Genomic DNA, 56,586 nt, shown 5'->3' on the forward strand with positions numbered 1-56,586 from the left:
ATCCCCGCAGGGCGTCGAACGCACTGCCGCCGAGCTCCCCGACCTCCCGACACGTTCGGCGCCCGAGGAGACACCCCGGCGCGCGCCCGACCCCGCCCCAACCGGCCCCCACGCACCCGGCCCGAGCGGCGCAGCCAACCGGCGCCCGGCCCCGGCCCAACCGGCCCCCACGCACCCGGCCCGAGCGGCGCAGCCAACCGGCACAACCGGCCCCCCGCCGACCCCGCCAGAGCGGCGCAGCCCACCGGCGCTCGGCCCTGGCACAGTCGCCCCCCGCCCGCTCGGCCTCAGGCCAACCGGCCCCCTCCCCACCCGGCCCGAGCGGCGCAGCCAAACCCGCACAACCGGCCCCCGTACCCGCCCGAGCGGCGCAGCCAACCCGCACAACCACCCGTACGGCCCAGCGGTCCCAGCGGCTAGGCCTGCGGCGACCTCGCGTCGTACCGGGCGAAGTTCCGCCACCGCAGGGCGAGCAGCCCCAGTACGAGCACGCACGCCAGCCCCCCGCCCGTGACCGCGAGGGTCGGGGAGGTCAGGTCGGCGGTGCTGCCGGCGATGAAGTCCCCGAGCCGGGGCCCGCCCGCGACGACCACGATGAAGACGCCCTGCAGGCGGCCCCGCATCTCGTCGGGCGTGGCGGCCTGGAGCATCGTGCTGCGGAACACCATCGAGACGGTGTCCGCGGCCCCGGCGAGGGCCAGGAAGAACAGCCCGAGCCACAGGTTCCGGGTGAGTCCGAACGCGGCGATGGCCAGTCCCCAGCCGGCGACGGAGAGCAGGATCGCCAGCCCGTGCCGCTGGATGCGGCCCTGCCAGCCGGAGAACAGCCCGCCCAGCAGCGCCCCGGCGGCGATCGCGGCCACCATCAGGCCGACGGTCTTCGCGTCGCCGCCGTACCAGAGCACGGCGGCGGCCGGGAACAGCGCCTTCGGCTGCGCCAGCACCATGGCGGACATGTCGGTGAAGAAGGTCATCCGGATGTTGGGCCGGGTCCCGAGGAAGCGCAGTCCGTCGACGACGGAGGCCCGGCCCCGCGCCTCCTCGGCACGGTCGGGCTTCATCGACGGCAGCCGCCACATCGCGTAGAGCGCGGCGGTGAAGGTCACGGCGTCGATCAGGTACGCCGTCTGGTAGCCGCCGACGGCGACGATCAGCCCGCCCAGCGCCGGCCCGACCATCGTGCCGAAGGTCATGGTCACGGAGTTCAGGGCATTGGCGGCGGGCAGCTGCTCGGCCGGCAGCAGCCTCGGGATCATCGCGGACCGCGCCGGTCCGGTGAGCGCCCCGCACACCGCCTGGAGGGCGACGACCCCGTACAGGAACCAGACCCGGTGGTAGTCGAGCAGTGCGGCCCCTGCGAGGGCGACCGACAGGGAGGCGGCGCCGAGGGAGCTGTAGAGGCCGAGCTTGCGCCGGTCCACGGTGTCGGCGATGGCGCCGCCGTAGAGCCCGAAGACGACGAGCGGGACGAGCGAGAAGAGCCCGACGAGTCCGACGGAGAAGCTGGACCGGGTGATGTCGTAGACCTGGAGCGAGATCGCGAGGGCCGTCATGGCCTGGCCGACCCAGGAGATCGTGCCGCCGACCCACAGCCTCCGGTAGTCCGCGGACGTGCGCAGCGGGGTGAGGTCGGCGAATATTCGCCGCCGGGGGCGGGTGGGAGCGGTCGTCGGAGGCACAGGGGATCCTAACCGCCGGCCGTTCGGCGCCCCGAGGGGTTTTTGCGTGGCTTCACACACCGGCAACAGTCGCCCCACCCGGCCCCGCGGTCCCGCCGCGGACGGCTCCTTGCCGGTAACTCGCCACTATCACCGGACATTTGACTGAATCGCCGTACGCTCCTCACCTCGTGTTCAGCTCATGATGAAAAGACTCGTATGTCCAGGGAGGCGTAGTGATCGAACCTGGCAACAGCACCACGAGCACCGGCACGACGCAGAAAACGGTGCGCCCCACCGTCCCCCTCACCGTCGGCGTCGAGGAGGAGTTCCTGCTCGTCGACGCCCGCACCTTCCGGGTGGTCCCCGCCGCCCCGCTGGTCCTCGCGACGGCCGGCGGGCTGCCGGGCGAGCTGCACCCCGAGGGCACCCGCTACCAGGTGGAGATCTCCACCCCGATAGCCCATTCCGCGGCCGCGCTGCGCACCGAACTCGCCGCCCTGCGGCGCACCCTCGGCCGGGCGGCCCGCGCCCACGGCTGCCGGCTGCTGGCCGCGCCCTCGCCGGTGGTCGCCGTGGAGGGGCCGCTGCACCTGACCGACGACGAGCCGCGCCAGCGCGAGCAGCACCGCCGCTTCGGCGCGCTCACCGACACCCTGGTCAGCTGCGGCCGGCACATCCACATCGGCACGCTCGACGTGGACACCGCCGTGGCGGTGTCCAACCGGATCAGACCGTGGCTGCCCACGCTGATCGCCCTGGCGGCCAACTCGCCGTTCTGGGGCGGCCGTGACACGGGGCATGCCAGCTGGCGGGCGATGGCCTGGTCCGGCTGGCCCTCGGCGGGGCTGCCGCCGCACTTCACGTCGACCGCCCATTTCCGGCGTTCGGTGCAGACGCTGCTCGGCTCCGGGGCGGCCCTGGACATCAAGATGGTCTATTGGGACCTCCGCCCGTCCGGGCACTGGCCGACGCTGGAGATCCGGGCGCCCGACATGTCCCCGAACATCGACTCGGCGATCCTCCAGGCCGAACTGGCCCGCGCGCTGGTCTCCACGGCCCTGCGCGAGATCGAGGAGCGGCGCCCCGAGCCGGCCGTACGGGACGACGTACTGCGCCTCGCCCGCTGGCGGGCCGCCCACGACGGACTGGAGGGCTTCGGGCTCGACCCGTACACGGGCACGGAACTCCCCGCGGCCGACCTCGCGGAGGCCCTCCTCGACCTGGTCGCACCGGACCTGGCCGCCGCCGGCGACCTCGACCACGCGGCCAAGACCCTGGCGGGCCTCCTGCGCGACGGCTCGGGCGCCCACCGCCAGCGCGTGGCCTTCGCCCGCCGCCAGGACCTGACGGACGTACTGCGCCACCTCGCGGACGAAACGGAGGATTTCTAGTCCGGGGCGCGCCCGGGAGGGCCCGCACCGGCCCGCGGGAATCCCGAAGTGACCCACAACACGCCGAAGCCGCAGGTGCGATCGTTTCTGCACCTGCGGCTCGCAGTGGGGCGGGTGGGACTCGAACCCACGGCCGACGGATTATGAGTCCGCTGCTCTAACCGGCTGAGCTACCGCCCCTTCACGGCGTGGCGCGTACACGTGTGCGCGCCGTCTGCCGCAGCATAGCCGCTCATACGATCTCCTGCCTCGGATGCCTCGCATGATCGGCTTCGCCTGTTCAGAGAGACCGCACTGAGGGCTGCCCGGTTCCCGGACGGGGCGACAAAGAAAAGAAGAGGACCCCGTGGGGCCCTCTTCTTCTTCCTTGCTCCCCCGGCTGGACTCGAACCAGCAACCCTCCGGTTAACAGCCGAATGCTCTGCCAATTGAGCTACAGGGGACCGCGCTCCCCCGACTGGACTCGAACCAGTAACCTGCCGGTTAACAGCCGGCTGCTCTGCCAATTGAGCTACAGGGGATTGCTGCGGTGCATCGAACAGCCCACCTCCGGCCTTGCCGGGGGGCGAGTGCCCGTTGCGAGTCATAGATTAGCGCAAGCAGGGGGGTGCTCCGCCAATCGGTATCGACAGCAGGCCGGGCACCACACGACGAAGGGTGGCAGGCATGCGGTACAAGGTCACGTTCGTGGTCGGACTGGCCCTCGGGTACGTGCTCGGAACCCGGGCCGGGCGCGAGCGCTACGAGCAGCTGAAGAAGTCCGCACGTGAGATCGCGCAGAACCCGGCGGTGCGCAACGCCGCCGAGACCGCGGGCCACACCGGGCGCCAGTACGCCGGCAAGGCCTTCGCCGCGGTGAGCGACAAGGTCGGCGACGCCGTGCCCGCCTCGCTGGCCGGGCGGGTACGCGGGCTGCGCGACCGGTCCGGCGGCGGCGAGGACGACTGGGGCACGAGCAACACCTGAGGCGCCCGGCGTCCACGGAGCGGGGTTCCCGGGACCGGTGAGGTTCCGGGGGCTCCGCGGCGGTCGAGACCGGCCCCGCGTGCGGCAGAATCCTCCGCATGGGGATAGTCGCCGGGCTGGACAGCTCTTCCGCCTTCACACGCATCGTCGTCTGTGACACCGAGACCGGCGCCGTGCTGCGCCAGGGGTACGCACCCCATCCGCAGCCCACGGGCGAACCCGACGGCGCCAGCCCCCACGAGACCGATCCACAGGCCTGGCTGCTCTCCCTCGGCGAGGCCGCCGGCGGCGGGCTCCTCGAAGGGGTCCAGGCCATAGGGGTCTCCGCGCAGCAGCACGGCCTGCTGCCGCTGGACCCGCAGGGCGGCCTGGTCCGCCCCGCCCTCGTCGGCAACGACAAGCGCCCCCAGGTCGCCGCCGTCGACCTCACCGAAGCGCTCGGCGGCCGGCAGGCCTGGACCGAGGCCGTGGGCTCGGTCCCGCACGCCGCGCAGCCCGTCGCGAAGCTCGCCTGGCTGGCCCGCAACGAACCCGAGGCGGCCCGCCGCGTGGCCGTGCTCATGTCCCCGCACGACTGGCTGGTCTGGCAGCTGCTGGGCCGGCCCGCCCGCCGGACCACCGACCGGGGCGGCGCCTCGGGCACCGGGTACTGGTCGGCGGCCTCCGGGTCCTGGCGGCCCGACCTGGTGGAGCTGGCGCTCGGGCACCGGGCGCTGCTGCCCGAGGTGCTCGGCCCGGCCGACACCGCCGGGACCACGCCCGAGGGGCTGCTCATATCCGCCGGCACCGGCGAGACGATGGCGGCCGCGCTCGGGCTGGGGCTGGGCCCCGGCGACGCGGTGGTCTCACTCGGCGCCTCCGGTTCGGTGATGGCGGTGCACCACGAGGCGCTGTCGGAGCCGGGCGGACTGATCACATCCCTGGCCGACGCCACCGGCATGCACCTGCCCGTGGTGAACACCTCCAATGCCGTACGGGCCCTGCGCGGCACCGCCGAGCTGCTCGGCACCGATCTGGAAGGGCTCTCCGAGCTCGCTCTGAAGTCGACGCCGGGCGCGCACGGCCTCGTACTCCTGCCGTACCTGGAGGGTGAGCGGACGCCGAACCTGCCGCACACCGCCGGGACCCTGTCCGGGCTGCGCCGGGACTCGATGAAGCCGGAGCACCTGGCCCGGGCCGCATTCGAGGGCATGCTCTGCGGGCTGGTGGACGCGCTGGACGTGCTGCGCTCGCGCGGGGTCGAGATCCGCCGGGTGTTCCTGCTGGGCGCGGCGGCCGAGCTGCCCGCCGTACAGGCCGCGGCTCCCGGGCTGTTCGGGACGCAGGTCGTCGTACCGGCGCCGGCGGACTACGCGGCGCTGGGCGCGGCGCGGCAGGCGGCCTGGGCGCTGGGCGTGGCGCAGGGCACGCTGTCCCCGCACACCCCGCCGGTCTGGCCGGCCCCGGCGGCGCAGGTCTTCGAGCCGGGTGAGGAGTTCCCGGCGTGGCAGGCGGTGCGCCAGCAGTACATCGCGACGCGTGAGCAGATCCACCCCGGGGCGTTCCAGGGGGCGTGAGGGGCGCGGCCGCGTTCGCGGACCCAGGTCCGCGCCCGGCGGCCTACTCCTTTTGACCGCCCTTTGCGAAATCCGCTGGGGATCGATGGGCCGGTTGGCCCAAGATGGGGTGAACCCCCTCGATCATGCCGACCGGAGCCTGCGCGTGCTCATACGACTTCTGCGGACCCATCTGGGTCCGTACCGGAAACCCATCACGGTGCTGGTCCTGCTGCAGCTGCTGCAGACCAGCGCCAGCCTCTACCTGCCCACCCTCAACGCCGACATCATCGACACGGGTGTAGTCAACGGTGACACCGGCTACATCCTCCGCTTCGGCGCCCTGATGCTCGGCGTCTCGCTCGTCCAGCTCGTCTGCAACGTCGGAGCCGTCTACTACGGCGCCCGGACGGCGGCGGCCGTCGGGCGGGACATCCGCGCGGCCGTCTTCGACCGCGTGCAGAGCTTCTCCGCACGGGAGCTCGGCCAGTTCGGCGCCCCGTCCCTGATCACCCGTACGACGAACGACGTCCAGCAGGTCCAGATGCTGGTGCTGATGACGTTCACCCTGATGGTCTCGGCCCCGATCATGTGCGTCGGCGGCATCGCCATGGCGCTGTCGCTGGACGTGAAGCTGTCGGGCGTCCTGCTCGCCGTGGTCCCGGTGCTCGGGATCTCGGTCGGCGCCATCGTCTTCAAGACGCGGCCGCTGTTCCGCCTGATGCAGGACCGCCTGGACACCGTGAACCGGGTGCTGCGCGAGCAGATCACCGGCAACCGGGTGATCCGGGCCTTCGTCCGCGACGACTACGAGAAGGACCGTTTCCGCGAGGCCAACGCCGACCTGACCGGCGTCTCGCTGGCCTCCGGCAAGCTCCTGGCGTACATGTTCCCCACGGTCATCGTGGTCGTGAACATCTCCAGCGTCGCCGTCATCTGGTTCGGCGCGATGCGCGTCGACAGCGGCGGCATGGAGATCGGCCAGCTGACGGCCTTCCTGGCCTACCTGATGCAGATCGTCATGTCCGTGATGATGGCCACCTTCATGTTCATGATGGTGCCGCGCGCCGAGGTCTGCGCGGAGCGCATCCAGGAGGTCCTGGACACGGAGTCGAGCGTGGTGCCGCCCACCGACCCGGTGCGCGAACTCGCCCGCCGCGGGCGGCTGGAGCTGCGCGGCGCGGACTTCCGCTACCCGGGCGCCGAGGCCCCGGTGCTGCGCGGGGTGGACCTGGTGGCCCGCCCCGGCGAGACCACGGCGGTGATCGGCTCCACCGGAAGCGGCAAGTCCACGCTGCTGGGCCTGGTTCCGCGGCTGTTCGACGCGACCGGCGGCGACGTGCTGGTCGACGGGGAGGACGTACGCCGGCTCGACCCGGAGCTGCTGGCCCAGACGGTCGGCATGGTTCCGCAGAAGCCCTACCTGTTCTCCGGCACCATCGCCTCCAACCTGCGCTACGGGCGCCCGGACGCGAGTGACGAAGAGCTGTGGGAGGCGCTGGAGGTGGCGCAGGCCAAGGAGTTCGTGTCCGCGCTGGAGGGGGGCCTGGAGGCCCCCGTCACCCAGGGCGGAACCAATGTCTCCGGCGGCCAGCGCCAGCGTCTGGCCATCGCCCGCACCCTCGTGCAGCGCCCGGAGATCTACCTGTTCGACGATTCCTTCTCGGCCCTGGACTACGCGACGGACGCGGCGCTGCGCGCGGCGCTCGCCCGCGAGACCGAGGACGCGACGGTGGTCATCGTCGCCCAGCGGGTCTCCACGATCCGCGACGCCGACCGGATCATCGTCCTGGACGAGGGCCGGGTGGTGGGTGAGGGGCGCCACCACGAGCTGATGGCCGGCAACGAGACCTACCGGGAGATCGTGCTCTCCCAGCTGACGGAGGCGGAGGCCGCATGAGCGGGCCCGGAGGACGAATGATGATGGGGCCGGCCGCTCGGTCCATGGACTTCAAGGGCTCGGGCAAGCGGCTGCTGGGCCAGATCGCGCACGACCGCGCCAAGATCTGGGGCATGGTCGCGGCCGTGGTCGGCAGCGTCGGCTGCGCGGTGGTCGGCCCGAAGATCCTCGGTGAGGCCACCGACCTGGTCTTCGCCGGGATCGTGGGCCGGGAGATGCCGGCCGGGACCACGAAGCAGCAGGCCCTGGACGGGCTGCGCGCTCGGGGTCAGGACGGCATGGCGGACATGCTGGCCGGCACCGACTTCACCCCGGGGCAGGGCATCGACTTCGGTGCCGTCGGGGTCGTGGCGATCTGGGCGCTGGTGGTCTTCACCCTGGCGGGCCTGCTGATGCTGGTCGCGACCCGGCTGTCGAACCACGTCATGAACGGCACCGTCTACCGGATGCGCGAGGAGCTCCAGGCGAAGCTGTCGCGGCTGCCGCTGTCGTACTTCGACCAGCAGAAGCGCGGCGAGGTGCTGAGCCGGGCCACCAACGACATCGACAACATCGGCCAGACGCTCCAGCAGACGATGGGTCAGCTGCTGAACTCGCTGCTGACGATCGTCGGCGTGCTCGTGATGATGTTCTGGATCTCGCCGCTGCTGGCGCTGGTCGCGCTGGCGACCGTACCGCTGTCGATCTACGTCGCGGCGAAGATCGGCAAGAAGTCGCAGCCGCAGTTCGTGGCGCAGTGGAAGTCGACCGGAGCGCTCAACGCCCACATCGAGGAGATGTACTCGGGGCACAACCTGGTGAAGGTCTTCGGCCGGCAGAAGGAGTCCGCGGCCGTCTTCGCCGAGCAGAACGAGGCGCTCTACCGGGCCTCGTTCAAGGCGCAGCTGGTCAGCGGCATCATGCAGCCGGTGATGTTCTTCATCTCGAACATCAACTACGTGCTGATAGCCGTCGTCGGCGGGCTGCGGGTCGCCTCCGGCACCCTGTCGATCGGTGACGTGCAGGCCTTCATCCAGTACTCGCGGCAGTTCTCGATGCCGCTGACGCAGGTCGCCTCGATGGCGAACCTCGTGCAGTCCGGTGTCGCCTCGGCGGAGCGGGTCTACGAGCTGCTGGACGCGTCGGAGCAGGAGGCGGACGCCGAGGTTCCGGAGCGTCCGGAGGAGCTGCGCGGCCAGGTCACCTTCGACAAGGTGGCCTTCCGCTACGAGCCGGACAAGCCGCTGATCGACCACCTCTCGCTGTCGGTCGAGCCGGGCCAGACGGTCGCGATCGTCGGCCCGACGGGCGCCGGCAAGACGACGCTCGTGAACCTCTTGATGCGGTTCTACGAGGTCACGGGCGGGGAGATCGCCCTCGACGGGGTGGACATCGCGAAGATGACGCGCGAGGAACTGCGCGGCGGCATCGGCATGGTGCTCCAGGACACCTGGCTGTTCGGCGGCACCATCGCGGAGAACATCGCCTACGGCGCCTCGCGCGAAGTCACGCGCGCCGAGATCGAGGAGGCGGCGCGGGCCGCGCACGCGGACCGTTTCATCCGCACCCTGCCGGACGGCTACGACACCGTGCTGGACGACGAGGGCGCGGGCGTCAGCGCGGGCGAGAAGCAGCTGATCACCATAGCCCGGGCGTTCCTGTCGGACCCGGTGATCCTGGTGCTCGACGAGGCGACGAGCTCGGTGGACACCCGTACCGAGGTGCTGATCCAGAAGGCGATGGCGCGGCTCGCGCACGGCCGTACGTCCTTCGTGATCGCGCACCGGCTCTCCACGATCCGCGACGCGGACGTGATCCTGGTGATGGAGAGCGGCTCGATCGTGGAACAGGGCACGCACGAGGAGCTGCTGGCCTCGGACGGCGCGTACGCGCGGCTGTACGCGGCGCAGTTCGCGCAGGCGGTCGCCGAGGTCGACTAGGCGCTCGCTCCCGTGCACCGCACCGCGGAGGGGCACTCGGGTACGGACGTACCCGGGTGCCCCGACACCCCGGCGTTCACGGCGCGACGGCGTGGCTAGCATGACGGCATGGCATTGGACGACGTGGTGATACGCCCGGCCCGGGCGGAGGACGAGCGCGAGATCCTGGAGCTGCACCGGTCGGCATGGTCGCGCGTGAGCGAACCCGGCCCCAAGCGCCCGGCCGACGCGGCCGTCTTCGACGAGCGGCATCCCGTGGAGAACTTCCTCGTCGCGGAACACGGCCGGAGGATCGTCGGGTACATCGCCCAGGCCCCGGCCAGCCCCCTCGCATCCAACCGGCACGTCCGTCACATCCAAGGACTGGCGGTCCTCCCATCCGCCCGCGGCGGCGGAGTGGGGCAGGCCCTCGTCGAGGCCGCTTGCGCCGCCGCCCGGACCGGTGGTGCCCGCCGTATGACCCTGCGCGTGCTCGGCCACAACGAGCCGGCGCGGCAGCTCTACCGGCGGTGCGGCTTCGCGGTGGTCGGTGTCCTGCCCGAGGAGTTCCTGCTGGACGGGGCCTATGTCGACGACGTCTGGATGAGCCGGAGCCTGACCGGTCCCCACGGGGCCGCGCAGCCGTAGCCGGGGCCGTAGCCGGGGCAACGGGGCGGGGGCGCCTGGCGGGGCGCCCCCTGGCGCGTCAGTCCAGGTAGCCCCTGAGCTGGTCGGCGAAGGCGTGGTCGCGGAGCTTGTTGAGGGTCTTGGACTCGATCTGACGGATCCGCTCGCGGGTCACGCCGAAGATCCGGCCGATCTCCTCCAGGGTGCGCGGCCGCCCGTCGGCGAGGCCGTAGCGCAGCTGCACGACCTTGCGCTCGCGTTCGCCGAGGGTCGACAGGACCGCTTCCAGGTGCTCGCGCAGCAGGAAGAACGCGGCGGACTCCACGGGGGAGGCGGCGTCCCCGTCCTCGATGAGGTCGCCGAGGGCGACGTCGTCCTCCTCGCCGACCGGCGCGTGCAGGGAGACCGGTTCCTGGGCGAGGCGGAGCACTTCCATGACCCGCTCGGGGGTCAACTCCAGGTGGACGGCGACCTCTTCGGCGGTGGGCTCGTACCCGCGCTCCTGGAGCATGCGGCGCTGGACCCGCACGACGCGGTTGATCAGCTCGACGACGTGGACGGGCACGCGGATGGTCCGGGCCTGGTCGGCGAGGGCCCGGGACATCGCCTGCCGGATCCACCAGGTGGCGTAGGTGGAGAACTTGTACCCGCGGGCGTAGTCGAACTTCTCAACGGCCCGGATGAGCCCGAGGTTCCCCTCCTGCACGAGGTCGAGCATGGTGAGCCCGCGGCCCACGTAGCGCTTCGCGACGGAGACGACGAGCCGCAGGTTCGACTCGATGAGCCGGCGTTTGGCCATCCGCCCCATGACGACGAGCTTGTCGAGATCGAGGGCGAGCCGGGAGTCGAGATCGGGGGTGTTGCCGAGCTTTTCCTCGGCGAACAGCCCTGCTTCGACGCGCCGTGCGAGGTCCACCTCCTCGGCGGCGGTCAGCAGGGGGATCCTGCCTATCTCGCGGAGGTACTGCCGGAACAGATCGGCGGAGGGACCCGCTCCGCCCCCGCCGTCGCTGTTGCTGCGCCTGCGCGGCGCGGGCACCGGATCGATCAGCTCCAGTACCTCGGGCTCTTCGTCCACGGCCTTGGCCTCCGAGGACTCGCTCACGTTCACGGTCAGGGTCCGGGTCTGCACGGGGGCGACCTCCAGGGCTCCGAGGACGGGGGCACCGCCTTCAGTGTGGGGTACGACACATCGCGGCCACGAGGGGCGTGCGAGCACTTTCTGAGTCCGGTGCGTGACCGGATGGTTACCCCCCGGCGAGAACCCCGATGCGGATCGGACGCATGTCCGAGATGATCGGCTCCATGTCTGAGTACGAAACCCACGTGACGGTGCGCTGCGCGGACGCGGCGGCGCTGGACCGCCTCGACGCGTGGGCCCGGGCGCGGGATCTGAAGGTCACTCACATCGTGCTGGCCCGGGGCCGGATGGTGTCCCAGCCGATGCTGACGCTGCGGGACCGCACGAGCCACGAGAGCCTGGTCCCGCAGCTGCGGGCGGCCGGCTTCGACCCGGTGCGCGTCAAGGTGGAGACGGTCCCGTGGACCACGGACCCGCCGGGCCCGGGCGGCGGCTACTTCGAGCACCACCTCAAACTGCGGCTCCCGGCGGACTTCGACCGCGCGGCCCTGGAGTCCCTGGTGACCCCGCACGGCGCCCACCTGTCGTGGAACGCCCGCCGCGCTCTGCCTGGCGGCGGCCACGAACGGTTCGTGACGCAGCGGTGGCGGGGGACGGCGGCCGGGGCGACGGCGGCGTGCGACGCGCTGGTCGCGGCGCTCGGCTCGGCCGGGTACGAAATCCGCTCGGAGGAGCGGGAGTTCGTGCTGTACGACAGCGACCTGTCGGTGGACGACGGGTGGATCGTGGAAGGGGCGACGGCATGACCGGGACGAGTGGGCAGGACGCGGCCAAGGTCGACTGGAGGCGGCGCCAGTACGAACTGCCGCGTACCTCCACGGCCGGGCTGGATGCCGCGGGCACCGGGGACCGGGTCTTCGACCCGGCGCTCAAGCACTTCGCCGACGGCTACCGGATCACCGACTCGGCGGTGGCTCCCGCGCTGCGGCCCGCATGGCAGGCCGCCCGCCGCACGGCGCTCGACGTGGTCGCCCGCGGGGTCGCCCGGTCCGGGTGGGCGGACTCAGTGGTGCTGCGCGGCAGCATGCTCATGTCCGGGTGGTTCGGGGCGGCGGCGCGGGAGCCGCACGACCTGGACTTCGTGGTCGTGCCCCAGGACTGGGGGATCGAGGAGCCGCGGACGGAGCGGATGCTGACGGCCGTCGCGGAGGCGGCCGGGCGGGCCGCCTCCGAACACGGCGGGCTGGTGATCACCGCCGACGCGGCGGTGGCCGAGGACATCTGGACCTACGAGCGCGTCCCCGGCCGCCGGCTGGTCCTGCCGTGGTCCGCCCCGGGACTGCCCGGAGGCCAGGTCCAGCTGGACTTCGTCTTCAACGAGCCGCTTCCGGTCCCGCCGCGGACGGCGGAGGTCGCGGGAGTGCCGCTGCGGGCGGCGACCCCCGAACTCTCCCTGGCCTGGAAGCTCGTGTGGCTCGCCACCGACTCCTACCCGCAGGGCAAGGACCTCTACGACGCGGTCCTGCTCGCGGAGCGGTGCACGGCTCCGTACGAGCTGGTCCACACGGTGTTCCGGGAGTCGGGCGAGTTCTTCCCGCCCGTCCCGTGGGTCCGGAAGCTGGACCTGGACGCCTTCTGCGAGGTCAAGTGGGCCGACTGGGACACCTTCCGGTCGGAGTACCCGGGGCTCCCGGGCTCCGCCGGGTCTTACGCCGAGCGGCTGCTGACGGCGCTGGCGCCGACCTTCGCGGACGCCCCCTGATCAGGCCGGCTCCACGCGGACCGCGCAGACCTTGAACTCCGGCATCCGGGAGACCGGGTCGAGGGCCGGGTTGGTCAGGGTGTTGGCGCGGCCCTCGCCCGGCCAGTGGAAGGGCATGAAGACCGTGTCCGCGCGGATGGTGTCGGTGATCCGGGCCGGGGCCACCGCGCGACCTCGGCGGGAGGTCACGGCGAGGGGGCTGCCGTCGACCGCGCCGATGCGCGCGGCGAGGCGCGGGTGGAGTTCCACGAAGGGGCCGGGGGCGGCCGCGTTGAGCTCGTCCACCCGCCGGGTCTGGGCGCCGGACTGGTACTGGGCGACCACGCGCCCTGTGGTGAGCAGCACCGGGTACTCGGCGTCGGGGACCTCGTCGGCGTCGCGGTGGGAGACGGGGACGAAGCGGGCCCGGCCGTCGTCGGTGGCGAAGCGGTCCAGGAAGAGGCGTTCGGTGCCCGCGGAGCCTTCGGGGCAGGGCCAGAAGACGCCCTGTTCGGCCTCGATGCGGGCGTAGGTGATGCCCGAGTAGTCGGCCGGGCCGCCGGCGGAGGCGCGGCGCAGTTCCTCGAAGACCTCCTCCGGTGCGGTCGGGAAGCCCTTCTCGATGCCCATGCGGGCGGCGAGCCCGTGGAGGACGTCGAGGTCGGAGCGGACGCCCGGGGGCGGGGTCAGGGCGCGGCGGCGGAGCAGGACGCGGCCTTCGAGGTTGGTGGTGGTGCCGGTCTCCTCGGCCCACTGGGTGACCGGGAGGACCACGTCGGCGAGGGCGGCGGTCTCGGAGAGGACGACGTCGGCGACCGCGAGGAAGTCCAGGGAGCGGATGCGGTCCTCGATGTGGGCGGCGCGGGGGGCCGAGACCACCGGGTTGGAGCCCATCAGGAGCAGGGCCCGGACGTCCGTGCCGAGGGCGTCGAGGAGTTCGTAGGCGCTGCGGCCGGGGCCGGGGAGGTCGTCGGGGTCGACGCCCCAGACCTCCGCCACGTGCGCGCGGGCCGCGGGGTCGGTGAGCTTGCGGTAGCCGGGGAGCTGGTCGGCCTTCTGGCCGTGCTCGCGGCCGCCCTGGCCGTTGCCCTGCCCTGTGAGGCAGCCGTAGCCGGAGAGCGGGCGGCCGGCCCGGCCGGTGGCCAGGCAGAGGTTGATCCAGGCGCCGACGGTGTCGGTGCCCTTGGACTGCTGCTCGGGGCCGCGGGCGGTGAGGACCATGGCGTTTTCGGGGGCGCAGAACAGGGCGACGGCCTCGCGGAGCTTGGGCACGGGGACGCCGGTGATGCGTTCCACCAGCTCGGGCCAGTGGGCCATGGCGGCCGCCCGGGCCTCCTCCCAGCCGGTGGTGCGGGCGGCGATGAACTCCTCGTCCGTACGCCCCTGCGCGACGACCAGGTGCAGCAGGCCGAGGGCGAGCGCGAGGTCGGTGCCGGGGCGGGGCGCGAGGTGCAGGTCGGCCTGGTCGGCGGTGCGGGTGCGGCGCGGGTCGATGACGATCAGGGTGCCGCCGGCCGCCTTGAGTTCGGTGAGGTAGCGCAGGGCGGGCGGCATGGTCTCGGCCAGGTTCGAGCCGACGAGGATCACGCAGCCGGTGCGCGGGATGTCCTCCAGCGGGAAGGGCAGCCCGCGGTCGAGCCCGAAGGCCCGCTGGTGCGCGGCGGCGGCCGAGGACATGCAGAACCGGCCGTTGTAGTCGATCTGCGAAGTGCGCAGGGCGACGCGGGCGAACTTGCCGAGTGCGTACGCCTTCTCGTTGGTGAGCCCGCCGCCGCCGAAGACGCCGACCGCGTCCGGGCCGTACGCGCGGCCCGTGCGGGCGAGGCCCTCGGCGACGGCGTCGAGGGCCTCCTCCCAGGTGGCCGGCTCCAGCCGCCCGGCGTGGGTGCGGACGAGCGGGCCGGTCAGGCGCACCCGGGAGGAGAGCACGGCGGGGGCGGTGCGGCCCTTGCCGCACAGCGCGCCCCGGTTCACGGGGAAGTCGGCCCGCTCCTCCACCGTCACACCCGAGCCGCCCTGCCCGGGGCGCAGGTTCATCCCGCACTGCAGCGCGCAGTACGGGCAGTGCGTGGCGGTGGCCGGCTCCGAGGTGTGCATGCCGACCAGGCTGCGCCGCCGGTGTTACACGGACCGCAGTCCCGCGTTACGGGCCGGGATGCTCTGCCTCAGCGCGGCCCGGCGGCGCCGGTGAGGAAGGTGCGGCCGGCCGGGGGTGGCGGCCCGGCGGGCGGGGCTACTGACCCGTCAGGTACTTCACCGTCAGGCCCGCGGTCCAGCCGCCGTCCACCGCCAGCTCGGCGCCCGTCATGTAGCCGGCGGCGTCCGAGAGGAGGAAGGCGATCGCGGCGGCGATCTCCTCGGGGACGCCGACGCGGCCCAACGGGGTGCCGGGGTAGTTGCCCTCGCCCGCGCGGATGCCGACGGGGGCGGTCATCGGGGTCAGCGTCATGCCGGGGTGGACGGAGTTCACGCGGATCCCCGCCTCGGCGAGCTCGACCGCGCCGATCTTCGACAGGCCGCGCACGCCCCACTTGGAGGCCCCGTACCCGGCGGTGAGGGCGAGGCCGGTCAGTCCGGCGGCGGAGGAGATGTTGACGATGGAGCCGCCGCCGTTCGCGCGCAGCAGCGGGACGGCGGTCTTGATGCCGATGAACACGCCGACCAGGTTGATCTCGACGACCTGGCGGAAGTGCTCGACGCTCTCGTGTTCCAGGAACTGGCCGGTGGCTATGCCCGCGTTGTTCACCAGGCCGTCGATGCGGCCGAACTCGGCGACCGCGTGGTCCAGCGCCGTCCGCCAGTCGGCCTCGCTGGTCACGTCGTGCCGCAGGAAGCGGGCGGCGTCGCCGAGCTTGGCGGCCGTCTCGGCGCCCTCCGCCTCCAGGATGTCGGTGATCAGCACCTTGCCGCCGCCGTCCACGACGGCCTGCGCGGCCGCGGCGCCCAGGCCGCGGGCCCCGCCGGTGATGACGACGACCTTGTCGCTGAGATCCACAACAGCCACGGTTCCCCACCTCTGACGCTCGATCGGACGGACCGCACCGGCTCCCGTATATGACTATTCGAAATAGTCGGTGCGCGCGTCAGTCTGCCAGAGCGGCCAGGGCCCGCGACACCCCCTGCTCCTTCGGCCCGAGGAACCGCGGGGCCGGCTTGAAGGCCGCGTCCAGCGCCGCCTTGCCGGCCGCGAAGACCTCGCGGGTCTCGCCGTAGTACCAGGTGGCGTCGTGCACGTCGGCGACCCCGACGCCGTACGAGTCCAGGCCCGCCGCCTGGCAGAGGGCGACGGCCCGGCGGATGTGGAAGCCCTGGGTGACCAGCACGGCCCGTTCGACCCCGAAGATCTTCTTGGCCCGCACGCAGGAGTCCCAGGTGTCGAAGCCGGCGTAGTCGCTGACGATCTGCGCGTCCGGCACCCCCTTCTTGGTGAGGTACGTGCGCATCGCGTTCGGCTCGTCGTACTCGGTGCGGCTGTTGTCCCCGGTGACCAGCACGACCTTGACCTTGCCGGTGCGGTACAGCTCGGCGGCGGCGTCGAGCCGGTCGGCCAGGTAGGGGGTGGGCCGGCTCCCCAACAGGCCCGCCCCGAACACCACGGCCACCTCGGAGGCCGGCGCGTCGGCCGTGGTCCGCAGCCGGTCGGCGGCCGCCGCGTGCATCCACGCCGAGGGCAGCAGCGCCAGCACGCAGCCCGCCATGACGGTCTGCACCGCCAGCCTCCGGGCCCGTACGGTGCGCAGCGCGGCCGCCGTCCGGCTCCACGTGACTCTCGGCAGGCGCGGTCCGCGCATCGTCCATCCCCTGGTGTCTCGACGACTGTTCCCCTGGTCAGGACGTCGCCGGGGGCCGCTTGGTTCGCCGGCCCTCCCCGACGAGGGCACACCCGACAGTCGCGCGGACGGTCCTGTGAGCACCCGGCAAAGACCCGTCACCCCCGCGCAACGCACCGGCAATGTCCGGCGCGCAGGATCGGTTCATGACGGAGCCGGTGCACCCTCCCGAGTTTCCCGCCCTCCCCTTCGACAGTACGGCCGAGCTCCTCGGCCGCATCACCCTCCAGCTGGGCACCCAGCTCAGCGGCCTGCGCCGACCCGGAGTCCGCCCATGCAGCCCACCCTCGTCGCCGTGGCCCACGGCAGTCGCGACCCGCGCGCCCTGCACACCGCCCTCGCCCTCCTCGAACGGGTCCGCGAGCTCCGTCCCCGGCTCGACGTCCGGCTCGGCCACATCGAGCTGAACGAGCCGCTGCTCGGCTCCGTCCTCGGGGAGCTGCGCGGTGCGGCGGTGCTCGTCCCGCTACTGCTCGGCCGGGGGTACCACGTCAAGCGCGACCTCCCCGCGGCCGCCGCCCGGGCCGCGCACCTGCGCACCCGCATCGCCGCCCCGCTGGGGCCGCATCCGCTGCTCGTCGAGGCCCTGTACGAACGCCTCGTGGAGGCCGGCTGGAGCGCCGACACGGCCGTCGTGCTCGCCGCCGCCGGTTCCCGCGACCCCGATGCGGCGGCCGACACCCGCCGCACCGCGGGTCTGCTCGCCGAGCGCCTCGGCGGTGTCCCGGTGGTCCCGGCCTACGCCTCCGCCGCCGCGCCGAGCGCCCCCGAGGCGGTCCGTGCGCTGGCCGCCCGCGGCCACCACCGGATCGCCGTGGCCTCGTACTTCGCCTCTCCCGGCCGGTTCGCCGCGCAGACCGCCGCGGCGGCGCCCGCGCTCGCCGCCGCCCCGCTGGGCGACCACCCGGCCCTGGCCCGCCTGTTGTTGCACCGCTACGACGAGGCCCGGGCGCACCCCGCCCGGCCCGTGCGGCCGGAACTCGTCTCCGCCTGATCCCGGTTTGTCAGTCATTCCGGTTACCGTCTCTTCCATGGAAGGCACCGCGCACGCCCCCGCAGACGACCACGACGACCTCTACGACGCAGCCGACACCGAGCGCTGGGCCGCCGAGCCCGACAAACGGCCCGGCCGGACCGCCTTCCAGCGCGACCGCGCCCGTGTGCTGCACTCCGCCGCGCTGCGCCGCCTCGCCGGGAAGACCCAGGTCGTCACACCGGGCACCCGCTCGTACGACTGGGACGCGAGTCCCCGTACCCGCCTCACCCACTCCCTGGAGTGCGCCCAGGTCGGGCGGGAGCTCGGCGCCGCGCTCGGCTGCGACCCCGACCTGGTCGAAGCCGCGTGCCTCTCCCACGACATGGGCCACCCGCCCTTCGGCCACAACGGCGAGGAGGCGCTCAACGAGTTCGCCAAGGACTGCGGGGGCTTCGAGGGCAACGCCCAGTCGCTGCGCCTGCTGACCCGGCTGGAGCCCAAGCGGTTCGTGCCCGATCCGGCGAGCGGCGAGCTCGTCAGCGTCGGCCTCAACCTCACCCGGGCCTGCCTGGACGCCGCCACCAAGTACCCGTGGGCCCGCGGGGACCACCCCACCGACCCCGGCTCGGTGAAGTTCGGGGCGTACGAGGACGACCTGCCGGTCTTCGCCTGGCTGCGCCGCGGCGCGCCCGCGGACCGCAAGTGCTTCGAGGCGCAGGTCATGGACTGGGCGGACGACGTCGCGTACTCCGTCCACGACTTCGAGGACGGCCTGCACGCCGGCCACCTCGACCCCAACCTCCTCTTCGCCGAGCCCGAGCGCACCGCGATCTGGCGGGTCGCCATCGGCCGCTACGTGCCCGCCGACACCGAGCCGGAGGAGCTGCGGGCCGCCCTGGACCGATTGATGGAGGAGGAGTGGTGGCCGCACGGGTACGACGGTTCGGCCGTCGCCCAGGCCCGGCTGAAGGACGCGACGAGCCAGCTGATCGGCCGGTTCTGCCTGGCCGCCGAGGGCGCCACGCGGGAGGCGTACGGTTCCGGCCGCCTCACCCGGTACGGTGCCGAGCTGGTGGTCCCGCGCGAGGCGCGCAACGAGTGCGCGGTGCTCAAGGCGGTCGCCGACCTGTACGTCATGCAGCGCGACGAGCAGGAGCGGATCCGCGCCGACCAGCGCATCGTCCTGGCCGAACTCGCGGAGGCGCTCAGCGCCCGGGCCCCCGAGGGGCTGGACCCGCAGTTCCGGGCGATCTTCGACGCCGCCCCGGACGACAGGGCGAGGAAACGGGCGGTCATCGACCAGATCGCGTGTCTGACCGACGCAGCCGCCCGTTCCCTGCACGCACGTCTCACGCGGCGCACCCGACGCGCCGATGGGTGAGCCGATCGCGCCACTCCCCCTTCACGCGGCAGGCTCAGTGCGGGACGCTCGCATGTGGTCGCATGTGGCGGAGAGGTTATGAGGAGGCATCAGGTGGTCGACGCACACCGGACGTTCGTCATCGTCGGCGCAGGGCTCGCCGGGGCAAAGGCGGCCGAAGCGCTGAGGTCCGAGGGGTTCACGGGGCGGGTGATCCTGATCGGCGACGAGCGCGACCATCCGTACGAGCGGCCCCCGCTCTCCAAGGGCTACCTGATGGGCAAGGAGGACCGCGAGAGCGTCTTCGTCCACGAGCCGTCCTGGTACGCGGCCTCCGACATCGAGCTGCACCTCGGCCAGCCGGCGGTCCAGCTCGACCGGGACGCCAAGAAGGTGGTCCTCGGCGACGGCACGGCCCTGCACTACGACAAGCTGCTGCTGGCCACCGGCGCCGAACCGCGCCGCCTGGACATCCCCGGCACGGGTCTCGCCGGGGTGCACCACCTGCGGCGCCTCGCGCACGCCGAACGGCTGAAGGGGGTCCTCGCCGGGCTCGGCCGGGACAACGGCCACCTGCTCATCGCGGGTGCCGGATGGATCGGCCTGGAGGTCGCCGCCGCGGCCCGCGGGTACGGCGCGGAGGTCACCGTCGTCGAGCCGGAGGCCACGCCGCTGCACGCGGTGCTCGGCCCGGAGATCGGCCGGCTCTTCGGCGACCTGCACTCCGATCACGGGGTGCGCTTCCACTTCGGGGCGCGGCTGACCGAGATCGTGGGGCACGACGGCATGGTGTTGGCCGCCCGCACGGACGACGGGGAGGAGCACCCGGCGCACGCGGTGCTCGCCGCGATCGGGGCCGCGCCGCGGACCGCGCTCGCCGAGACCTCCGGGCTGGCCCTGGTCGACCGGGAGCACGGCGGCGGGATCGCCGTGGACGAGTCCCTGCGCACCTCCGACCCGGACGTCTACGCGGTCGGGGACGTGGCCGCCGCCCACCACCCGGTGCTCGGGACCCGGCTGCGGGTCGAGCACTGGGCCAACGCGCTGAACGGCGGCCCGGCCGCCGCGCGGGCGATGCTGGGCCGGGAGGTCAGCTACGACCGGGTGCCGTACTTCTTCTCGGACCAGTACGACGTGGGTCTGGAGTACTCGGGGTACGCGCCGCCCGGCGGCTACGACCAGGTGCTGATCCGCGGGGACGCGGGCAAGCGGGAGTTCATCGCCTTCTGGCTCTCCGAGGGGCGGGTGCTGGCCGGGATGAACGTGAACGTGTGGGACGTCACCGACCAGATCCAGGCCCTGATCAGGTCGAAGACGCCGGTGGACCGCGAGGCCCTCGCGGATCCGTCCGTTCCGCTTGAGTCGCTGGTCACGGCGGAGGGTGCCTGACAGGTTTGCCGGCGCCCGGCCGTAGACTTCACGGGTGGCTGGACGGATCAATGACGACGACGTGAAGGCGGTACGGGACGCGGTCCCGATCGACGCCGTCGTCTCCGAATACCTCCAGCTGCGCAACGCGGGCGGCGGCAACCTCAAGGGCCTGTGCCCCTTCCACGACGAGAAGTCCCCGTCCTTCCAGGTCAGTCCCAGCAAGGGCCTGTACCACTGCTTCGGCTGCCAGGCGGGCGGGGACACCCTCGACTTCGTCATGAAGATCGACCACCTCTCCTTCTCGGAGGCGGTCGAGCGCCTGGCCGGCCTGGCCGGCATCACCCTGCGGTACGAGGAGGGCGGCTACACCTCCGGCACCAGCGGCCGCGGTGACCGCATCCGGCTGGTCGAGGCACACAAGGCCGCCGCCCAGTTCTACGTCGACCAGCTCGGCAGCCCCGAGGCGGAGATCGGCCGCAAGTTCCTGGCCGAGCGCGGCTTCGACCAGGCCGCGGCCACCCACTTCAGCGTGGGCTACAGCCCGGCCGGCTGGGACCACCTGACCCGCTTCCTGCGCGGCAAGGGCTTCACCGACAAGGAACTGATCACCTCCGGGCTCTCCCAGGACAGCCGCAGCGGCAAGCCCATCGACCGCTTCCGCGGCCGGCTGATGTGGCCGATCCGCGACATCAGCGGCGAGGTCGTCGGCTTCGGCGCGCGCAAGCTGCGCGACGACGACAACGGCCCCAAGTACCTGAACACCCCCGAGACGGCGATCTACAAGAAGTCCCAGGTGCTCTACGGCATCGACCTGGCCAAGAAGGAGATCGCGAAGACCTCCCGGGCGGTCGTGGTCGAGGGCTACACCGACGTGATGGCCTGCCACCTCGCCGGCGTCACCACCGCCATCGCCACCTGCGGCACCGCCTTCGGCGGGGACCACATCAAGATCCTGCGCCGGCTGCTCATGGACAACGCGACCGCCGAGGTGATCTTCACCTTCGACGGCGACGCGGCGGGCCAGAAGGCGGCGCTGCGCGCCTTCGAGGACGACCAGAAGTTCGCCGCCGAGACCTCCATCACCATCGCCCCGGGCGGGATGGACCCCTGTGACCTGCGGCTCGCCCAGGGCGATGCGGCCGTCTCGGGTCTGGTGGAGTCCCGCACCCCGCTGTTCGAGTTCGCGCTGCGGCACATCGTCTCCCGGCACAACCTGGAGAACCCGGCGGGCCGCGCCGCCGCGCTGGCCGAGGCCGCGCCGGTCGTCGCGAGCATCAAGGACCTCTCGATCCAGCACGAGTCGGCGGTCCAGCTCGCGGGGATGCTGGGCATCCTCGACGAGCAGTTCGTCGTCAAGCGGGTCGCGCAGCTGGCGCGGTGGGCGCGCGAACGCGGCAACCAGCCGCAGCAGCAGGGCCGGGGCCGCCCCCAGGAACCGGCCCCCGCCGCGCCGTCGCCGGTCGGCGGCGGACCCGCGCTGAACCTGCGCAGCCCCGCCCACCGCACCGAGCGGGAGCTGCTCAAGCTGGCGCTCCAGCGGCCCGCGCTGGTCTCCCCCGCGTTCGACGCGTACGGGATCGACGAGTTCACCGCCCCGCCCTACGCCGCGGTCCGCCAGGCCATCCAGGACGCGGGCGGCGCCTCGCACGCCGCCGACGACTACCTGGCCCGCGTCCGCGAAGCCGCCCCGAACGACACCGTCCGCGCGATGGTCACGGAGCTGGCGGTGGAGGCCATCCACGCCAAGACGGTGGACGAGGTCTACGCCGGCGTGCAGCTGGTCCAGGTCCGCCTGCGCGCCGTCGACAGACGGGTCCTGGAGATCCAGGGCGCCATGACCCGCCTGAGCCCACAGGCCCCGCCGGAGCAGCACGCGGCGGTCCAGGAGGAGCTGTGGGTGCTCCAGCAGTACGGCCAGCGCCTGCGCAACCGCGGCGCCGAAGGCCTCTGACCGCCGCTAGGGCCTGTCTTTCGGATCATGCCGGGCTCGCGGCCGGCCTGATCCAAAAGACAGGCCCTAGGCCGTCTCCGTCGCGGACGCGCCCCGGCGCCTGAACCAGTCGCCGCCCGGTATCTCGGTCCCCGATTCCCGCAGGTCGCGGGCGAGCAGCGGGGCCGCCAGGTAGACCCAGGCCCGGACCGGGCTGCCGTCGGGGCGCAGGGCCCGGCGGGCGATCCTGTCGTAGACGTTCCCCGGGCGGTCCGGGCCCCCGTACTCCTCGAGCACGTCCAGCGCGGCCAGCAGCTCCCCGTACGCCCCCGGCGCCGCCGTGATCAGCTCGCCGACGACGGCCGAGCCGGTCCGGTGCACCGCGTACGGGTATCCGGGGCCGTCGTAGAGCACCGCGTCCGGGAGGGTGGCGGGCTCCTCCGAGGCCGTGCGGCCGCGCAGGAACAGACCGTGGTTGACCTCGCCGGGACGCAGGGTCCCGTAGACGAAGAACGGGAGCGGGGCGGTCGGGTCTTGTGGCCGTTCGACCGATGTCACGGGGCCCTCCCTCGGGATAAGGCGCAGCGTCCGCCGGCCGGGCCGAAAGTCCCGACTTCCCTGCGCCCCACCACCGTACGCACCGCTGTTACACAACCTCCCGGTGCCCGTGACCCGCGCCGTCTAGCGTCGGCCTCCTCCCCCTCCCCCTCACGGTTCTGCGTCCATGACACCTTCGTCCCGCCGCCTGCTCGCCGCCCTCCTGTGCGCCTGCGCACTCGCCGCCGGCGGCTGCACCGCGCCCGGCGGCGGGCTCGGGCCCGGCACGCCCGCGCCGCCCGTGTCCCCCCAGCCGCACCCCGAACCGCTGTGGCCGGCCTGGGCCGCGGCGCCCGGCGCCGCGGTGGGCCGGCAGGAACCTCCGCCGGTGCCGCTGAAGAACGCCCCCGAGGTGGGGCCCGACGGGCTCCTCGGAGTGGACGCCACGGAGGTCGCGCGCGTCGACCCGCGGATGCGCCCGTACCTCGGCAAGACCTCCCTCCGGGAGCCGGGCCGGGCCGGCGTCCGGCCGCCCGTCCACCGGGACCTGACGGGGGACGGACGGCCGGAGCTGATCGTCGCCGCCGACACCGCCACCGGCCGCTCGGCGCTGAGCGTCTACTCGGTGGTCGGCGGCCGGATCGTCTCCGTGCTGTTCACCATGGGCCGCCAGCTCTCGGCCGAGACCATCGGCACCGACCTGCTGGTCCGCATCGCCGCCGACGACGGCTCCGAACAGGCCGTCCGCTACCACTGGGACGGCGAGCGGATGACCGTGATCGACGACGAGCGGACCTTCCGCAGGTCCGGCCCGCGCTGCGGCCCCGGGGAGACCCCGGCGTCCGCCGCTCCGCCCGGCTGCTCCGCCACGGACGGGCGGCTCGCCCCGTGAGCCCCGCGAGCCCTGTCAGCCCCGAAGGTCCCGTCAGTCCCGTCAATCCCCTGAGTCCGGTGAGTCCCGTGCGCGCCTTCCTGACCCGCTGCCGGCGCCTCCCGCGGGCCCTCGGGCTGCGCTGGAAGATCGCCGTCCTGCTCGCCGTCGGCTGCTCGCTCGTCGCCGTCACCATCGGGATCCTGATCCACGGGGCACGCGCCCGCCAGATCGGTGACGCGGCCCGCGCGAGCGCCACCGCCCAGCTGATCGGCGTACGGAGGGTGTACGAGCTGACGGGCCGGCTCGACCCCGACAAGGTCGGCGAGGCCGACGCCCGGATCGACTGCCCGCACCTGCCCGCCCCGCTGCGCGCGGAGGCCCTCGCCGGGCAGCGCACCACCTACCTCGACATGTCCGGCCCCGACCCGGTTGTCTGGGCCGCCCGGCCGCTCGGCGGCGAGCACGTGCTGTCCGTACGCCTGTCGCTGGCCGACGACCGCGCCGAGCTCGCCGAACTGGACCGGCAGCTGGTGGCGTACGGGGTCTCGGTCGTGGCGCTCGCCGCGATGGGCGGGGCGCTGCTGGCCAGCCGGCTGAGCCGGGACCTGCGGACGGCGGCGGAGACGGCCCGCCGGATCAGCGCGGGCGAGCTGGACGCGCGCATCGGCCCGCCGGGGGTGCCGGGGGCGCGGGACGAGGTCGCCGAACTGTCCTCGGCGGTCGACACGATGGCGGCCAGTCTGCAGCAGCGGCTGGAGGCGGAGCAGCGGTTCACCGCGGACGTGGCGCACGAGCTGCGGACCCCGCTGACGGGGCTGCACACCGCTGCCGAACTGCTGCCTCCGGGACGGCCGACGGAGCTGGTCCGTGACCGGGTCGCGGCGCTGCGGACCCTGACCGAGGACCTGCTGGAGGTGGCCCGGCTCGACGCGAACCGGGAGGAGCCGCAGTGGGAGGCCCGCCGGCTGGGGCCCCTGGTGGAGTCGATCACGCGGCGGTCCGGGGTGGTCGCCGAGGTCTTCGGCGCGCAGGGGCCGGACCTCGTGCGCACCGACGTGCGGCGGCTGGAGCGGATCCTGGCGAACCTGCTGGTCAACGCCGGTCGGCACGGCGGTGGACCGGTCACGGTGACGGTGTCGGGGACGACGGTGACGGTCCGGGACCAGGGGCCCGGTTTCCCGGCGAAGCTGCTGTGCGAGGGACCGCAGCGGTTCCTGACCGGCGCACCCGAACGCGGTCAGGGCACGGGGCTGGGCCTGACCATCGCCCTCGGGCAGGCGCAGGTCATCGGCGCCCGGGTCACCCTCGCGAACCCGCCGCCCTCGGGTGCCTCGGCGACGGTCGCGCTCCCACCGGCCTGACCGCGCCCGCTCGGGACGGGAGTCACCCGGACGGCGCGGACCGCGCGGACGGCCCGGATGGCCGCACGAGCGGCCTTGACCTGCGGATACGGTGCGCGCGTGGACCGCGTACGGGCACACCTGACGGGACATCAGCAGGCGGGCGGCGGGCGGGCCGGGTTATCTCGGAAGCACGACCCCGTGTCTTCAGGAGAATCCCCATGCGCCGACGTACCGCACACGTGCTGACCGCGACCGCGCTGACCGCCGCCGCGTTCACCGGGCCGGTCGCCGGCGCGGTCGCCGCCGTGGACCTGGGCATGGTGGGCTTCGCGCCCGGGGACTTCGCCCGGCTGGAGGTGTGGCCCAAGTCCGCCGCTCCCGCCGCCACCGTGACCGTGAACACCACCGCCTGCGGGTCCGGCAGCCACGCCGAGGGCGATGCCACCACGGTCGGCGGCGGCCGGTTCAAGCTGGTCCCGGGCACCCACAAGGAGGTGGTCGTGGGGCAGTTCCAGGTGGCCCACGGCACCCGGCCCGGCACCTACGGCATCGGCGCGACCTGCGCGAACGGCAAGTTCGCCACCGGAGACCTGGTCGTCACCGAACGCGGCCCGCAGGGCCACGTCAACACCGGGGTGGGCGGTGGGACGACCACCACCACCGACCCCGCCAAGATCGCGGTGGGAGCTGCCGTACTGGCCGCTGCCGCCGTCGGCGGTACCTGGCTCCTGCGTCGCCGGGCGAGCGGCACGCGGAGCTGACGGACGCCCACCGCGGCTCCGGCCGCGGTCCGACCGGTACCGTCCCCCGTCGCCCGCCCCGCGAGGTCCCCCCCGTTCGCGGGGCCGGGCGACGGCCAGTCACCCCGAAACGGAAGCCGAGGGGGTACGCATGGGAGGCGAACTCGGTGGTGTCCGGGGCACCGACCGGCAGCCTTGGCCCCCGTCCGGCGACCGCCCCGGATCAGCCGCGCGCCCCCCGTCCCGGGGTGTCCGCCCGACCGCCCGTCACGGGGGACTCGTCGCGCTCGCCGCCTGCATCGGCATCTGGCTCGTCACCAGCGGCTCCCGGGAGCCGGTCGGACCGCCGCTGCCCTCCCCCGCCGAGGCCCTGACCGCCGCCGGCGTCCTGGGCCCGGGCATCGCCCCGCTCCCCGGCTCCCCTCCGGGCAGGATCCGGATCCCCTCCATCCGGGTCGACGCCCCGCTGACCGGGCTGGGTCTGGAGCGGGACGGCAGCCTCGAAGTGCCACCGCCGGACCGGCGCGACCTGGCCGGCTGGTACCGCGAGGGCACCACCCCGGGCGCCACCGGCACGGCCGTCATCGCCGGGCACGTGGACGACGCCGCCGGACCGGGGGTCTTCTACCACCTGGGCGCGCTGCGCCGGGGGGCCGCGATCGAGATCCCGCGCGCGGACGGCCGTACGGCGGTGTTCACGGTCCACGCGGTCGAGGTCTACGACGCCAAGGCCTTCCCGGACACCCGCGTGTACGGCCCTTCGGCGCGGGCCGAGCTGCGGGTGATCACCTGCGGGGGCGGCTTCTCGCCGCGCACCGGCTACCGCGGCAACGTGGTCGTCTTCGCGCACCTCACCGGGACGTACTGAGCGCTGGTCATCCCCACTGTTCGAAGCCGAGCTTGACCACGAGCGCGCCCACCACGGTGAGCAGGACGCCGCGGACGAAGCCGCTGCCCTTCTTGAGCGCCATGCGGGCCCCGATCATGCCGCCGGCCAGGTTGAAGACCGCCATGAGCGCGGCGAGCTGCCACAGCACCATGCCCTGGTAGGCGAACATCGCGAGCGCCCCCGCGTTGGTGCAGCAGTTGACGATCTTGGCGGTGGCGGACGCGGTGACCAGGTCGAGGTGGAGCAGCGCCGTGAGCGCGAGCACCAGGAAGGTGCCGGTGCCGGGCCCGATGAGGCCGTCGTAGAAGCCGATGCCGAGGCCCGCGAGCGCGATGGCGAGCAGCACCCGCTGCCGGCTGACGGGCGCGGTCGAGGGGGCGGTGCCGAAGCCCGGCTTGAAGATCACGACGCCCGCGACGATCACGAGCACGCCCATGATCAGCGGCCGGAGCGCGTCCTTGCTGATGCCGCCGGCGAGCGCGGCGCCGCCCATCGAGCCGGCGAGCGCGGCCAGGCCGATGCGGACGGCGAGCTTCACGTCCACCGGGGCCTTGCGGACGTAGGTGACCGCGGCGCCCGCCGTGCCGACGATGGCCACGGCCTTGTTGGTACCGAGGACGGTGGCGGGATGGGCGTTCGGCAGGCCGAGCAGGAGGGCGGGCAGGAGCAGCAGGCCGCCGCCGCCCACCACGGCGTCGATCCAGCCGGCCGCCGCCGCTGCCACGCACAGCACGATGATCATGGTCGTTGATATGTCAGGCACGACATGACCCTATGGAGCTGTCAGGTGCAGGGACCATCAATCCCCGGAAACTTGCGCAAAGGTTGAGCTTTGCCGGGCCGGCGCCCGGTCCGGAGCCACCGGAGCCGCCGGGTCCACCACGGCCGTGAGCACGCTCGCGGCCAGCACACTGGCCGCCCCCAGCCCCGCCGCCACGCGCCGCGGCGGCGGTACGGAGGCCAGCGCGGCCAGCCCGGCCCGCACCACGGAGGGCCGGCGCGGCTTGCGGTGCCGGGCCGTCGTCGCCGGGCCCCCGGAGCCGACGGGTACGGAGAGGGCGACGTGCAAGGGGTGACGCATGGGGCGGTGACTCCTCGGGGTAACGCGGGCAGCGGGAACGGGGCTCAGAAGCTGAAGCACTCGCAATGGATGCGTCCGGCCGGCACCCCGGCCCGCAGCAGCGCCGCCCGGGTCGCCTCGGCCATCCCCGGCGGCCCGCACAGGTACACGTCGTGCTCGGTCAGGTCCGGCACCAGCTCGGCCAGCGCCTGCGGCGCCAGCGGATCGTAGGCGGCGCCCGAAGGCCCCAGCAGGTAGTGCAGCCCGGCCTGCCGTTCGGCGGCGATGTTCTCCAGCTCGCCGCGCAGGACGAGGTGCTCCTCGGCCCCGGCCCGGTAGAGCAGGGTGATGTCCCCGGGACCGCCGGGCAGCGTCTCGAACAGGGCCCGCATCGGGGTGATCCCGACCCCGCCCGCGATCAGCAGCACCTTGGGCCGGGTCCGCCGGGCGGCGGTGAGCGCCCCGAACGGCCCGGTGGCCAGCACCCGCGTGCCGGGACGCAGCCGGCGGATCCGGCGCGAGTGGCCGCCGAGCCCCTTGACGGTGATCCGCAGGGCGTTCCCGCGGACCGGCGCGGACAGCGAGAACGGCAGGGCGGTGTGCCACAGCCGCCGCTGGAGGAACCGCCAGCGCAGGAACTGGCCCGGCTCCGCGCGCAGTTCCGCGAGGTGCTCCCCGTACATGACGACGGAGACCACCCCGGGCCCCTCCACCCGGACGTCCGCGACCCGCAGCGCGTGCCGCAGGGCCTGCCGTACGGGAACCACCGCGCGGTACCAGACCAGCAGGACGGCGACCACCGTGTGGGCGAGCGCCCAGAACCAGGCGGCCGCGGCGAGATCCGGGCCGGCCAACTGGTGGCCGAAGGCGAGAGCGGCGGCGAGGTAGACCAGCAGGTGCACCCCGCGCCAGGTTTCGTGCGACACCCGGCGGCGTACCGCCCGGGCGGAGGTCACGCCGACCGCGGCCAGGAGGACGGTCCCGGCCGCGGCGGCGGCGAGCGCGGGGTAGCCGAGCAGCTCCCGGACGGCGGAGACCACGTCGACACCCTCGTGCACGGCGTATCCGAGCAGGGCGAACAGCCCGTGCCCGAAGCAGAGGAGGAGCACGTACCGGCCGCCGAAGGCGTGCCAGCGGGCGAGCCGGTCGGCGCCGACCCCGTGCTCGACGGCGGGCACCCGGGCCATCAGGAACAGCAGCACGAGCACCCCGTAGCCGGCGAGCAGGCCGGTCAGGTGGGCGGCGGTGGCGAACAGCGCGTCGGGCCGGGCCGAGGGCCGCACCTGCGCCGCCCAGAGCAGGGTCACCACCCCCGCCCCGCCCAGCATCCCGCCCCTGACCCGCCCCACCGCATCTCGCATACGGAGCACGCTAAGGGCCCCGGCGGCGGCCTCGATGATCCTTAAGACGGCCTTGAGGAAGGCCTCACCGACCCTTAACCCGGGCGCTGAGGTCGGCGTTCCGTCCGGGTAACAGCGGCGATGCGGCGGGGAAACAGCGGCCGCGCACGCTCGTGCCATGACCTCGAACCAGCGTGTGGTGGTGATCGGCGGCGGCCTCGCGGGCCTGCGACTGGCCGCGCGGCTGCCCGGTGGGGCGGCGGTGACCGTCCTCGGCGAGGAGCCGCACGTCCCCTACAACCGGGTCCTTCTCGCGGAGGTCCTGGCCGGCCGCTACGCACCGGAGGTCACCGCCCTCCCCACGCCCGGCCCGGCACTGCGCCGGGGCGTCCGCGCGGTACGCATCGACCGCGCCGACCGGACCGTACGGTGCGACGACGGCACGGTGGCGGAGTACGACACGCTGGTCCTGGCCACGGGCTCCAACGCGGTGCTCCCGCCGCTGCGCGGGCTGTTCGAGCCCGAGGGGCGGGACCTCCCGGACGGGGTCCACGCGTTCCGCACGATGGACGACTGCCTGGCCCTCTCGGCGGCCGTACGCCCCGGGGCGCGGGCGGTGGTGATCGGCGGGGGCCTGCTGGGCGTCTCCGCGGCCCGTGCGCTCGCCGCGCGGGGGGCGGTGGTGGTCCTGGCCCAGCAGGGCGAGCGCCTGATGGAACGCCAACTGGACGCCGAAGCCTCCGCCCTGCTGGCCGCGCACCTGACCTCACTCGGCGTGGAGATCCACACGGAATGCCGGGTGCGCGGCCTGCGAATCCAGCCCCTCCGGCGTTTGAGGAGCGGGGGTCCGGGGGCGGCGCCCCCGGCAGCGGAGCCGCGCCCGGCCACGCGGGAAGGCACCCGCAAGGTCACCGGGGTCGAACTCGCCGACGGCTACCGCCTGGAGGCCGATCTCGTCGTGCTCGCCTGCGGCGTACGCCCCCGCACGGGCCTCGCCAAGGCCGCCGGCCTCGCCGTCCGCACCGGCATCGTGGTCGACGACCACCTCCGCACCAGCGACCCCCGCATCCACGCCATCGGCGACTGCGCCGAGCACGCCGGCCAGGTGTACGGCCTGGCGGGCCCGGCCCTGGAGCAGGCCGACGCCCTCGCCGCGGTCCTCACCGGAACCCCCGCCCGCTACACCGGCACCCGCGCCCTCACCCGCCTCACCCTCGGCGGAGCCGAGAACGGATCCCTGGACCTCGCCGCCTTCGGCGAGACCACCCCCCGCCCCGGCGACGACGTGGTCCGCCTCGCCGACGCCACCCGCCGGACCTACCGCAAGGTCGTCGTCCGCGACGACCGGCTCGTCGGCGGGGTACTGCTCGGCGAGCTCTCCACCGTGGGCGCCCTCGCCCGCACCTGGGAGGGCGGCGAGTCCCCGCACGACCTGTTCCACCTGCTCACCGACGACGGAGGCCACTGAGATGACCGAGCCCCTGCCCACGATCGTGCTCATCGGGCACGGCATGGTCGGCCAGCGCTACCTCGAAGCGCTCGCCGAGCGCGGGGTCACCGCCACGCACCGGATCACCGTGCTCTGCGAGGAGCCCCGGCCCGCCTACGACCGCGTGCACCTGACCTCGTACTTCTCCGGCAGCACCGCCGAGGACCTGTCCATGACCCCCGCCGGGTTCATGGCGGAGCACGGCATCGCCCTCCACCTCGGCGACCCCGCCGAGCACATCGACCGGGCCGCCCGCACCGTCACCTCCCGCTCGGGGCGGGTCTACCCGTACGACACCCTGGTCCTGGCCACCGGCAGCTACCCCTTCGTGCCGCCCGTGCCCGGCAAGGACGCCCCCGGCTGCTTCGTCTACCGCACGATCGAGGACCTCCTCGCGATCGAGGAGTACGCGAGCACCCGGACCAGCGGCGCGGTCGTCGGCGGCGGACTGCTCGGGCTGGAGGCCGCCGGCGCCCTCCAGGGGCTCGGCCTCACCACCCGCATCGTCGAGTTCGCCCCGCGCCTGATGCCCGTCCAGGTCGACGAGGGCGGCGGCGCGGCCCTGCTGCGCACCATCGAGTCCATGGGGCTGACCGTCCACACCGGGGTCGGCACCCAGGAGGTGGTGACGGGCGAGGACGGCCACGTCAGCGGCATGCGACTGTCCGACGGCTCCACCGTCGACACCGACCTCGTCGTCTTCTCCGCGGGCGTCCGCCCCCGCGACCAACTGGCCCGCGACGCCGGGCTGGACGTCGGCGAGCGCGGCGGCATCGCGGTCGACGCCCGCTGCCGCACCTCCGATCCGCACGTCTACGCCATCGGCGAGTGCGCCCTCGCCGTCGACGGCCGGGTCTACGGGCTGGTCGCCCCCGGCTACGAGATGGCCGAGACGGCCGCCGAGGACCTGCTGGGCCGCGAGAAGGAGTTCACCGGGGCCGACCTCTCCACCAAGCTCAAACTGCTCGGCGTGGACGTGGCCTCCTTCGGCGACGCCCACGGCAACGCCCCCGGCAGCCTCGACGTCGTCTGGTCGGACTCCCGTTCCGGCGTCTACAAGAAGCTGGTCGTCTCCCCCGACGGGGTCCTGCTCGGCGGTGTCCTGGTCGGTGACGCCGACGCGTACGGCCTGCTGCGCCCGCTCACCGGCAGCGTCCCGCCCGTCGCCCCCGAGCAGCTGGTGCTGCCCGCCGGGGTGGGCGCGCCTGTCGCGCTCGGCCCGTCCTCGCTCCCCGACCACGCCGTGATCTGCTCCTGCCACAACGTCACGAAGAAGGCCATCGCCGCCTGCGCCACCCTCGCCGAGGTCAAGAAGTGCACCAAGGCGGGCACCGGCTGCGGCAGTTGCGTCAAGGTGATCGGCCAGCTGCTGCCGGCCGCCGCCGACAAGGGGCTGTGCGGCTGCTTCCCGTACACCCGCTCCGAGCTGTACGAGATCGTCCGCACCCGGCGGCTGGCCTCGTACGAGCAGCTCCTCGACGGCCACGGCCGCCCGGAGGCCCGCGGCGGCGACGGCTGCGAGGTCTGCAAGCCCACCGTCGGCTCGATCATCGCCTCGCTCGCCCCCACCCTCGGCGCCAGCGGCTACGTCCTGGACGGGGAGCAGGCCGCCCTCCAGGACACCAACGACCACTTCCTGGCGAACATGCAGCGCAACGGCTCGTACTCGGTCGTCCCGCGCATCCCGGGCGGTGAGATCACCCCCGACAAGCTGATCGTGATCGGCGAGGTGGCCCGCGACTTCGGCCTCTACACGAAGATCACCGGCGGACAGCGGATCGACCTCTTCGGCGCGAGCGTGGACCAGCTCCCGCGGATCTGGGCCCGGCTCGTCGACGCCGGCTTCGAGTCCGGGCACGCGTACGGGAAGGCCCTGCGGACGGTGAAGTCCTGCGTGGGGCAGACCTGGTGCCGCTACGGGGTCCAGGACAGCGTCAGGATGGCCATCGACCTGGAGCTGCGCTACCGGGGGCTGCGCGCCCCGCACAAGCTGAAGTCGGCGGTGTCCGGCTGCGCCCGCGAGTGCGCGGAGGCACAGAGCAAGGACTTCGGGGTCATCGCGACGGCGAGTGGCTGGAACCTGTACGTCGGCGGCAACGGCGGGGCCACCCCGCGCCACGCCGACCTCCTGGCCCAGGACCTGTCGGACGCGGAACTGGTCCGGCTGATCGACCGGTTCCTGATGTTCTACATCCGCACCGCCGACCGGCTGGAGCGGACCTCCACCTGGCTGGAGCGGCTGGAGGGGGGCCTGGCGCACCTGCGGGACGTCGTCGTGCACGACTCGCTCGGGCTCTGCGCGGAGCTGGAGTCCCTGATGGCCGACCACGTGGCGCACTACCGGGACGAGTGGGCCGAGACGCTCCAGGACCCGGAGCGGCTGCGCCGGTTCGTGTCCTTCGTGAACGCGCCCGGAGCCCCCGACCCGACCGTGCGGTTCGTCCCCGAGCGCGACCAGGTCAAGCCCGACCTGGCCGTCCTGACCATAGGAGGTGCCGTCCGATGACCGTGGAACTGCAAGTGGCGCAGGGCTGGCTGACGGTGTGCGAACTGTCCTCGCTGGTCCCCGGGCGCGGGGTCGCGGCCCTGCTGCCCGACGGGAGCCAGGCCGCGGTGTTCGTCGACCGCGCGGGGCGCCCGTACGCGATCGGCAACCAGGACCCCTTCACCGGGGCGCACGTGCTCTCGCGCGGGCTGGTGGGGGCCGTGGCGGGCCGGCCGTTCGTGGCCTCGCCGCTGCTGAAGCAGCGCTTCGACCTGGAGTCGGGGCGCTGCCTGGACGACGAGGAGGTGGCGGTCCGGACCTATCCGGTGCGGACCGCCGCGACCTCGTGACCTCGTGGCCTCACGGATCTCGGTGCGGGACGGTCAGCCCTGGTCCTGGACCATGGCCGGGTCCATCCACATGATCTCCCAGGTGTGGCCGTCGAGGTCGTCGAAGGCGCGGCCGTACATGACGCCGTGGTCCTGGGCGGGGCGGGGTTCGGTGGCGCCGGCCGCCAGGGCCCCGTCCACCAGCTCGTCGACGGCGGTGCGGCTGGGGGCGCTCAGACAGAGCAGCACCTCGGAGGTCTTCGTCGCGTCCGCGATCTCCTTGTGGGTGAAGTCCTTGTAGCGGTCCTCGGTCAGGAGCATCGCGACGATGGTGTCGCTGATGACCATCGAGGCGCAGTTCTCGTCGGTGAACTGGGCGTTGAAGGTGTAGCCCAGCTTGCCCCAGAAGGTCTTGCTGGACTCCAGGTCCTTGACCGGCAGGTTGACGAAGATCATGGTGGCGGACATCGGGGTCCCTCTTCTCTCGGGTGCGGTGCTCGGTGCGTGCCGCTCGGTGCTTTCGGGAGGTAGACCGCGGGGCCGCGAGGAACTCATCGCTCCCCGCGAAGTTTTTTTGAACGTCGAGCGGTCGCTCGTGCGTCATGAGGAGTTGGCGCCCCGGCAACGGGCGCCTCCTAGGTTCCTCCACGCGTGCGACCCCGCGCTCGACCGGGTGCGGGGGCCTTCCTCCCACAGGAGTGACCGTGGAACGTCGTACCTTCCTGCGCGGCGCCGTCATCGGCTCGTCGGCCGCCGCCTTCGGCGGCACGTTGATGCACGGGGCCGCCTACGCGGCGCCCGCCCAGCCCGGCGCCGGACCCTACGGGGCGCTCGGCGCGGCGGACGCCAACGGCATCATGCTCCCCAGCGGCTTCACCAGCCGGGTGATCGCCCGCTCGGGCCAGACCGTCGGCGGCACCTCGTACACCTGGCACAGCGCTCCCGACGGCGGCGCGTGTTTCGCCGACGGCTCGGGCTGGATCTACGTGTCCAACTCGGAGATCAACCCCTCCGGCGGGGCGAGCGCGGTGAAGTTCAACTCCTCCGGCAGCGTCACCGGCGCCTACCGGATCCTCTCCGGCACGCGGCAGAACTGCGCGGGCGGCAAGACCCCGTGGAACACCTGGCTGTCCTGCGAGGAGGTCGACCGCGGCTTCGTCTACGAGACCGACCCGTACGGCGTGAACGCGTCCGTGCAGCGTCCCGCGATGGGCCGCTTCAAGCACGAGGCGGCCGCCGCCGACCCGGTGCGCCAGGTGATCTACCTGACCGAGGACGAGACGAGCGGCTGCTTCTACCGGTTCATCCCGACCACCTGGGGCAACCTCTCCTCCGGCACCCTCCAGGTCCTCAAGGCCGGCACCGCCACCTCGGGCTCCTTCACCTGGGCCAACGTCCCCGACCCGGACGGCTCCCCGACCGCGACCCGCAGCCAGGTGTCCGGCTCGAAGAAGTTCAACGGCGGCGAAGGCTGCCACTACGCCAACGACACGGTCTGGTTCACCACCAAGGGCGACAACCGCGTCTGGCAGCTCAACCTCACCAACAACACGTACGAACTGGCCTACGACGACTCCCTCGTCCCCGGCGGCGCGGCCCCGCTGACGGGCGTCGACAACGTCACCGGTTCCTCGTTCGGCGACCTGTACGTCGCCGAGGACGGCGGCAACATGGAGATCTGTGTGATCACCCCGGACGACGTGGTGGCCCCCTTCCTGCGGATCACCGGCCAGTCCTCCTCGGAGATCACCGGCCCGGCCTTCTCCCCGGCCGGCAACCGCCTCTACTTCTCCAGCCAGCGCGGCACCACCGGCAGCTCCTCCGCCGGCATCACCTACGAGGTCACGGGCCCGTTCCGCCTCTAGCCTCGCCGCACCATCCGGCCCGGCCGCGCCATCCAGCCGGCCGCACCATCCAGCCCCGCCGGCGTTTGAGGCGCGGGGTCCGGGGCGGAGCCCCGCTCTCTCAGCCCCGCCGGCGTTTGAGGCGCGGGGGCTCGGGGGCAGCGCCCCCGCAACGGACCGGCACCCGCACAACCGGCCGCACCCCGACGGGTTCACCCCACCGAGGTGCGGCCACCGTCATGAGGCGACGGCCCCGCCCTTCAGCAGGGCGGCCCCGAGCGGCGTCACGGTATGCAGCACCGCGTTCCCCCGCCGCAACGTGGTCACCAGCCCCGCCTCCCGCATCACGCACGCGTGCTGACTCGCGGACGCCAGCGAGACCCCGGCCCGGCGGGCCAGCTCACTGGTGGTCGCCCCGTCCCCTATGGCCCGCAGCACCACCGACCGCGTGTGCCCCACCAGCTTGCCCAGGGTGCGCTGGCGCTGCTCCTCCACGGGCCGCGCCGCCTCACCCCCCGCCGGCGCCGAGGCCAACTGCGCCGCCGCCGGGTAGACCAGCACCGGCGGCAGCTCCGGATCGTGCAGGGTCACCGCGGTGCGCCGACAGAAGAAGGACGGCTGGAGCAGCAGCCCGCGCCCCCGCAGCCGTACGTCCCGGTCCACCGGGTAGTCGCACTCCAGGACCGGCGCCCGCCAGCGCAGCATCGGCGGCAGCGAGTCCAGCAGCTCGTCCGCGCCCCCGTCCAGCAGGGCCCGGCCGCGCGCGGCCCGCTCGGCCTCTATCTGGGCCTGGATGTGCGTCCAGTACGGCTCCACGGCGGCCCGGTGGTACGCGCGGAGCTCGCCCATGAGCCGCGGCAGCTGCTTGTCACCGCTGTCCATGAACTCCCGGAGCCGCGGCGTCATCGGCGCACCGGCGCCCAGCAGCTGCAGCTCGCGCCGCATGCGCTCGGGACGGATCCCGCGCAGCGCGTCGAGGCCCACGTCCCACCCGTACTGCCCCTCCACGGGGGTCAGGAAATCGGGGAAATAACCACGACTCGGTATGAGCATACCGAGCGTGCGTGTTTCACTATTCAACCTGCTCCGGGTTTCCGTACGCCATTCACCGAACAACCGGGCATCGCGCCGGTCTCTTAAGCGGTGAAAGCTGAGAATCGTTTCCCACAACGCATCGGGACGCCCTGCCATCCGTACGCGTGCCAGGTCCACTCCAGTGAAATGGATACGCAGCACCGAACCCCCACCTGTGCAACCGCAATCCCCCCGCCCCATGAGTATGCATGCCGTCACACGTTGTCACCACGCCCTTTCGGCCACAGTTGAAACCCCTTTCGGCAGGGGCGTGACAACCGAAATCCTGTACTCCGCCGGGCACACTCCGATGCGACCGAAACGCTCCGTGAAGGCCGTGGGGGGCTTTGCGGGGCCTGGCGGTCGGTCGCACCGGGAAGCGCCGACGTGCCCGGCAGAATGACAGCGGCGGTGGACGGGTGGGGATCCGTCCACCGCCTGCTGGCGTAAAGATTTGTTGAACAACGGAAATAGGCGCGCCCGCCACCGGGCAGTCAGGGAACCCGGGGGCAGGCGCGGTCTATGGGAGCCCTTGGCAGGGCCCGGGGGGGGTCAGCGGCTGTCGCTGCCCTTCGCCTCGGCGGCCGCACGACCGGCCTCCAGGCGCGCCACCGGAATCCGGAAGGGCGAGCAGGAGACGTAGTCGAGGCCGACCTCGTGGAAGAAGTGGACGGACTCGGGGTCGCCGCCGTGCTCGCCGCAGACGCCGAGCTTGAGGTCGGGGCGGGTGGCCCGGCCGGCCTGGACCGCGCTGCGGACCAGTGCGCCGACGCCGTCCTTGTCGATGGTCTCGAAGGGCGAGACCCCGAAGATGCCCTTCTCCAGGTACGCGGTGAAGAAGCTGGCCTCGACGTCGTCGCGGGAGAAGCCCCACACCGTCTGGGTCAGGTCGTTCGTACCGAAGGAGAAGAACTGCGCGGCCTCGGCGATCTGGGCGGCGGTCAGCGCGGCGCGCGGCAGCTCGATCATGGTGCCGATGGACAGCTTGAGGCTGGTGCCGGTGGCGGCCTCGACCTCGGCGATGACCTGGTCGGCCTCCTCGCGGACGATCTCCAGCTCCTGGACGGTGCCCACGAGCGGGACCATGATCTCGGCGCGCGGGTCGCCCTTGGCGTTCTTGCGCTCGGCCGCGGCCTCGGCGATCGCCCGGACCTGCATCTTGAACAGACCGGGGATGACCAGGCCGAGGCGGACGCCGCGCAGACCCAGCATCGGGTTCTGCTCGTGCAGCTTGTGCACGGCCTGGAGCAGGCGCAGGTCGTTCTCGTTGGCGTCCTGGCGGGACTCGGCGAGGGCGACGCGCACCGACAGCTCGGTGATGTCGGGCAGGAACTCGTGCAGCGGCGGGTCGAGCAGGCGGACGGTGACGGGCAGGCCGTCCATCGCCTCGAACAGCTCGACGAAGTCCTTCTTCTGTAGCGGCAGAAGGGCACTGAGTGCCTCGTCGCGCTCGCTGTCGGTGTCCGCGAGGATCAGTCGCTCCACCAGTTCGCGGCGCTCGCCGAGGAACATGTGCTCGGTGCGGCACAGGCCGATGCCCTGGGCGCCGAAGCGGCGGGCGCGCAGCGCGTCCTCGGCGTTGTCGGCGTTGGCGCGCACCCGCAGGCGGCGGACGCGGTCCGCGTAGGCCATGATCCGGTGCACGGCGGCGACGAGCTCGTCGGCGTCGTCGGCGCCGGCGTGCATGCGGCCCTCGAAGTACTCGACGACCGGGGAGGGTACGACGGGTACCTCACCCAGGTACACCTTGCCGGTGGAGCCGTCGATGGAGACGACGTCGCCCTCTTCGATGACCGTCTCGCCGACCGTCATGCGGCGGCGCTTGGTGTCGACGTCGAGCTCCTCGGCGCCGCAGACACAGGTCTTGCCCATGCCGCGGGCGACGACGGCGGCGTGCGAGGTCTTGCCGCCGCGCGAGGTCAGGATGCCCTCGGAGGCGATCATGCCGTCCAGGTCGTCCGGGTTGGTCTCGCGGCGGATCAGGATGACCTTCTCGCCCGAGCGGGACCACTTGACGGCCGTGTAGGAGTCGAAGACGGCCTTGCCGACGGCCGCGCCCGGGGAGGCGGCGATGCCGCGGCCGAGCAGGGTGGTCTTGGCGCCCTCGTCGAAGCGCGGGAACATCAGCTGCGCCAGCTGGTGGCCGGTGACGCGCTGGAGGGCCTCGGCCTCGTCGATCAGGCCCTGGTCCACGAGCTGGGTGGCGATGCGGAACGCGGCGCCGGCGGTGCGCTTGCCGACACGGGTCTGGAGCATCCACAGCTGGCCGCGCTCGATGGTGAACTCGATGTCGCAGAGATCCTTGTAGTGGTTCTCCAGCGTCGTCATGATCGTCATGAGCTGGTCGTACGAGGCCTTGTCGATGGCCTCCAGGTCCGCGAGCGGGACGGTGTTGCGGATGCCCGCGACGACGTCCTCGCCCTGGGCGTTCTGGAGGTAGTCGCCGTAGACGCCCGCGTGGCCGCTGGCGGGGTCGCGGGTGAAGGCGACGCCGGTGCCGGAGTCGGGGCCCAGGTTGCCGAAGACCATGGAGCAGATGTTGACCGCGGTGCCCAGGTCGCTCGGGATGCGCTCCTGGCGGCGGTAGAGCTTGGCGCGGTCGGTGTTCCACGAGTTGAAGACGGCCTCGACGGCGAGGTCCATCTGCTCGCGGGCGTCCTGCGGGAACTCGCGGCCGGCTTCCTTCGCCACGATCTTCTTGAAGTGCTTGACCAGCTTCTTCAGGTCGGCGGCGTCGAGGTCGGTGTCGACGGTGACCTTCTTGGCGGCCTTGGCCTCGTCGAGGGCGTCCTCGAAGAGCTCGCCCTCGACGCCGAGGACGGTCTTGCCGAACATCTGGATGAGGCGGCGGTACGAGTCCCACGCGAAGCGCTCGTCACCGGCCTGGGAGGCAAGGCCGGTCACGGACTCGTCGGAGAGACCGATGTTCAGGACGGTGTCCATCATGCCGGGCATCGAGAACTTGGCGCCGGAGCGGACGGAGACCAGCAGCGGGTCGTCCGACTGTCCGAGCTTCTTGCCCATCTTCGCCTCGAGGGCCGCAAGGTGGGCGCTGACCTCTTCGCGCAGCGCGGCCGGGGCCGTGCCGCTCTCGAGGTAGACCTTGCAGGCCTCGGTGGTGATGGTGAAGCCGGGAGGGACCGGCAGACCCAGGTTGGTCATCTCGGCGAGGTTGGCTCCCTTGCCGCCGAGAAGGTCCTTGAGGTCGCGGTTGCCCTCGGTGAAGTCGTAGACGAACTTCTGATCTTTGTTTTCCGACACGGGTCTCGACTCCTCGAGGCTCGGTGGCTGCCCTGACGGCCAGGAACATACCCAGATCGAAGGCTTCTGGGTACGTCCACTTGGTCGTCATGCGGCTGTAACCACCCGTGCGCCAGCAGATCGAAAGTAACTCATGGGTAATCAGAAAGTACGAAGAGCGTTCACCTCTCGAACGAGGAGGGTGCTTCTGAGGCGTAATCACGCTCGGATGAGCGATCATCGATCCATTTGCGTTCAAGAGTTGAACGCACAAAGGGTGGCACCCAGTGCCACCCTTTGAAAGTCTTACCCGTGACTTCAGTGCTCATCTGAGCGAAACCCTTCCCATGCGTGGCGTATATCACGCGCCACGGAGGGCGATTTGTCAGCCTCCGGAGGTGTCCAGTTCAGCGTCCTCGCTCACACCCGCGCAGTCGTACGGGTCCTTCAGCCAGCCGTCCGGCAGGACAACTCGGTTGTTTCCGGACGTCCGACCGCGCGGGCCGTCCGCACTCTCGGGCCATGCCTGGTCCAGGTCCAGCTCGCTCAGATGAGCGTCCAGCTCGGCCAGGGAAGAGGTGACCGCGAGCCTCTTGCGCATCTCGGACCCCACCGAGAAGCCCTTCAGGTACCAGGCCACGTGCTTACGGAAGTCGATCACCCCGCGCGCCTCGTCGCCGATCCACTCCCCCAGCAGCTGTGCGTGCCGGTGCATGGTGGCCGCGACCTCGCGCAGCGTCGGCTTGTGGAAGTCCTCCGGGCGGCCCTCGAAGGCCGCCACCAGGTCGTTGAACAGCCACGGCCGCCCCAGGCAGCCCCGGCCCACGACCACGCCGTCGCAGCCGGTCTCGCGGACCATGCGCAGGGCGTCCTCGGCGCACCAGATGTCGCCGTTGCCGAGCACGGGAATCTCCGGCACGTGCTCCTTGAGCCGCGCGATGGCGTCCCAGTCGGCGGTGCCGCCGTAGTGCTGGGCCGTGGTCCGTCCGTGCAGGGCTATCGCGGTGACCCCCTCCTCGACGGCGATCCGGCCGGCGTCGAGGTAGGTGAGGTGGTCGTCGTTGATGCCCTTGCGCATCTTCATGGTGACCGGCAGGTCGCCGGCGCCCGCGACGGCCTCGCGGAGGATCGCGCGGAGCAGGTTGCGCTTGTACGGGAGGGCCGAGCCGCCACCCTTGCGGGTGACCTTGGGGACCGGGCAGCCGAAGTTGAGGTCGATGTGGTCGGCGCGGTCCTCTTCGACGATCATCCGGACGGCCTTGCCGACCGTCGCCGGGTCGACCCCGTACAGCTGAATCGAGCGAGGCTTCTCGGTCTCGTCGAAGTGGATCAGCTGCATGGTCTTCTCGTTGCGCTCGACCAGGGCGCGGGTCGTGATCATCTCGCTCACGAACAGCCCCTTGCCGCCCGAGAACTCCCGGCAGAGGGTACGGAACGGGGCATTGGTGATGCCGGCCATGGGCGCGAGCACCACCGGGGGCTGCACGGTGTGCGGGCCGATCGCGAGGGGCGGAGGGAGCGTGGTCATCCGCCCATTGTCCCGCATGCCGAGGGGGTGTGGCAGACGTAGCATCGGCGGCATGATCGAGCCGAGTCCCCGGCAGCGCATGCTCGTCCTGGCGATCTGCTGCATGAGCCTGCTGATCGTCAGCCTCGACAACACCGTGCTCAACGTCGCGCTGCCGTCGATGCGCCGAGAACTCGACGCCTCGGTCGCGGGGCTGCAGTGGACCATCGACGCGTACACCCTGGTCCTGGCCTCGCTGCTGATGCTCGCGGGCTCCACGGCCGACCGGATCGGCCGCCGCAAGGTGTTCGTCGCCGGCCTGCTGGCCTTCGGCCTGGGCTCCCTGCTGTGCTCGCTCGCCCCCAGCCTCGACTGGCTCATCGTCTTCCGGATGGTGCAGGCGATCGGCGGCGCGATGCTCAACCCGGTGGCGATGTCGATCATCACCAACACCTTCACCGATCCGGCCGAGCGGGCCCGGGCCATCGGCGTGTGGGGCGCGGTCGGGGGCGTCTCCATGGCCGCCGGGCCCCTGATCGGCGGGGTGCTGGTGGACTCCGTGGGCTGGCGCTCGATCTTCCTGATCAACCTGCCGATCGGTCTGGCCGCGCTCGTGCTGACCCTGCGCCACATCCCCGAGTCCCGGGCGGCCCGGCCGCGGCGTCCGGACCCGGTGGGCCAGGTGCTGGTCATCGCCCTGCTCGGCAGTCTGACGTACGGGATCATCGAGGCCCCGGCCGCCGGCTGGCGCTCGCCGCTGATCATGGGGTGCGCGGTGGTGGCCGTGGCCTCGCTCGTGGGGCTGCTGGTCTACGAGCCCCGGCGCGAGGAGCCGCTGATCGACCTCCGGTTCTTCCGGAGCGCGCCCTTCAGCGGGTCGACCGTGATCGCGATCAGCGCCTTCGCCGGTCTGGCCGGCTTCCTCTTCCTGAACACGCTGTACCTCCAGGACGTACGGGGGCTCAGCGCCCTGCACGCCGGGCTCTACATGCTGCCGATGGCGGCCCTGACCGTCCTGTTCGCGCCGCTGGCGGGGCGGCTCGTGGGCAGCCGGGGGCCGCGGATCTGCCTGCTGATCGCGGGCGTGGCGATGGCGTCGAGCGGGCTGCTGTTCGCCCTGTTCGAGGCCGAGACCTCCAACCCGCTCCTGTTCACCGGGTACGTGCTGTTCGGGCTCGGCTTCGGCATGGTGAACGCGCCGATCACCAATACGGCGGTGTCCGGGATGCCGCGCTCCCAGGCGGGCGTCGCGGCCGCCATCGCCTCCACCAGCCGCCAGACCGGCGGCACGCTGGGCGTGGCGGTCATCGGCTCGGTCCTGGCGGCGGGGCTGGCCGGCGGCTCCGACTTCTCCGGGGCGGCCCAGCCGGCCTGGTGGATCATCACGCTGTGCGGACTGGCGGTGCTGGTCGTGGGTGCGGTGACGAGCGGCAGCTGGGCCCGCGCGACGGCGGAGCGCACGGCCCGCACCCTGGAGGAGCCCGTCAGTCCGTCCGCGACGGCGGGTTCGCCGCGCGCCTGACCGCGAGCCCGGCCGGGCGCCTGACCGGGCGCCTGGCCGGGCGCCTGACCGGGCGCTTGGCCTTGGCCGGGCGGCCGGCCCGCACGGCGCCTATTCGTCGCAGTCGAAGTCCTCGGCCGAGGTGTTGACCCGGCCGAGGAGGCCGCGCAGGAGTTCGCACTCCTGCTCAGACAATCCCGCGAACATGCCGCCTTCGACCTCGTCGAGGGCGGCGTTCGTCTTGCGCAGGGCGGCCTCCCCGGCGGCGGTGATGGCCACGTTGTGACGGCGCCGGTCGGCCGGGTCGCGGCGGCGTTCGGCCAGGCCGTCGCCCTCCAGGTCGTTCAGGATCCCGACGAGCACGCTCGGGTCCACCTCCAGCCGCTCGGCGAGCGCCCGCTGGCTGATGGGGCCGCCCTCCAGGTGCATCAGCGTCATCGCGTGCCGCGGGGTGAGCCCGGCGGCGCTGAGCGCCCTCTTCATCCGGGTCTGGGTGACCGCTCCGTGCCAGGCGAGCAGCAGGCCCAGCCGCTGCGGGGGGTGCGGTCCGTCCTGATCTGCCGTCATGGTCCACATCGTAGCAATCGAGAAATGATTGCGTTGGAGATATCGTTGATGCTATTCAATGATTCGACACGATCGACCATTGGAGACCCTCATGTTCATCGCCTACGCCGTCGTCGGCGGCCTGCTCGCCCTCGTCCTCGCCGCCTCCGCCACCTTCACCCTCCAGCGCAACGACCAGATCGTGGCGAGCATGCAGAAGGTCCAGGTCCCGGACGCGTGGCTGCCGCGGCTGGCCACCCTCAAGGCCGCCGGGGCGATCGGCCTGGTCGCCGGCCTGTGGGTGACGCCGCTCGGCGTGGCCGCCGCCATCGGCGTGACCCTCTACTTCATCGGCGCGGTCATCAGCCACCTGCGCGTCAAGGACTACGACCTCGCACCGGCTGCCGTTCTCGCCGTGGTCGCGGCGGCGGCCCTGGCCCTGCGGATCCTCGCCTGACACGGACGAGTGACAGATGTTGAAATCTGTCATCCGTCATGCCATTCTCGTTCCATGACGAAGAACGAGAACACTCAGACGACCACCCAGACGACCACGCGGACGACCACCCTCGGCAGCACCGGCCCCTCCGTCTTCCCGCTGGGGCTGGGCTGCATGGGGATGTCCGCCCTCTACGGCGAGGCCGACCGAGCCGAGTCCCTCGCGACCATCCACGCCGCCCTGGACGCGGGCATCACGCTGCTCGACACCGGCGACTTCTACGGCATGGGCCACAACGAGCTGCTGATCAACGAAGCCCTGCGCACGGCGCCCGCCGCAGCCCGCGAGCAGGCGCTGACCAGCGTGAAGTTCGGCGCGCTGCGCACCGTCGAGGGCGGTTTCACCGGCTATGACGGGCGGCCCGCGGCCGTCAAGAACTTCCTGGCCTACTCGCTCCAGCGGCTCGGCCGGGACCACATCGACATCTACCGGATCGCCCGCGTGGACCCGGACGTGCCGATCGAGGAGACGGTCGGGGCCATCGCCGAGGCGGTCCAGGCCGGGCACGTGCGCCACATCGGCCTGTCCGAGGTCGGCGCGGACACCATGCGCCGGGCCGCCGCCGTGGCCCCGATCTCCGACCTCCAGATCGAGTACTCGCTGATCTCCCGCGGCATCGAGGAGGAGATCCTGCCGACCGCCCGTGAGCTCGGGATCGCGATCACGGCGTACGGAGTGCTGTCCCGCGGACTGATCAGCGGCCACTTCACCCGCGACCGCTCGCTGGCCCCGGGCGACTTCCGCGGCATGAGCCCCCGCTTCCAGGGCGACAACCTCGACCGGAACCTCGACCTGGTCGAGGCCCTGCGCAAGGTCGCCGAGGACAAGGGGGTCAGTGTGGCCCAGACCGCGATCGCCTGGGTGCTCGCACAGGGCCCCCGGCAGGGCGTGGACCTCGTACCGCTGGTGGGCGCCCGGCGCCGGGACCGGCTCGCCGAGGCACTGGGTGCCATGGACATCACGTTCAGCGCCGCGGACCTGGCGGCCATCGAGGAGGCCGTGCCCGCCGGCGCGGCGGCCGGCGAGAGGTACCCGCAGGCCCAGATGGCCCACCTCGACAGCGAGCACTGAGCTGACGGTACGGTCGTACCCATGTCCCCCGCTGCCGCCGAGCCCCTGACCCCCGAGCGCATCCTCGAGACCACCGAGGAGGTGCTGCGCCGCTTCGGCCCCACCAAGGCGACCGTGGTGGACGTGGCGCGCGCCCTCGGCGTCAGCCACGGCAGTGTGTACCGGCACTTCCCGTCCAAGGCGGCGCTGCGCGAGGCCGTCACGGACCGCTGGCTCGCCAAGAGCGTGGTCATGCTGGAGGAGATCACCTCGGCACCCACCGGGAGCGCCCCCACCAAGCTGGAGGCGTGGCTCGGGGCCCTCTTCGAGGCCAAGCGCCACAAGGCGGGTGCGGATCCGGAGCTGTTCGCGACCTACACCGTGCTGCTCGCCGAGAACAGCGGCGTGGTGGACGCGCATCTGGCCGAGCTGATCGACCAGCTGGCCCGGATCATCGCGGAGGGCGTCGCCGCCGGGACGCTCGCCGCCGAGGACGTGCCGGGCGCCGCCCGGGCGGTCTTCGACGCCACCGGCCGCTTCCACGACCCGCAGTACGCGGCCGACTGGCTCTCACCCACGATCTTCACGGAGTTCGAGGCGGTCACCACGCTGGTCATCCGGGGTCTGCGCGCCTGACCCGGGCCGGCGGGGCCTGTCCGGAACCTGTCGGTCCGCAGAACTTGATGATCATTTTGGGCACGCTCGTCTTGTCCATGTCACCCCCGCGTCTCTACGGTCCCCCTACCGCACTTCATCAGGCTCGTTCCAGGGGGAACCTTGTCCACCCAAGTAGCACGACCCGCGCCTCCCGCCCGCTCGGGGGCCGCGACCGCCATCGGCTGGATCCTGACCATCGGCCTCAACGTGATCGCGCCGATCATCACGTACAACACGCTCGTGGACGACCACGGCTGGAGCGAGTTCTCGGCGCTGCTCCTCAGCAGCGCCTGGCCCGTGCTCGACAGCGTCATCAGCGTGGCCTGGCACCGCAAGCTCGACGAATTCGCCGTGGTCACCCTGGTGTTCATAGTGATCACGGCCGGGGTCACACTCGTCGGTGACCCCTCGGCGCGGGCGCTGCTGGTCAAGGACTCCGCCGTGACCGGGCTGTTCGGGCTGCTCTGCCTGTCCACCCTGCTGGCGAAGCGCCCGCTGATGTTCTACTTCGGCCGCAAGTTCGCCACCGACGGCACTCCCGAGAGCACGGCCTGGTGGAACGGCCTGTGGCAGTACGAGGGCTTCCGGACCACCCTGACCCGGATGACCCTGGTCTGGGGCGTCGCCTACGTCATCGAGGCCGTCGTCCGCGTGATCCTGGCGTACACGCTGAGCACCAAGACCATGGTGACCCTCAGCCCGATCATGATCTACGCGGTGCTCGGCGCGCTGGGTGTGTGGACCGCCATGTACGGCAAGCGCTCCCAGGCGGAGGGCGAGCGCCGCGCCGCCGAGGCCGCCGAAGCCGAGGCGGCGGCCGGGGCGACCGAGGCCGCCGGGGGCTCCACGGCCTGACCCGTCGCGGAAGACGAAAGACCGGTGGCCCGGTGCGCTTCCCGCGCACCGGGCCACCGGTCTTCGTGCGTCCTGACCTAGCAGCCGAGCAGACGGCTGCCGAGGTAGCTCTGGATCTGGTCCAGGGAGACGCGCTCCTGCTTCATGGTGTCGCGCTCGCGCACGGTCACCGCGTTGTCGTCCAGGGTGTCGAAGTCGACGGTGACGCAGAACGGCGTACCGATCTCGTCCTGGCGGCGGTAGCGGCGGCCGATGGCGCCCGCGTCGTCGAACTCGATGTTCCAGAACTTGCGCAGGTCCGCGGCGAGGCCCTTGGCCTTCGGCGACAGCTGCGCGTTGCGGGACAGCGGCAGGACGGCGACCTTGATCGGGGCCAGGCGCGGGTCGAGGCGCATCACGGTGCGCTTCTCCATGACGCCCTTGGCGTTCGGGGCCTCGTCCTCGACGTACGCGTCGAGCATGAAGGCGAGCATGGCGCGGTTGACACCGGCCGCCGGCTCGATGACGTACGGGGTGTACTTCTCCTTGGTCTCCTGGTCGAAGTACACGAGGTCCTGACCGGAGGCGGCGGAGTGGGCCTTGAGGTCGAAGTCGGTGCGGTTGGCCACGCCTTCGAGCTCGGAGAACTCGTTGCCACCGAAGTTGAAGCGGTACTCGATGTCAGCGGTGCGCTTCGAGTAGTGGGACAGCTTCTCCTTCGGGTGCTCGTACCAGCGGATGTTCTCCTCGCGGATGCCGAGGTCGCGGTACCAGTTCCACCGCTCGGCCATCCAGTACTCCTGCCACTGCTCGTCCTCGCCCGGCTTGACGAAGAACTCCATCTCCATCTGCTCGAACTCGCGCGTGCGGAAGATGAAGTTGCCGGGGGTGATCTCGTTGCGGAAGGACTTGCCCATCTGCGCGATGCCGAACGGGGGCTTCTTGCGCGAGGTGGTCTGCACGGTGGCGAAGTTGGTGAAGATGCCCTGGGCGGTCTCCGGGCGCAGGTACGCCTTGGAGCCGGTGTCCTGGGTCGGGCCGAGGTGCGTCTCCAGCATGCCGGAGAACTGCTTGGGCTCGGTGAACTGGCCCTTCACGCCACAGTGGGGGCAGTTGATGTCGGCGAGGCCGTTGGCGGGCAGGCGGCCGTGCTTGGCCTCGTACGCCTCTTCAAGGTGGTCCGCGCGGTGGCGCTTGTGACAGGCGGTGCACTCGGTCAGCGGGTCCGAGAAGGTCGCGACGTGGCCGGAGGCCACCCAGACCTCGGGGGCCAGGATCACGGACGAGTCGATGCCGACGATGTCCTCACGTCCGGTGACCATCGCCTTCCACCACTGGCGCTTGATGTTCTCCTTGAGCTCGACACCCAGCGGGCCGTAATCCCAGGCGGCCTTGGAGCCGCCGTAGATCTCACTGCACGGGAAAACGAAGCCACGGCGCTTGCTCAGGCTGACGATGGTGTCGATCTTGTCGGCGGCCACGGTGCTCTCTTCATTACGAGGACGAACGGCGAAGTCTTTAGGTTACCGGCGCCCGCACCCCCCCTTTCAAATCGGATCCCCTTCTACGGCCGCCCGCCCGGCCTCCCCACCAGGGTTTTTGACAATCGTTTCCATTTTTGATGAAAATGGATGTCATGAACGTACGACGCCTCATACCCACCGCCGTCCTCGCCGGAGCCGTCGCCCTCGGCGCCACGGCCCTCACCGCCTGCTCCGGAGGCGCTGCCACCGGCAGCAAGGACGGCAAGCTCGGCGTGACGGCGTCGTTCTACCCGATGCAGTTCCTCGCCGAGCAGATCGGCAAGGACCACGTGAAGGTCGACGGCCTGACCAAGCCGGGCGTCGAACCGCACGACCTGGAGATCACCCCGCGGCAGACCGCGCAGCTCGGCGAGGCCGACGTGGTCCTCTACCTCAAGAGCCTGCAGCCCGCCGTCGACAAGGCCGTCGCCCAGTCCGGCGTGAAGAACGTCGTCGACGCCGCGACCCTCACCAAGCTGGAGGCCCACGCCTCCTCCGGCCACGACCACGGCGCCGAGGAGGGCCACGCCGAGGGCGAGGGCCACGACCACAGCCACGGCGAGGCCGGCACCGACCCCCACGTCTGGCTCGACCCCGCCAAGTACGCGGAGATCGCCAAGGGCGTCGGCGCCGCCCTGGAGAAGGCCGACCCCGCCCACGCGGCGGACTACCGGAAGAACACCGACGAGCTGGTCGGCCAACTGACCGCCCTGGACACGGAGTTCAAGGACGGCCTGAAGAACACGGCCTCCAGGACCTTCATCACCACCCACTCCGCCTTCGGCTACCTCGCCGAGCGCTACGGCCTGGACCAGGAGGGCATCTCCGGCGTCGACCCCGAGTCCGAGCCGAGCCCGGCCCGGATGAAGGAGCTCCAGGAGGTCGCGAAGAAGGACAATGTCTCCACCGTGTTCTTCGAGACCCTGGCCAGCGACAAGACCGCCAAGGTCCTCGCGGCGGACACCGGACTGAAGACCGACGTCCTCGACCCGCTCGAGGGAATCAGCGACAAGTCCCAGGGCGCTGACTACTTCGAGGTCATGCGGTCCAACCTGAAGAACCTCCAGAAGGCACTCGGTAGCAAGTAATGGCAGCAGCAACGGAGGCGCGAGCCATGCAGTCCACGCCCCGCCCGGCGGACGACCAGCCCGTCATATCCCTGCGCGGGGCCACGGCCTCGCTCGGCTCGCGCCCCGTGCTGCGCGGGATCGACCTCACCGTCCACCGCGGGGAGGTCGTCGCCCTGCTCGGCGCCAACGGCTCCGGCAAGTCCACGGCCGTCCGCGCCGTGGTCGGCCAGGTCCCGCTGACCGACGGCTCGCTCAGCCTCTTCGGCACGGAGTTCAAGCGCTTCCGCGACTGGTCGCGCATCGGGTACGTCCCGCAGCGCACCACCGCCGCCGGCGGGGTCCCCGCCACCGTCCGCGAGGTCGTCTCCTCCGGCCGGCTCGCCCGCACCCGCTTCGGACTCCTGCGCAAGGCCGACCGGGCCGCCATAGAGCACGCCCTGGCCCTGGTCGGCATGGACGGGCACGCCGACGTCTCGGTGGACGCCCTCTCCGGCGGCCAGCACCAGCGCGTCCTCATAGCCCGGGCGCTCGCCGTCGAACCCGAACTGCTGATCATGGACGAGCCGATGGCGGGCGTGGACCTCGCCAACCAGGAGGTCCTGGCGAGCGCCCTGCGCGCGCAGGTCGCCGCCGGCTCCACCGTCCTGCTGGTCCTGCACGAGCTGGGCCCGCTGGAGCCCCTGATCGACCGCGCCGTCGTCCTGCGCGACGGCTGCGTCGTACACGACGGCCCGCCCCCGGAGGCCGTGGGCCAGCACGCCCTGCCCGGCCACGACCACGTACACCCCCACGCGGCGCACGACGCCGAGCCCCTGCGGACGGGACTGCTGAGCTGATGGACATCCTCGATTACGCCTTCATGCAGCGCGCGCTGATCGCGGCCGCCCTGGTCGGCATCACGGCCCCCGCCATCGGCACGTACCTCGTCCAGCGCCGCCAGGCACTCATGGGCGACGGCCTCGGCCACGTCGCCATGACCGGCGTCGCCCTCGGCCTGGTGCTGCACACCAGCCCGGTCTGGATGGCCACCCTCGTCTCCGTCCTCGGCGCCGTCGGCATGGAGCTGATCCGCGCCCGCGGCAGGACCAGCGGGGACGTCGCCCTCGCCATGCTCTTCTACGGCGGCCTCGCCGGCGGCGTCATGATCATCAACCTCGGGGGCGGCCAGACGGCCAGCCTCCTGGGCTCCATGTTCGGCTCGATCACCACGGTCGCCACCGAGGACGTGACCGCGATGGCGATCCTCGCCGCGTTCGTCCTCGTCGTCGCCATCGGCCTGCGCCGGCAGCTCTTCGCCGTCTGCCAGGACGAGGAGTTCGCCCGCGTCACCGGCCTGCCCGTGCGCGCGCTGAACCTGCTGATCGCGGTCACCGCGGCGGTCACCGTCACCGTCGCCATGCGCATCGTCGGCCTGCTGCTGGTCAGCGCGATGCTGGTGATCCCGGTCGCGGCCGCCCAGCGGCTCACCCGCAGCTTCGCCACCACGCTGGGCCTGGCCATGGCCATCAGCGTGACCGTCTCCCTGACCGGCACGGCGGCCACCTACTACATGGACGTGCCCTCGGGCGCGACGATCGTCCTGCTGGCCATCGGCGTCTTCATGGTGCTGACGGCCCTGTCCGCGCCCCTGGCCCGGCGGCGGGCCAAGGCGTCCCGCGTGGCCGAAGAGGTGTGCACGCGGGACGACGTAAAGGTCTAGAGGCCTCGGCCGCCTGGCACAATGGCGGCAGGCCGATACGAGGAGGAACCGGTGGCGACTGCGCCTGGCGAGATGAATACCGCGCCAGTACGAGGGCGATCCACCCGGCAGCGGGCGGCCGTGGCGGCGGCCCTGGACGAGGTGGACGAGTTCCGCAGCGCCCAGGAACTCCACGACATGCTCAAGCACCGTGGCGATTCCGTGGGCCTGACCACCGTCTACCGCACCCTCCAGTCGCTCGCGGACGCCGGTGAGGTCGACGTCCTGCGCACCAGCGACGGCGAGTCCGTCTACCGCCGCTGCTCCACCGGCGATCACCACCACCACCTGGTCTGCCGCAAGTGCGGCAAGGCGGTCGAAGTGGAGGGCCCGGCCGTGGAGAAGTGGGCGGAATCCATCGCGGCCGAGCACGGCTACGTGAACGTGGCCCACACGGTGGAGATCTTCGGCACCTGCGCCGACTGCGCGGCGACCGCTACCTAGGCCCTGTCCGGGCGATCTTCCGGATCCGGCCTAGAGCCTGCGCAGGTTCCGGTCGAGGATCGCCCGCAGGCGGTCGATGTCGGCGGGCTCCTGGGCTCCCCGCTTCGGCAGCGCCGCGAGGCAGCTCGCGCGCGGGCCCCCGACCAGGACGAAGAGATCCGGCGTCTCCACGTACTCCGTGAAGAGCTGCCAGTCGTACGTGTAGGACATGGTCTCGCCCGTGGTCGCGGTGCCCCGCTCGTCGATCACCGTGCGGCACTCCCCGTACGGGGTCGTCACCCCGTGGAGCCGGCGGGCCATGCCGCGCCGGCTCCGTACCCCACCGATGAGCCCGGCGCCCAGGCCCAGCACCGCGCTGACCACGATGACGGCCGGCAGGAGTCCGCGGAGCAGGCCGAACATCGTCACGAGGCCCGTCGTCAGCAGCGGGATCAGGGCCATCTCCGCCCGGCCCGCCCCCGTCTTCCGGGCGCGGGCCCGTACGGCCTGCCGGAAGTCCTCGATCGTCAGCCGGTACCCGAATACGGCCTGCTCCACCTGCTGCGCCTGCTCCCCGCTCATGTTCATGACACGGGAGCGTAGACGACGCTCAGGCCGATCCCTCGGCCTGGTTCGGGACGGCGCCGCCGAAGCGGCGGTCGCGCTGCGCGTACTCCAGGCAGGCCGCCCAGAGGTTGCGGCGGTCGAAGTCCGGCCACAGCACGTCCTGGAAGACCATCTCGGCGTACGCGCTCTGCCAGAGCAGGTAGTTGGAGGTGCGCTGCTCCCCGCTCGGGCGCAGGAACAGGTCCACGTCCGGCATGTCCGGGTAGTACATGTACTTCGCGAAGGTCTTCTCGTTGACCTTCGACGGGTCCAGCCTGCCGGCCGCCACGTCGCGGGCGATCGCCTGCGCCGCGTCCGCGATCTCGGCGCGGCCGCCGTAGTTCACGCAGAAGTACAGGGTCATCGCGTCGTTGTCGACGGTCTGCTCCTGGGCGACCTGGAGCTCCTGGACGACCGACTTCCACATCTTCGGCATGCGGCCGACCCAGCGGATGCGGATGCCCAGCTCGTTCATCTCGTCGCGGCGGCGCCGGATGACGTCACGGTTGAAGTTCATCAGGAAGCGGACCTCGTCGGGCGAGCGCTTCCAGTTCTCCGTCGAGAAGGCGTACAGCGAGAGGTTCTTGACGCCCATCTCCAGGCAGCCCTTGAGCACGTCGAGCACGACGCCCTCGCCGACCTTGTGGCCCTCGGTGCGCGGCAGACCGCGCTCCTTGGCCCAGCGGCCGTTGCCGTCCATGACGACCGCGACGTGGTTCGGGACCAGCTCGCCGGGGATCTTCGGCGGGACCGCGCCGGACGGGTGCGGCTCGGGAACCTTGTACTCGCGGCGAGAGCGCCCCAGAATCCCGCGTCGTGCCATGTGCCCAGCTCCTATTTCTCGACGTATCGCAGGGAGCGTAGCCCGCGCTCCAGATGCCAGTGCAAATAGGCGGAGACCAGCCCGCTGCCCTCCCGCACGTGACGCGCCTCGCACGCGTCGGCATGCCCCCAGTCGCCCGTCAGCAGGGCGCTGAGCAGGGCGATGGCCTCAGACGAGGGTACGACGCTGCCGGGCACCCGGCAGTCCCCGCATATCACTCCGCCCGCGCCGACGGAGAAGTGCCGGTTGGGGCCGTGGATCCCGCACTTCGCGCAGTCGTCGAAGCTGGGCGCGTAGCCGTTGACGGCGAGGGAGCGCAGCAGGAAGGCGTCGAGGATGAGGTTCGGTTCGTGTTCGCCGCGCGAGAGCGTGCGCAGGGCGCCGACGAGCAGCAGGTACTGCTGGACGGAGGGCTCGCCCTCGTTCTCGGTGAACCGCTCGGCGGTCTCCAGCATGGCGGTGCCGGCGGTGTAGCGGGCGTAGTCGGTGACGATGCCGTTGCCGTACGGGGCGATGATCTGGGTCTGGGTGCAGAGCGGCAGGCTGCGGCCGATCAGTTCGCTGCCGCGGGCGAAGAACTGCACGTCGGCGTGGGAGAAAGGTTCCAGCCCGGCGCCGAACTTGGACTTCGTACGCCGGACCCCGCGGGCGACGGCCCGCACGCGGCCGTGGCCCCGGGTCAGCAGCGTGATGATGCGGTCCGCCTCACCCAGCTTCTGGGTGCGCAGCACGATGCCGTCGTCGCGGAACAGACTCATGCGCCCATTGTCGCCTGTGCGGGTACCGGCTCGGGGACAGCGGTGGCCCCTCGCCCGGACCTGGGGTCCGGACGAGGGGCCACCACCCCTTGGGAGGATCAGCCGGCGGAGGACGTCTCCGCGTCGTCCGCCTTCTCGGCGCCGGCCGGGGCGGCCACCGGCTGGGCGGGCAGCTCGGCCTTGGCGGCGTCGGGGGCGGGGGCGTCGTCCGGGGCGGGGGCGGGGGCGGCGTCGGCGGCGGGAGTGCCGGGGGTGTCGTGGGCGCCGTCCTTGGCCAGGCCGTTGAAGACCAGGTTGAGGACGATGGCGGCCGTGGCACCGAGGGTGACACCGCTGTTGAGGAGCGAGGACAGGTCCGCGTCCATGTGCTTGGTGAAGAAGACCGGGACGGTCGCGGGGAGCAGGGCGAAGGCGAGGGAGACGCCGACGATCAGCGCGTTCTTCTCCTCCTTGAGGTCCACCTTGGCCAGGGTCTGGATGCCGGCCAGGGCGACCATGGCGAACATGACGGTCGCGGCGCCGCCGAGGACTCCGTGCGGGACGGCGGCGACGATCGCGGCGGCCTTGGGCAGCAGTCCCAGGACGATCATGAATACACCGGCCGCGACGACCACGAACCGGCTCTTCACCTTCGTCATCCGCACCAGGCCGACGTTCTCGGCGAAGGCGACGTACGGGAAGGAGTTGAGGACACCGCCGAGGGCGGTCGCGGCGCCGTCGGCGCGCAGGGCGCGGGCCACGGTCTCGCTGTCGACTTCCTTGCCCACGATGTCGCCGACGGCGTAGGTGTCGCCGGTCGTCTCGACCATGGTGATCAGCATGACGATGAGCATCAGGACGATCGGGAACCACTCGAACTTCGGGACCCCGAAGTGGAACGGGGTGCTGACACCGACCCAGTCGGAATTGCTCACGTCGCCGAACTTCGCGTCCCCGAGGAGGAAGGCGACGGTGGTGCCGACGACCAGGCCCAGCAGGATCGAGATGCTGGAAAGGAACGGCTTGCCGAGCTTCATCAGGACGAGGATGAAGAGCATCGTGCCGCCGGCGTAGGCGAAGTTCTTCGGGTCACCGAAGTCGGGGCTGCCGAGGCCGCCGGCCGCGTCGTTGAGACCGACCGGGATCAGGACGATGCCCAGCACCGTGATCACCGTGCCGGTGACGACCGGCGGGAACAGCCGCATGACCGCCCGGAACGCCTTGGCCGGCAGCCAGGCGAAGGCGAAGGTCGCGATGCCGGCGGTGATGACCGCGCCGTAGATGACGAGCAGGGCGGCGGTTCCACCGCCCGCGCCGAGGCCGATGGCGATCATCGGGGACACGGCGGTGAAGGTCACGCCCTGGATCAGCGGCAGTCGCGCACCGATCCGGCCGATGCCCCAGGCCTGGATGATCGACGCGATACCGCAGGTGAAGAGGTCCGCGTTGATCAGGTAGACCAGCTGTTCAGGGCTCAGCTTCAGCGCGTTGCCGACGATGATCGGGACGATCACCGCACCGGCGTAGAAGGCGAGTACGTGCTGGAAGCCGTACAGCGCGAGCTTGGGGAGGGGGAGCACCTCGTCGACCGGGTGCGTGCTCCGCTCTCCGTTTTCGGAAAGCCGGGCGGCGACACGTGCCATCTCTGCCTTGCCCTTCAAAAGGTAGGTAACTGAGAGGAATCTCTGGTTATCCCTGGCCGGAGTGGGTCGCTATCCCGTTTTCCGCCAGGGTTGTCAGTGCGTTCACGTGAATCGAAGCCCGCCTGTGTTACCGGCCGCGTCTCCCCGTGTGACCGGAATTGAACGCCTGTGGGGACGCTCACAGATATCGTCGACTTCTACAAAGTGTTGAGGCTTGGCGATCTTCGCTTTGGAGGGTTCTCCCATGGCGCACCGCCCGCCCGCGGAGTAAGGGAAGATTCCGCCCGGATGCCCACCCCTGCTGCGCGACTGCGAATACCACCCGCGGCGACCAGCCCGCGCAGGGTTCACTTCATTCCGTGGCGCAAACCTGAGGGCATGATTCCGGCCACCCGATGGGGTGATCCACCGACTCCGGAGGGTGCGACTCCACCCATTGCACGGACGCCGTCGGAACGCGGTTCACGCGCGCGAGGCCGGATCGTTACCTGAATTCGCCGCAGTTCGTACGCATTCCGGTATGACTTGCACGTTTTCCGGGACATGCGCCCGCCGCGAGAGGAGAAGGGGTCAATTCCGGAGCGCCCCCGACACGATCCCGGCCACCGCCGAGGCCGCCGCGGCCCGCGCGGAGCCGACGCCCCGGGAGGCGTGGAAGCCGGCCGGGGCGTGGACGGGACCGGTGCCCGCGCAGCCGCCCAGGCCCCGGCCGAAGTGGAGAAGGCCCGCTACGGAGCACGCACCGCCGACAGCAGGCGCGCCACCTCGTCCGCGTCGATGCGCAGCGCCGCGCCGACGGTGGCGAGCACCTCGCGCTCGGCCGGGATGTACGGGCCGTCCGCGAGCGCGATACGGGCACCCTGCAGCAGGATCGACTCGCGGCCCGGGCCCGCCAGGTGCGGGGCCAGCGGCTCCAGGGCCTCGTGGAGCTCTATCGACAGCGCGGCCCCGCAGCACTCCGGGACGTCGTACAGCCCGAGCCGGCCCTCGTCGGTGGAGAGCGCCTCCACGAGGGACTCCAGCTGTTCCTCCGTGCAGTCCGGGAAGCCCGCGGCCCGTACGGCGCCCACCGCGGCCTCCAGCGCGCTGCGCGAGGCCGTCCCGCCCGCGGTCAGCACGGCCAGCGCGACGGTGTGCACGGCGTCGCGCAGCAGCGCCGTGAAGCGGGTGGTGGTGAGGTGGTCCAGGACGTCGGTGTCGAAGCGGGCGCGGCAGCCCTGGCACTCGACGACGGGCCCTTCCTGGCCGCGCGGCAGCACCGGCACCCCGACGACGGTGAACCGGCGTCGCCCGGTGCGCCTGCGGTAGTTGCGGTCTCCACCGCAGGCCGGGCAGAAGAACTCCCCGTCGCCCACGGTGCTCCAGGTGGTACGGATGCCCCAGACCGTCAGCTTCCGGCCGTCCCCACCCCGAACTGGCAGCACGTCGCACCTCCGTAACTCCACCGTCGCCCTGCGGGCACGGGAAGGACCCCCACGGCAGCATCGCCGGGTTGGCGTGATGTTAGCCACATCGGTGAGGATGCGTCAGTCGTGTGACAAGACAACATGTGCCCGGGCGCGCACTTGGCCGAACTGCGCCCCCACGTCCGCCCCTGCCCTCCCCGTGCTCCCGCCGCGCTCCCCCTAAGGTCGGCCGCATGGAAGAGAAGTCCTGTCTGGTGACCGGCGCCGCGAGCGGGATCGGCCGGGCCACCGCACTGCTGCTGGCCCGCTCGGGAGCCCGGGTCACCGCGGCCGATATCAATGGCCCCGGGGTGGAGTCCCTGCGTACGGAACTGGCCGCCGAGGGGTTCGAGGTCACCGCGGTCACCGGTGACGTCGCCGATCCCGAGGCCAACCGCGCGATGGTCGCCGCCGCCGTCGGGGCGTACGGGCGCCTCGACGTGGCCGTGGCGAACGCCGGTGTGCTCCCTCTT

50 protein-coding genes and 3 tRNA genes (1 of these 53 only partly in view) are annotated in these 56,586 nt (G+C 72.1%); 30 read left to right on the forward strand and 23 right to left on the reverse strand.

Annotated elements, in window-relative coordinates; translation table 11 throughout:
- Window positions 1-416: 416 nt before the first annotated feature.
- Window positions 417-1,679 carry an MFS transporter gene (locus AB0D29_RS06850; protein ID WP_362852524.1) on the reverse strand — a complete coding sequence of 421 codons (1,263 nt, stop codon included), beginning with the start codon at window positions 1,677-1,679 and terminating at the stop codon, window positions 417-419.
- A 215-nt stretch (window positions 1,680-1,894) separates the two neighbouring features.
- Here AB0D29_RS06850 and AB0D29_RS06855 point away from each other — a divergent pair, with 215 nt between their 5' ends.
- The gene (locus AB0D29_RS06855) at window positions 1,895-3,052 is read left to right on the forward strand and encodes a glutamate--cysteine ligase (protein WP_362811747.1); all 1,158 of its coding nucleotides are present in this window, start codon (window positions 1,895-1,897) and stop codon (window positions 3,050-3,052) included.
- 106 nt (window positions 3,053-3,158) lie between these two features.
- On the opposite strand, the gene AB0D29_RS06860 is transcribed toward AB0D29_RS06855, so the two are convergent.
- From AB0D29_RS06860 to AB0D29_RS06870, 3 genes are all read right to left on the reverse strand, one after another.
- A tRNA-Ile gene (locus AB0D29_RS06860) sits at window positions 3,159-3,232 on the reverse strand.
- Between the two features lie 190 nt (window positions 3,233-3,422).
- Window positions 3,423-3,495 (reverse strand) — tRNA-Asn (locus AB0D29_RS06865).
- 5 nt (window positions 3,496-3,500) lie between these two features.
- A tRNA-Asn gene (locus AB0D29_RS06870) sits at window positions 3,501-3,573 on the reverse strand.
- 145 nt (window positions 3,574-3,718) lie between these two features.
- Between AB0D29_RS06870 and AB0D29_RS06875 the strand changes: the two genes are divergently transcribed.
- From AB0D29_RS06875 to AB0D29_RS06895, 5 genes are all read left to right on the forward strand, one after another.
- Window positions 3,719-4,018 carry a YtxH domain-containing protein gene (locus AB0D29_RS06875; RefSeq protein WP_362852525.1) on the forward strand — a complete coding sequence of 100 codons (300 nt, stop codon included), beginning with the start codon at window positions 3,719-3,721 and terminating at the stop codon, window positions 4,016-4,018.
- A 98-nt stretch (window positions 4,019-4,116) separates the two neighbouring features.
- Window positions 4,117-5,574 (forward strand): FGGY family carbohydrate kinase, encoded by a 1,458-nt coding sequence (locus AB0D29_RS06880; RefSeq protein WP_362852526.1) that lies wholly within the window; start codon window positions 4,117-4,119, stop codon window positions 5,572-5,574.
- Window positions 5,575-5,719: 145 nt separating this feature from the next.
- On the forward strand, window positions 5,720-7,453 hold the full coding sequence (locus AB0D29_RS06885) for an ABC transporter ATP-binding protein (protein ID WP_362852527.1): 1,734 nt from the start codon (window positions 5,720-5,722) through the stop codon (window positions 7,451-7,453).
- Window positions 7,450-9,372 (forward strand): ABC transporter ATP-binding protein, encoded by a 1,923-nt coding sequence (locus AB0D29_RS06890; protein WP_362852528.1) that lies wholly within the window; start codon window positions 7,450-7,452, stop codon window positions 9,370-9,372. Before AB0D29_RS06885 ends, AB0D29_RS06890 begins: the two co-directional genes overlap by 4 nt.
- A 108-nt stretch (window positions 9,373-9,480) precedes the next feature.
- Complete coding sequence (locus AB0D29_RS06895) at window positions 9,481-9,999, forward strand: GNAT family N-acetyltransferase (RefSeq protein WP_362852529.1); 519 nt, start codon at window positions 9,481-9,483, stop codon at window positions 9,997-9,999.
- Between the two features lie 58 nt (window positions 10,000-10,057).
- Here AB0D29_RS06895 and AB0D29_RS06900 read toward each other — a convergent pair whose 3' ends face one another.
- The gene (locus tag AB0D29_RS06900; RefSeq protein ID WP_351298770.1) at window positions 10,058-11,110 is read right to left on the reverse strand and encodes an RNA polymerase sigma factor; all 1,053 of its coding nucleotides are present in this window, start codon (window positions 11,108-11,110) and stop codon (window positions 10,058-10,060) included.
- Window positions 11,111-11,283: 173 nt separating this feature from the next.
- Between AB0D29_RS06900 and AB0D29_RS06905 the strand changes: the two genes are divergently transcribed.
- Together AB0D29_RS06905 and AB0D29_RS06910 are read left to right on the forward strand one after the other, a co-directional pair.
- Complete coding sequence (locus AB0D29_RS06905) at window positions 11,284-11,865, forward strand: hypothetical protein (RefSeq protein ID WP_362852530.1); 582 nt, start codon at window positions 11,284-11,286, stop codon at window positions 11,863-11,865.
- Entirely contained in the window at window positions 11,862-12,821 is a 960-nt protein-coding gene (locus AB0D29_RS06910) for a nucleotidyl transferase AbiEii/AbiGii toxin family protein (protein ID WP_362852531.1), read from the forward strand. Before AB0D29_RS06905 ends, AB0D29_RS06910 begins: the two co-directional genes overlap by 4 nt.
- Here the strand turns inward: AB0D29_RS06910 and AB0D29_RS06915 are convergent, their stop codons facing one another.
- The 3 genes from AB0D29_RS06915 to AB0D29_RS06925 form a co-directional block, all read right to left on the reverse strand.
- On the reverse strand, window positions 12,822-14,897 hold the full coding sequence (locus AB0D29_RS06915; protein WP_362852532.1) for a molybdopterin oxidoreductase family protein: 2,076 nt from the start codon (window positions 14,895-14,897) through the stop codon (window positions 12,822-12,824).
- A 136-nt stretch (window positions 14,898-15,033) separates the two neighbouring features.
- On the reverse strand, window positions 15,034-15,804 hold the full coding sequence (locus AB0D29_RS06920) for a glucose 1-dehydrogenase (RefSeq protein ID WP_362852533.1): 771 nt from the start codon (window positions 15,802-15,804) through the stop codon (window positions 15,034-15,036).
- 79 nt (window positions 15,805-15,883) lie between these two features.
- Window positions 15,884-16,498 carry an ElyC/SanA/YdcF family protein gene (locus AB0D29_RS06925; protein ID WP_362852805.1) on the reverse strand — a complete coding sequence of 205 codons (615 nt, stop codon included), beginning with the start codon at window positions 16,496-16,498 and terminating at the stop codon, window positions 15,884-15,886.
- A 406-nt stretch (window positions 16,499-16,904) separates the two neighbouring features.
- Between AB0D29_RS06925 and AB0D29_RS06930 the strand changes: the two genes are divergently transcribed.
- The 4 genes from AB0D29_RS06930 to dnaG all read left to right on the forward strand — a co-directional run bounded on the left by AB0D29_RS06930 (window position 16,905) and on the right by dnaG (window position 22,288).
- A complete protein-coding gene (locus AB0D29_RS06930) occupies window positions 16,905-17,624 on the forward strand; it encodes a sirohydrochlorin chelatase (RefSeq protein WP_362852534.1) in 720 nt (239 codons plus the stop codon).
- A gap of 37 nt (window positions 17,625-17,661) precedes the next feature.
- Window positions 17,662-18,987, forward strand: coding sequence for a deoxyguanosinetriphosphate triphosphohydrolase (locus tag AB0D29_RS06935; RefSeq protein ID WP_362811788.1), 1,326 nt, complete (start codon window positions 17,662-17,664; stop codon window positions 18,985-18,987).
- A 93-nt stretch (window positions 18,988-19,080) separates the two neighbouring features.
- Window positions 19,081-20,355: an FAD-dependent oxidoreductase gene (locus AB0D29_RS06940; protein ID WP_362852535.1), complete on the forward strand. Its 1,275-nt coding sequence runs from the start codon at window positions 19,081-19,083 to the stop codon at window positions 20,353-20,355.
- A 34-nt stretch (window positions 20,356-20,389) separates the two neighbouring features.
- Window positions 20,390-22,288, forward strand: coding sequence for a DNA primase (gene dnaG / locus AB0D29_RS06945; RefSeq protein ID WP_362852536.1), 1,899 nt, complete (start codon window positions 20,390-20,392; stop codon window positions 22,286-22,288).
- A gap of 66 nt (window positions 22,289-22,354) precedes the next feature.
- On the opposite strand, the gene AB0D29_RS06950 is transcribed toward dnaG, so the two are convergent.
- Complete coding sequence (locus AB0D29_RS06950; RefSeq protein WP_362852537.1) at window positions 22,355-22,825, reverse strand: gamma-glutamylcyclotransferase family protein; 471 nt, start codon at window positions 22,823-22,825, stop codon at window positions 22,355-22,357.
- 166 nt (window positions 22,826-22,991) lie between these two features.
- On the opposite strand from AB0D29_RS06950, the gene AB0D29_RS06955 reads away from it, so the two are divergent.
- The 4 genes from AB0D29_RS06955 (at window position 22,992) to AB0D29_RS06970 (ending at window position 26,629) form a co-directional block, all read left to right on the forward strand.
- On the forward strand, window positions 22,992-23,696 hold the full coding sequence (locus AB0D29_RS06955) for a hypothetical protein (protein ID WP_362852538.1): 705 nt from the start codon (window positions 22,992-22,994) through the stop codon (window positions 23,694-23,696).
- A gap of 59 nt (window positions 23,697-23,755) precedes the next feature.
- Entirely contained in the window at window positions 23,756-25,039 is a 1,284-nt protein-coding gene (locus AB0D29_RS06960; RefSeq protein ID WP_362852539.1) for a HAMP domain-containing sensor histidine kinase, read from the forward strand.
- Window positions 25,040-25,239: 200 nt separating this feature from the next.
- On the forward strand, window positions 25,240-25,782 hold the full coding sequence (locus tag AB0D29_RS06965; protein WP_234323523.1) for a hypothetical protein: 543 nt from the start codon (window positions 25,240-25,242) through the stop codon (window positions 25,780-25,782).
- Between the two features lie 130 nt (window positions 25,783-25,912).
- On the forward strand, window positions 25,913-26,629 hold the full coding sequence (locus tag AB0D29_RS06970; protein WP_362852540.1) for a class F sortase: 717 nt from the start codon (window positions 25,913-25,915) through the stop codon (window positions 26,627-26,629).
- 7 nt (window positions 26,630-26,636) lie between these two features.
- On the opposite strand, the gene AB0D29_RS06975 is transcribed toward AB0D29_RS06970, so the two are convergent.
- Genes AB0D29_RS06975 through AB0D29_RS06985 form a run of 3 tightly spaced genes read right to left on the reverse strand, consistent with a single transcriptional unit; the run spans window position 26,637 to window position 29,071 of the window.
- Window positions 26,637-27,413, reverse strand: a complete 777-nt coding sequence (locus AB0D29_RS06975) for a TSUP family transporter (RefSeq protein ID WP_362852541.1) — start codon at window positions 27,411-27,413, stop codon at window positions 26,637-26,639.
- A gap of 36 nt (window positions 27,414-27,449) precedes the next feature.
- Window positions 27,450-27,731, reverse strand: a complete 282-nt coding sequence (locus tag AB0D29_RS06980) for a hypothetical protein (RefSeq protein ID WP_362852542.1) — start codon at window positions 27,729-27,731, stop codon at window positions 27,450-27,452.
- A gap of 44 nt (window positions 27,732-27,775) precedes the next feature.
- Window positions 27,776-29,071, reverse strand: a complete 1,296-nt coding sequence (locus AB0D29_RS06985) for a ferredoxin reductase family protein (protein WP_362852543.1) — start codon at window positions 29,069-29,071, stop codon at window positions 27,776-27,778.
- A gap of 157 nt (window positions 29,072-29,228) precedes the next feature.
- Between AB0D29_RS06985 and AB0D29_RS06990 the strand changes: the two genes are divergently transcribed.
- The 3 genes from AB0D29_RS06990 to nirD are packed head-to-tail and all read left to right on the forward strand — an operon-like array spanning window position 29,229 to window position 33,374.
- The gene (locus AB0D29_RS06990) at window positions 29,229-30,518 is read left to right on the forward strand and encodes an FAD-dependent oxidoreductase (protein ID WP_362852544.1); all 1,290 of its coding nucleotides are present in this window, start codon (window positions 29,229-29,231) and stop codon (window positions 30,516-30,518) included.
- A 1-nt stretch (window position 30,519) separates the two neighbouring features.
- A complete protein-coding gene (gene nirB / locus AB0D29_RS06995; RefSeq protein WP_362852545.1) occupies window positions 30,520-33,045 on the forward strand; it encodes a nitrite reductase large subunit NirB in 2,526 nt (841 codons plus the stop codon).
- Window positions 33,042-33,374 (forward strand): nitrite reductase small subunit NirD, encoded by a 333-nt coding sequence (gene nirD / locus AB0D29_RS07000; RefSeq protein ID WP_030711012.1) that lies wholly within the window; start codon window positions 33,042-33,044, stop codon window positions 33,372-33,374. Before nirB ends, nirD begins: the two co-directional genes overlap by 4 nt.
- A gap of 33 nt (window positions 33,375-33,407) precedes the next feature.
- Here the strand turns inward: nirD and AB0D29_RS07005 are convergent, their stop codons facing one another.
- Window positions 33,408-33,821: a VOC family protein gene (locus AB0D29_RS07005; RefSeq protein ID WP_362852546.1), complete on the reverse strand. Its 414-nt coding sequence runs from the start codon at window positions 33,819-33,821 to the stop codon at window positions 33,408-33,410.
- A 236-nt stretch (window positions 33,822-34,057) separates the two neighbouring features.
- Between AB0D29_RS07005 and AB0D29_RS07010 the strand changes: the two genes are divergently transcribed.
- The gene (locus AB0D29_RS07010) at window positions 34,058-35,218 is read left to right on the forward strand and encodes an alkaline phosphatase PhoX (RefSeq protein WP_362852547.1); all 1,161 of its coding nucleotides are present in this window, start codon (window positions 34,058-34,060) and stop codon (window positions 35,216-35,218) included.
- A 216-nt stretch (window positions 35,219-35,434) separates the two neighbouring features.
- Here AB0D29_RS07010 and AB0D29_RS07015 read toward each other — a convergent pair whose 3' ends face one another.
- The 3 genes from AB0D29_RS07015 to dusB form a co-directional block, all read right to left on the reverse strand.
- Entirely contained in the window at window positions 35,435-36,433 is a 999-nt protein-coding gene (locus AB0D29_RS07015) for a winged helix-turn-helix domain-containing protein (RefSeq protein ID WP_362811823.1), read from the reverse strand.
- A gap of 390 nt (window positions 36,434-36,823) precedes the next feature.
- Window positions 36,824-39,532 carry a pyruvate, phosphate dikinase gene (ppdK, locus tag AB0D29_RS07020; RefSeq protein WP_362852548.1) on the reverse strand — a complete coding sequence of 903 codons (2,709 nt, stop codon included), beginning with the start codon at window positions 39,530-39,532 and terminating at the stop codon, window positions 36,824-36,826.
- A gap of 364 nt (window positions 39,533-39,896) precedes the next feature.
- Window positions 39,897-41,039, reverse strand: a complete 1,143-nt coding sequence (gene dusB / locus AB0D29_RS07025) for a tRNA dihydrouridine synthase DusB (RefSeq protein ID WP_361761303.1) — start codon at window positions 41,037-41,039, stop codon at window positions 39,897-39,899.
- A 52-nt stretch (window positions 41,040-41,091) separates the two neighbouring features.
- Here dusB and AB0D29_RS07030 point away from each other — a divergent pair, with 52 nt between their 5' ends.
- Entirely contained in the window at window positions 41,092-42,540 is a 1,449-nt protein-coding gene (locus AB0D29_RS07030; protein WP_362852549.1) for an MFS transporter, read from the forward strand.
- A gap of 90 nt (window positions 42,541-42,630) precedes the next feature.
- Here AB0D29_RS07030 and AB0D29_RS07035 read toward each other — a convergent pair whose 3' ends face one another.
- A complete protein-coding gene (locus AB0D29_RS07035) occupies window positions 42,631-43,086 on the reverse strand; it encodes a MarR family winged helix-turn-helix transcriptional regulator (RefSeq protein WP_362852550.1) in 456 nt (151 codons plus the stop codon).
- A 79-nt stretch (window positions 43,087-43,165) separates the two neighbouring features.
- On the opposite strand from AB0D29_RS07035, the gene AB0D29_RS07040 reads away from it, so the two are divergent.
- The 4 genes from AB0D29_RS07040 (at window position 43,166) to AB0D29_RS07055 (ending at window position 46,126) form a co-directional block, all read left to right on the forward strand.
- Window positions 43,166-43,522, forward strand: a complete 357-nt coding sequence (locus AB0D29_RS07040) for a DoxX family protein (RefSeq protein ID WP_362852551.1) — start codon at window positions 43,166-43,168, stop codon at window positions 43,520-43,522.
- Window positions 43,523-43,576: 54 nt separating this feature from the next.
- Entirely contained in the window at window positions 43,577-44,635 is a 1,059-nt protein-coding gene (locus AB0D29_RS07045; RefSeq protein ID WP_362852552.1) for an aldo/keto reductase, read from the forward strand.
- A 21-nt stretch (window positions 44,636-44,656) separates the two neighbouring features.
- The gene (locus tag AB0D29_RS07050) at window positions 44,657-45,250 is read left to right on the forward strand and encodes a TetR family transcriptional regulator (protein WP_362852553.1); all 594 of its coding nucleotides are present in this window, start codon (window positions 44,657-44,659) and stop codon (window positions 45,248-45,250) included.
- A 141-nt stretch (window positions 45,251-45,391) separates the two neighbouring features.
- Window positions 45,392-46,126, forward strand: a complete 735-nt coding sequence (locus AB0D29_RS07055; protein ID WP_362852554.1) for a VC0807 family protein — start codon at window positions 45,392-45,394, stop codon at window positions 46,124-46,126.
- 77 nt (window positions 46,127-46,203) lie between these two features.
- Here AB0D29_RS07055 and AB0D29_RS07060 read toward each other — a convergent pair whose 3' ends face one another.
- Window positions 46,204-47,586 (reverse strand): glycine--tRNA ligase, encoded by a 1,383-nt coding sequence (locus AB0D29_RS07060; RefSeq protein ID WP_362852555.1) that lies wholly within the window; start codon window positions 47,584-47,586, stop codon window positions 46,204-46,206.
- 155 nt (window positions 47,587-47,741) lie between these two features.
- Here AB0D29_RS07060 and AB0D29_RS07065 point away from each other — a divergent pair, with 155 nt between their 5' ends.
- From AB0D29_RS07065 to AB0D29_RS07080, 4 genes are read left to right on the forward strand one after another with little or no spacing between them, the layout of a single operon-like run.
- Window positions 47,742-48,716 (forward strand): metal ABC transporter substrate-binding protein, encoded by a 975-nt coding sequence (locus AB0D29_RS07065; RefSeq protein ID WP_362852556.1) that lies wholly within the window; start codon window positions 47,742-47,744, stop codon window positions 48,714-48,716.
- 26 nt (window positions 48,717-48,742) lie between these two features.
- Window positions 48,743-49,534 carry a metal ABC transporter ATP-binding protein gene (locus tag AB0D29_RS07070; RefSeq protein ID WP_362852557.1) on the forward strand — a complete coding sequence of 264 codons (792 nt, stop codon included), beginning with the start codon at window positions 48,743-48,745 and terminating at the stop codon, window positions 49,532-49,534.
- Complete coding sequence (locus AB0D29_RS07075) at window positions 49,534-50,397, forward strand: metal ABC transporter permease (RefSeq protein ID WP_362852558.1); 864 nt, start codon at window positions 49,534-49,536, stop codon at window positions 50,395-50,397. The genes AB0D29_RS07070 and AB0D29_RS07075 overlap by 1 nt, the downstream gene beginning before the upstream one ends.
- 51 nt (window positions 50,398-50,448) lie before the next feature.
- The gene (locus AB0D29_RS07080; protein ID WP_362852559.1) at window positions 50,449-50,880 is read left to right on the forward strand and encodes a transcriptional repressor; all 432 of its coding nucleotides are present in this window, start codon (window positions 50,449-50,451) and stop codon (window positions 50,878-50,880) included.
- 30 nt (window positions 50,881-50,910) lie between these two features.
- Here the strand turns inward: AB0D29_RS07080 and AB0D29_RS07085 are convergent, their stop codons facing one another.
- The 5 genes from AB0D29_RS07085 to AB0D29_RS07105 form a co-directional block, all read right to left on the reverse strand.
- A complete protein-coding gene (locus AB0D29_RS07085) occupies window positions 50,911-51,447 on the reverse strand; it encodes a YcxB family protein (protein ID WP_362852560.1) in 537 nt (178 codons plus the stop codon).
- A gap of 22 nt (window positions 51,448-51,469) precedes the next feature.
- On the reverse strand, window positions 51,470-52,288 hold the full coding sequence (locus AB0D29_RS07090) for an isoprenyl transferase (RefSeq protein WP_314244869.1): 819 nt from the start codon (window positions 52,286-52,288) through the stop codon (window positions 51,470-51,472).
- Between the two features lie 11 nt (window positions 52,289-52,299).
- Window positions 52,300-53,046, reverse strand: coding sequence for a DNA repair protein RecO (gene recO, locus AB0D29_RS07095; protein ID WP_319723794.1), 747 nt, complete (start codon window positions 53,044-53,046; stop codon window positions 52,300-52,302).
- Between the two features lie 98 nt (window positions 53,047-53,144).
- A complete protein-coding gene (locus tag AB0D29_RS07100; RefSeq protein WP_362852561.1) occupies window positions 53,145-54,668 on the reverse strand; it encodes a nucleobase:cation symporter-2 family protein in 1,524 nt (507 codons plus the stop codon).
- A gap of 728 nt (window positions 54,669-55,396) precedes the next feature.
- Window positions 55,397-56,092 carry a TerB family tellurite resistance protein gene (locus AB0D29_RS07105; RefSeq protein ID WP_362852562.1) on the reverse strand — a complete coding sequence of 232 codons (696 nt, stop codon included), beginning with the start codon at window positions 56,090-56,092 and terminating at the stop codon, window positions 55,397-55,399.
- A gap of 215 nt (window positions 56,093-56,307) precedes the next feature.
- On the opposite strand from AB0D29_RS07105, the gene AB0D29_RS07110 reads away from it, so the two are divergent.
- Window positions 56,308-56,586, forward strand: partial view of an SDR family NAD(P)-dependent oxidoreductase gene (locus AB0D29_RS07110; protein ID WP_362852563.1) — the beginning only. It continues 480 nt past the right edge of the window; the window shows 279 of its 759 coding nt (coding positions 1-279); the start codon lies at window positions 56,308-56,310; its stop codon lies off the right edge, out of view.

Origin of the sequence: Streptomyces sp. NPDC048424, assembly GCF_040651555.1 — a bacterium.
Lineage (GTDB): Bacteria > Actinomycetota > Actinomycetes > Streptomycetales > Streptomycetaceae > Streptomyces.

Bases quoted from the DNA above. Each gene is read 5' to 3' on its own strand.
- AB0D29_RS07030 (WP_362852549.1), top strand. From the start codon at position 41,092: ATGATCGAGCCGAGTCCCCGGCAGCGCATGCTCGTCCTGGCGATCTGC.
- AB0D29_RS06895 (WP_362852529.1), top strand. From the start codon at position 9,481: ATGGCATTGGACGACGTGGTGATACGCCCGGCCCGGGCGGAGGACGAG.
- AB0D29_RS07070 (WP_362852557.1), top strand. From the start codon at position 48,743: ATGCAGTCCACGCCCCGCCCGGCGGACGACCAGCCCGTCATATCCCTG.
- AB0D29_RS07090 (WP_314244869.1), bottom strand. From the start codon at position 52,288: ATGGCACGACGCGGGATTCTGGGGCGCTCTCGCCGCGAGTACAAGGTT.
- nirD (WP_030711012.1), top strand. From the start codon at position 33,042: ATGACCGTGGAACTGCAAGTGGCGCAGGGCTGGCTGACGGTGTGCGAA.
- AB0D29_RS06970 (WP_362852540.1), top strand. From the start codon at position 25,913: ATGGGAGGCGAACTCGGTGGTGTCCGGGGCACCGACCGGCAGCCTTGG.
- nirB (WP_362852545.1), top strand. From the start codon at position 30,520: ATGACCGAGCCCCTGCCCACGATCGTGCTCATCGGGCACGGCATGGTC.
- AB0D29_RS07100 (WP_362852561.1), bottom strand. From the start codon at position 54,668: ATGGCACGTGTCGCCGCCCGGCTTTCCGAAAACGGAGAGCGGAGCACG.
- AB0D29_RS07045 (WP_362852552.1), top strand. From the start codon at position 43,577: ATGACGAAGAACGAGAACACTCAGACGACCACCCAGACGACCACGCGG.
- AB0D29_RS06915 (WP_362852532.1), bottom strand. From the start codon at position 14,897: ATGCACACCTCGGAGCCGGCCACCGCCACGCACTGCCCGTACTGCGCG.
- AB0D29_RS07075 (WP_362852558.1), top strand. From the start codon at position 49,534: ATGGACATCCTCGATTACGCCTTCATGCAGCGCGCGCTGATCGCGGCC.
- AB0D29_RS06935 (WP_362811788.1), top strand. From the start codon at position 17,662: ATGGAAGGCACCGCGCACGCCCCCGCAGACGACCACGACGACCTCTAC.
- AB0D29_RS07085 (WP_362852560.1), bottom strand. From the start codon at position 51,447: ATGAACATGAGCGGGGAGCAGGCGCAGCAGGTGGAGCAGGCCGTATTC.
- AB0D29_RS06930 (WP_362852534.1), top strand. From the start codon at position 16,905: ATGCAGCCCACCCTCGTCGCCGTGGCCCACGGCAGTCGCGACCCGCGC.
- AB0D29_RS07035 (WP_362852550.1), bottom strand. From the start codon at position 43,086: ATGACGGCAGATCAGGACGGACCGCACCCCCCGCAGCGGCTGGGCCTG.
- AB0D29_RS06985 (WP_362852543.1), bottom strand. From the start codon at position 29,071: ATGCGAGATGCGGTGGGGCGGGTCAGGGGCGGGATGCTGGGCGGGGCG.
- AB0D29_RS06880 (WP_362852526.1), top strand. From the start codon at position 4,117: ATGGGGATAGTCGCCGGGCTGGACAGCTCTTCCGCCTTCACACGCATC.
- AB0D29_RS06990 (WP_362852544.1), top strand. From the start codon at position 29,229: ATGACCTCGAACCAGCGTGTGGTGGTGATCGGCGGCGGCCTCGCGGGC.
- AB0D29_RS07005 (WP_362852546.1), bottom strand. From the start codon at position 33,821: ATGTCCGCCACCATGATCTTCGTCAACCTGCCGGTCAAGGACCTGGAG.
- AB0D29_RS07065 (WP_362852556.1), top strand. From the start codon at position 47,742: ATGAACGTACGACGCCTCATACCCACCGCCGTCCTCGCCGGAGCCGTC.
- AB0D29_RS06910 (WP_362852531.1), top strand. From the start codon at position 11,862: ATGACCGGGACGAGTGGGCAGGACGCGGCCAAGGTCGACTGGAGGCGG.
- recO (WP_319723794.1), bottom strand. From the start codon at position 53,046: ATGAGTCTGTTCCGCGACGACGGCATCGTGCTGCGCACCCAGAAGCTG.
- AB0D29_RS07050 (WP_362852553.1), top strand. From the start codon at position 44,657: ATGTCCCCCGCTGCCGCCGAGCCCCTGACCCCCGAGCGCATCCTCGAG.
- AB0D29_RS06980 (WP_362852542.1), bottom strand. From the start codon at position 27,731: ATGCGTCACCCCTTGCACGTCGCCCTCTCCGTACCCGTCGGCTCCGGG.
- dusB (WP_361761303.1), bottom strand. From the start codon at position 41,039: ATGACCACGCTCCCTCCGCCCCTCGCGATCGGCCCGCACACCGTGCAG.
- AB0D29_RS06890 (WP_362852528.1), top strand. From the start codon at position 7,450: ATGAGCGGGCCCGGAGGACGAATGATGATGGGGCCGGCCGCTCGGTCC.
- AB0D29_RS06955 (WP_362852538.1), top strand. From the start codon at position 22,992: ATGACACCTTCGTCCCGCCGCCTGCTCGCCGCCCTCCTGTGCGCCTGC.
- AB0D29_RS06875 (WP_362852525.1), top strand. From the start codon at position 3,719: ATGCGGTACAAGGTCACGTTCGTGGTCGGACTGGCCCTCGGGTACGTG.
- AB0D29_RS06925 (WP_362852805.1), bottom strand. From the start codon at position 16,498: ATGGCGGGCTGCGTGCTGGCGCTGCTGCCCTCGGCGTGGATGCACGCG.
- AB0D29_RS06965 (WP_234323523.1), top strand. From the start codon at position 25,240: ATGCGCCGACGTACCGCACACGTGCTGACCGCGACCGCGCTGACCGCC.
- AB0D29_RS06905 (WP_362852530.1), top strand. From the start codon at position 11,284: ATGTCTGAGTACGAAACCCACGTGACGGTGCGCTGCGCGGACGCGGCG.